This is a genomic window from Sphingobacterium sp. G1-14 (assembly GCF_002196555.1).
In the GTDB taxonomy this organism is placed as follows: Bacteria; Bacteroidota; Bacteroidia; order Sphingobacteriales; family Sphingobacteriaceae; genus Sphingobacterium; species Sphingobacterium siyangense.
In genome coordinates this window covers 1326443-1384113 of sequence record NZ_CP021381.1, presented here as the reverse complement: position 1 = coordinate 1384113, position 57671 = coordinate 1326443, and the positions used below count along the sequence as shown (strand labels likewise).

General features: G+C 38.3%; 54 protein-coding genes (2 of these 54 running past the window's edge). 23 read left to right on the top strand and 31 right to left on the bottom strand.

What is annotated here, in order from left to right; genetic code table 11:
* On the top strand, positions 1-513 hold the end of the coding sequence (locus tag CBM24_RS05880) for an alpha-L-rhamnosidase (protein WP_232475692.1). Its footprint begins 2127 nt before the window's first position; 513 of the gene's 2640 nt are visible here — the last part of the coding sequence; its start codon lies off the left edge, out of view; it ends in the stop codon at positions 511-513.
* A 34-nt stretch (positions 514-547) separates the two neighbouring features.
* Here the strand turns inward: CBM24_RS05880 and CBM24_RS05875 are convergent, their stop codons facing one another.
* The 5 genes from CBM24_RS05875 to CBM24_RS05855 form a co-directional block, all read right to left on the bottom strand.
* A complete protein-coding gene (locus tag CBM24_RS05875) occupies positions 548-1453 on the bottom strand; it encodes an AraC family transcriptional regulator (RefSeq protein ID WP_088160507.1) in 906 nt (301 codons plus the stop codon).
* A 188-nt stretch (positions 1454-1641) separates the two neighbouring features.
* Complete coding sequence (locus CBM24_RS05870; protein WP_075991385.1) at positions 1642-2631, bottom strand: DUF5007 domain-containing protein; 990 nt, start codon at positions 2629-2631, stop codon at positions 1642-1644.
* An 8-nt stretch (positions 2632-2639) separates the two neighbouring features.
* Positions 2640-3323 (bottom strand): hypothetical protein, encoded by a 684-nt coding sequence (locus CBM24_RS05865; RefSeq protein WP_075991384.1) that lies wholly within the window; start codon positions 3321-3323, stop codon positions 2640-2642.
* 18 nt (positions 3324-3341) lie between these two features.
* Positions 3342-4955: a RagB/SusD family nutrient uptake outer membrane protein gene (locus tag CBM24_RS05860; RefSeq protein WP_088160506.1), complete on the bottom strand. Its 1614-nt coding sequence runs from the start codon at positions 4953-4955 to the stop codon at positions 3342-3344.
* Positions 4956-4959: 4 nt separating this feature from the next.
* Positions 4960-8097 (bottom strand): SusC/RagA family TonB-linked outer membrane protein, encoded by a 3138-nt coding sequence (locus CBM24_RS05855; protein ID WP_088160505.1) that lies wholly within the window; start codon positions 8095-8097, stop codon positions 4960-4962.
* A gap of 238 nt (positions 8098-8335) precedes the next feature.
* On the opposite strand from CBM24_RS05855, the gene CBM24_RS05850 reads away from it, so the two are divergent.
* The 3 genes from CBM24_RS05850 to CBM24_RS05840 all read left to right on the top strand — a co-directional run bounded on the left by CBM24_RS05850 (position 8336) and on the right by CBM24_RS05840 (position 10833).
* Positions 8336-9502, top strand: coding sequence for an FN3 domain-containing metallophosphoesterase family protein (locus CBM24_RS05850; protein ID WP_075991381.1), 1167 nt, complete (start codon positions 8336-8338; stop codon positions 9500-9502).
* A 119-nt stretch (positions 9503-9621) separates the two neighbouring features.
* Positions 9622-10101: a GNAT family N-acetyltransferase gene (locus CBM24_RS05845; RefSeq protein ID WP_088160504.1), complete on the top strand. Its 480-nt coding sequence runs from the start codon at positions 9622-9624 to the stop codon at positions 10099-10101.
* A 195-nt stretch (positions 10102-10296) separates the two neighbouring features.
* On the top strand, positions 10297-10833 hold the full coding sequence (locus CBM24_RS05840) for a GNAT family N-acetyltransferase (protein ID WP_075991380.1): 537 nt from the start codon (positions 10297-10299) through the stop codon (positions 10831-10833).
* A 24-nt stretch (positions 10834-10857) separates the two neighbouring features.
* Here CBM24_RS05840 and CBM24_RS05835 read toward each other — a convergent pair whose 3' ends face one another.
* The 3 genes from CBM24_RS05835 to CBM24_RS05820 form a co-directional block, all read right to left on the bottom strand.
* Positions 10858-11715: an alpha/beta hydrolase gene (locus CBM24_RS05835; protein WP_075994664.1), complete on the bottom strand. Its 858-nt coding sequence runs from the start codon at positions 11713-11715 to the stop codon at positions 10858-10860.
* A gap of 172 nt (positions 11716-11887) precedes the next feature.
* Positions 11888-12109 carry a methyltransferase type 11 gene (locus CBM24_RS05830; RefSeq protein ID WP_075991379.1) on the bottom strand — a complete coding sequence of 74 codons (222 nt, stop codon included), beginning with the start codon at positions 12107-12109 and terminating at the stop codon, positions 11888-11890.
* 1312 nt (positions 12110-13421) lie between these two features.
* On the bottom strand, positions 13422-14021 hold the full coding sequence (locus CBM24_RS05820) for an HD domain-containing protein (protein WP_232475691.1): 600 nt from the start codon (positions 14019-14021) through the stop codon (positions 13422-13424).
* Positions 14022-14199: 178 nt separating this feature from the next.
* Between CBM24_RS05820 and CBM24_RS05815 the strand changes: the two genes are divergently transcribed.
* The 6 genes from CBM24_RS05815 (at position 14200) to CBM24_RS05790 (ending at position 19961) form a co-directional block, all read left to right on the top strand.
* Positions 14200-15222, top strand: a complete 1023-nt coding sequence (locus CBM24_RS05815) for an LLM class flavin-dependent oxidoreductase (protein WP_075991377.1) — start codon at positions 14200-14202, stop codon at positions 15220-15222.
* 12 nt (positions 15223-15234) lie between these two features.
* Positions 15235-16356 (top strand): NAD(P)-binding domain-containing protein, encoded by a 1122-nt coding sequence (locus CBM24_RS05810; RefSeq protein ID WP_088160503.1) that lies wholly within the window; start codon positions 15235-15237, stop codon positions 16354-16356.
* A 163-nt stretch (positions 16357-16519) separates the two neighbouring features.
* The gene (locus CBM24_RS05805) at positions 16520-17431 is read left to right on the top strand and encodes a hypothetical protein (RefSeq protein WP_088160502.1); all 912 of its coding nucleotides are present in this window, start codon (positions 16520-16522) and stop codon (positions 17429-17431) included.
* A 145-nt stretch (positions 17432-17576) separates the two neighbouring features.
* Positions 17577-18350, top strand: a complete 774-nt coding sequence (locus CBM24_RS05800; protein ID WP_088160501.1) for a helix-turn-helix domain-containing protein — start codon at positions 17577-17579, stop codon at positions 18348-18350.
* Positions 18351-18552: 202 nt separating this feature from the next.
* A complete protein-coding gene (locus CBM24_RS05795; RefSeq protein ID WP_088160500.1) occupies positions 18553-19050 on the top strand; it encodes a DUF1772 domain-containing protein in 498 nt (165 codons plus the stop codon).
* Positions 19051-19457: 407 nt separating this feature from the next.
* Positions 19458-19961, top strand: a complete 504-nt coding sequence (locus tag CBM24_RS05790; protein ID WP_088160499.1) for a hypothetical protein — start codon at positions 19458-19460, stop codon at positions 19959-19961.
* 526 nt (positions 19962-20487) lie between these two features.
* On the opposite strand, the gene CBM24_RS05785 is transcribed toward CBM24_RS05790, so the two are convergent.
* Complete coding sequence (locus tag CBM24_RS05785; RefSeq protein WP_075991372.1) at positions 20488-21294, bottom strand: LexA family transcriptional regulator; 807 nt, start codon at positions 21292-21294, stop codon at positions 20488-20490.
* A gap of 339 nt (positions 21295-21633) precedes the next feature.
* Between CBM24_RS05785 and CBM24_RS05780 the strand changes: the two genes are divergently transcribed.
* Positions 21634-22206: a hypothetical protein gene (locus tag CBM24_RS05780; protein WP_088160498.1), complete on the top strand. Its 573-nt coding sequence runs from the start codon at positions 21634-21636 to the stop codon at positions 22204-22206.
* A gap of 150 nt (positions 22207-22356) precedes the next feature.
* On the opposite strand, the gene CBM24_RS05775 is transcribed toward CBM24_RS05780, so the two are convergent.
* From CBM24_RS05775 to CBM24_RS05765, 3 genes are read right to left on the bottom strand one after another with little or no spacing between them, the layout of a single operon-like run.
* On the bottom strand, positions 22357-22872 hold the full coding sequence (locus CBM24_RS05775) for a hypothetical protein (RefSeq protein ID WP_088160497.1): 516 nt from the start codon (positions 22870-22872) through the stop codon (positions 22357-22359).
* 7 nt (positions 22873-22879) lie between these two features.
* A complete protein-coding gene (locus tag CBM24_RS05770; protein WP_088160496.1) occupies positions 22880-23206 on the bottom strand; it encodes a hypothetical protein in 327 nt (108 codons plus the stop codon).
* Complete coding sequence (locus CBM24_RS05765) at positions 23193-23687, bottom strand: N-acetylmuramoyl-L-alanine amidase (RefSeq protein ID WP_088160495.1); 495 nt, start codon at positions 23685-23687, stop codon at positions 23193-23195. The genes CBM24_RS05770 and CBM24_RS05765 overlap by 14 nt, the downstream gene beginning before the upstream one ends.
* A 608-nt stretch (positions 23688-24295) precedes the next feature.
* Between CBM24_RS05765 and CBM24_RS05760 the strand changes: the two genes are divergently transcribed.
* From CBM24_RS05760 to CBM24_RS05745, 4 genes are all read left to right on the top strand, one after another.
* Complete coding sequence (locus tag CBM24_RS05760; RefSeq protein ID WP_088160494.1) at positions 24296-26527, top strand: ATP-binding protein; 2232 nt, start codon at positions 24296-24298, stop codon at positions 26525-26527.
* A 138-nt stretch (positions 26528-26665) separates the two neighbouring features.
* Complete coding sequence (locus tag CBM24_RS05755) at positions 26666-27562, top strand: SIR2 family protein (protein ID WP_088160493.1); 897 nt, start codon at positions 26666-26668, stop codon at positions 27560-27562.
* 36 nt (positions 27563-27598) lie between these two features.
* Entirely contained in the window at positions 27599-28453 is an 855-nt protein-coding gene (locus tag CBM24_RS05750) for a DUF2071 domain-containing protein (RefSeq protein WP_088160492.1), read from the top strand.
* Positions 28450-28731: a hypothetical protein gene (locus tag CBM24_RS05745; protein WP_075991365.1), complete on the top strand. Its 282-nt coding sequence runs from the start codon at positions 28450-28452 to the stop codon at positions 28729-28731. The genes CBM24_RS05750 and CBM24_RS05745 overlap by 4 nt, the downstream gene beginning before the upstream one ends.
* Before the next feature lie 60 nt (positions 28732-28791).
* On the opposite strand, the gene CBM24_RS05740 is transcribed toward CBM24_RS05745, so the two are convergent.
* A complete protein-coding gene (locus CBM24_RS05740; RefSeq protein WP_075994662.1) occupies positions 28792-29949 on the bottom strand; it encodes an FAD-dependent oxidoreductase in 1158 nt (385 codons plus the stop codon).
* Between the two features lie 30 nt (positions 29950-29979).
* Positions 29980-30741 (bottom strand): helix-turn-helix domain-containing protein, encoded by a 762-nt coding sequence (locus CBM24_RS05735; RefSeq protein WP_232475690.1) that lies wholly within the window; start codon positions 30739-30741, stop codon positions 29980-29982.
* Positions 30742-31114: 373 nt separating this feature from the next.
* Here CBM24_RS05735 and CBM24_RS27190 point away from each other — a divergent pair, with 373 nt between their 5' ends.
* The 4 genes from CBM24_RS27190 (at position 31115) to nudK (ending at position 33278) form a co-directional block, all read left to right on the top strand.
* Complete coding sequence (locus tag CBM24_RS27190; protein WP_145327701.1) at positions 31115-31309, top strand: hypothetical protein; 195 nt, start codon at positions 31115-31117, stop codon at positions 31307-31309.
* 74 nt (positions 31310-31383) lie between these two features.
* A complete protein-coding gene (locus CBM24_RS05730; RefSeq protein ID WP_083663504.1) occupies positions 31384-32223 on the top strand; it encodes a helix-turn-helix domain-containing protein in 840 nt (279 codons plus the stop codon).
* Positions 32224-32341: 118 nt separating this feature from the next.
* Entirely contained in the window at positions 32342-32680 is a 339-nt protein-coding gene (locus CBM24_RS27690) for a hypothetical protein (protein WP_075991363.1), read from the top strand.
* A 16-nt stretch (positions 32681-32696) separates the two neighbouring features.
* On the top strand, positions 32697-33278 hold the full coding sequence (gene nudK, locus CBM24_RS05720) for a GDP-mannose pyrophosphatase NudK (RefSeq protein ID WP_088160490.1): 582 nt from the start codon (positions 32697-32699) through the stop codon (positions 33276-33278).
* Positions 33279-33301: 23 nt separating this feature from the next.
* On the opposite strand, the gene CBM24_RS05715 is transcribed toward nudK, so the two are convergent.
* The 7 genes from CBM24_RS05715 to CBM24_RS05685 form a co-directional block, all read right to left on the bottom strand.
* The gene (locus tag CBM24_RS05715; RefSeq protein WP_075991361.1) at positions 33302-33730 is read right to left on the bottom strand and encodes a hypothetical protein; all 429 of its coding nucleotides are present in this window, start codon (positions 33728-33730) and stop codon (positions 33302-33304) included.
* Positions 33731-33866: 136 nt separating this feature from the next.
* Positions 33867-34127 carry an Ada metal-binding domain-containing protein gene (locus CBM24_RS05710; RefSeq protein WP_075991360.1) on the bottom strand — a complete coding sequence of 87 codons (261 nt, stop codon included), beginning with the start codon at positions 34125-34127 and terminating at the stop codon, positions 33867-33869.
* 10 nt (positions 34128-34137) lie between these two features.
* On the bottom strand, positions 34138-34866 hold the full coding sequence (locus CBM24_RS05705) for a 2OG-Fe(II) oxygenase (RefSeq protein WP_232475689.1): 729 nt from the start codon (positions 34864-34866) through the stop codon (positions 34138-34140).
* Between the two features lie 155 nt (positions 34867-35021).
* A complete protein-coding gene (locus CBM24_RS05700) occupies positions 35022-35453 on the bottom strand; it encodes a MarR family winged helix-turn-helix transcriptional regulator (protein ID WP_075991359.1) in 432 nt (143 codons plus the stop codon).
* A gap of 46 nt (positions 35454-35499) precedes the next feature.
* The gene (locus CBM24_RS05695; RefSeq protein ID WP_075991358.1) at positions 35500-36135 is read right to left on the bottom strand and encodes a nitroreductase family protein; all 636 of its coding nucleotides are present in this window, start codon (positions 36133-36135) and stop codon (positions 35500-35502) included.
* Between the two features lie 12 nt (positions 36136-36147).
* On the bottom strand, positions 36148-36516 hold the full coding sequence (locus tag CBM24_RS05690) for a DUF1304 domain-containing protein (protein WP_075991357.1): 369 nt from the start codon (positions 36514-36516) through the stop codon (positions 36148-36150).
* Between the two features lie 3 nt (positions 36517-36519).
* Positions 36520-36945 (bottom strand): organic hydroperoxide resistance protein, encoded by a 426-nt coding sequence (locus CBM24_RS05685; protein ID WP_075991356.1) that lies wholly within the window; start codon positions 36943-36945, stop codon positions 36520-36522.
* Between the two features lie 167 nt (positions 36946-37112).
* On the opposite strand from CBM24_RS05685, the gene CBM24_RS05680 reads away from it, so the two are divergent.
* From CBM24_RS05680 to CBM24_RS05670, 3 genes are all read left to right on the top strand, one after another.
* Complete coding sequence (locus CBM24_RS05680; RefSeq protein ID WP_088160489.1) at positions 37113-38027, top strand: helix-turn-helix domain-containing protein; 915 nt, start codon at positions 37113-37115, stop codon at positions 38025-38027.
* Positions 38028-38120: 93 nt separating this feature from the next.
* Positions 38121-38882: an SDR family NAD(P)-dependent oxidoreductase gene (locus CBM24_RS05675; protein WP_088160488.1), complete on the top strand. Its 762-nt coding sequence runs from the start codon at positions 38121-38123 to the stop codon at positions 38880-38882.
* 192 nt (positions 38883-39074) lie between these two features.
* On the top strand, positions 39075-39812 hold the full coding sequence (locus CBM24_RS05670) for a metallophosphoesterase family protein (protein ID WP_088160487.1): 738 nt from the start codon (positions 39075-39077) through the stop codon (positions 39810-39812).
* A 139-nt stretch (positions 39813-39951) separates the two neighbouring features.
* Here the strand turns inward: CBM24_RS05670 and CBM24_RS05665 are convergent, their stop codons facing one another.
* The 10 genes from CBM24_RS05665 to CBM24_RS05620 form a co-directional block, all read right to left on the bottom strand.
* The gene (locus CBM24_RS05665; RefSeq protein ID WP_088160486.1) at positions 39952-42108 is read right to left on the bottom strand and encodes an IPT/TIG domain-containing protein; all 2157 of its coding nucleotides are present in this window, start codon (positions 42106-42108) and stop codon (positions 39952-39954) included.
* A gap of 61 nt (positions 42109-42169) precedes the next feature.
* On the bottom strand, positions 42170-45421 hold the full coding sequence (locus CBM24_RS05660) for a carboxypeptidase regulatory-like domain-containing protein (protein WP_088160485.1): 3252 nt from the start codon (positions 45419-45421) through the stop codon (positions 42170-42172).
* Positions 45422-45521: 100 nt separating this feature from the next.
* Complete coding sequence (locus CBM24_RS05655) at positions 45522-46520, bottom strand: fasciclin domain-containing protein (protein ID WP_088160484.1); 999 nt, start codon at positions 46518-46520, stop codon at positions 45522-45524.
* Positions 46521-46523: 3 nt separating this feature from the next.
* On the bottom strand, positions 46524-47867 hold the full coding sequence (locus CBM24_RS05650) for a fasciclin domain-containing protein (protein ID WP_088160483.1): 1344 nt from the start codon (positions 47865-47867) through the stop codon (positions 46524-46526).
* Positions 47857-48978 carry a fasciclin domain-containing protein gene (locus CBM24_RS05645; protein ID WP_088160482.1) on the bottom strand — a complete coding sequence of 374 codons (1122 nt, stop codon included), beginning with the start codon at positions 48976-48978 and terminating at the stop codon, positions 47857-47859. Before CBM24_RS05645 ends, CBM24_RS05650 begins: the two co-directional genes overlap by 11 nt.
* A gap of 11 nt (positions 48979-48989) precedes the next feature.
* On the bottom strand, positions 48990-50195 hold the full coding sequence (locus CBM24_RS05640) for a hypothetical protein (protein ID WP_088160481.1): 1206 nt from the start codon (positions 50193-50195) through the stop codon (positions 48990-48992).
* The gene (locus CBM24_RS05635) at positions 50195-51928 is read right to left on the bottom strand and encodes a DUF4397 domain-containing protein (RefSeq protein WP_088160480.1); all 1734 of its coding nucleotides are present in this window, start codon (positions 51926-51928) and stop codon (positions 50195-50197) included. Before CBM24_RS05635 ends, CBM24_RS05640 begins: the two co-directional genes overlap by 1 nt.
* Positions 51929-51932: 4 nt before the next feature.
* Positions 51933-55397 (bottom strand): carboxypeptidase-like regulatory domain-containing protein, encoded by a 3465-nt coding sequence (locus tag CBM24_RS05630; protein WP_232475688.1) that lies wholly within the window; start codon positions 55395-55397, stop codon positions 51933-51935.
* Between the two features lie 132 nt (positions 55398-55529).
* On the bottom strand, positions 55530-56729 hold the full coding sequence (locus tag CBM24_RS05625) for a FecR domain-containing protein (RefSeq protein WP_088160479.1): 1200 nt from the start codon (positions 56727-56729) through the stop codon (positions 55530-55532).
* Positions 56730-56789: 60 nt separating this feature from the next.
* Positions 56790-57410 carry an RNA polymerase sigma factor gene (locus tag CBM24_RS05620; protein WP_075991344.1) on the bottom strand — a complete coding sequence of 207 codons (621 nt, stop codon included), beginning with the start codon at positions 57408-57410 and terminating at the stop codon, positions 56790-56792.
* Positions 57411-57604: 194 nt separating this feature from the next.
* Between CBM24_RS05620 and CBM24_RS05615 the strand changes: the two genes are divergently transcribed.
* Positions 57605-57671, top strand: partial view of a DinB family protein gene (locus CBM24_RS05615; RefSeq protein WP_075991343.1) — the beginning only. It continues 407 nt past the right edge of the window; only the first 67 of its 474 coding nucleotides appear in the window; the start codon lies at positions 57605-57607; its stop codon lies beyond the right edge, outside the window.

The window sequence follows — 57671 nt, the reverse complement described above, 5'->3', positions numbered from 1 at the left end:
CACCTCACGACAGGTTTCTTGGGCACCCCTTATATATGCCATGTCTTGACTCGATTTGGACACAATGACGTTGCATACGATCTATTGATGCAAGAGAGTTATCCCTCTTGGCTCTACCCCGTGAAAATGGGCGCTACCACCATCTGGGAAAGATGGGATGGTATTAAACCTGATGGATCTTTTCAAACTCCAGACATGAATTCCTATAACCATTACGCCTATGGCGCCATTGGTGACTGGATGTATCGAACAATAGCTGGAATTAACTCGGCAGCAGATGCTCCGGGTTATAAATCAATCGTTATTGCTCCAAAACCGGGTGGTAAATTAACACATGCATCTGCAGAACTTGAAACGGTGTACGGTACGGTAAAATCGGCCTGGCTGTTAGAGAATAATCTATTGAAACTAGATGTCACCGTTCCGGTAAATACACGGGCAAAAATTGTACTCGTTGATTCCAGCCACAATATAGGTTCGGGTACTTATCATTTTGAAAGTAGTGTCAAATAAGCATAAAAGCCACGTCACACGACGTGGCCTTAAACTAAACATATGAAACAATTGTATTTTCTGTATGTCGCTGATCATAGCGCATAATATACTCTTTCGGTGTGCAACCGATAATCTGTTTAAATACGCGGTTAAAATTTGTAATGCTATTGAAGCCACAGTTATAAGCGATAAATGAGATATTTTCCAAATGTAAATGATCTTTTCCCAATTGACTGCAAACCTCATTAATTCGTATCCGGTTTAGATAACCAACTAAGGTAATTCCACAGTGTTTTTTGAAATAACGGCAGAATGCCTGTGGCGACAAGTGTGCACTTTCTGCTACACTCTCTAAAGTAAGCCCATGTTTAAAATGTGTATTGATATAATGACAAACCTTTTCAATTCGGTTATTTTTTCCAATCGAACAGACGGCAGCCTCCATGGGTTCAGGACAGAGTGAATCTGTTCTCTTTGAAATTTGAGATAGTGTTCTTAACAAATAAAAGAAATGCATCATTTTATCTATCTTTTCGGCTTGTTTTAACAACATAATACGCTTAGATACCACTTCGAAATCCATCTTAGGAATCTTAAACCCCCTGGAATCCTGTTTTAAAAATTGCTCCAATGGTTCAAATTCGCCCAACATAAAGAGCTGTTTTAATCTCCCAGCAGGATCAAAAAATATGGAAATCGAACGTGCCGCATCGCTCGCCTTATCTTCGGAAACAGATTTAAATACATGCGCCTGGTTTGCGCCAATGAAGAAGATATCGTTTTCTTTAAAGCTATGCAAGGTTTCATCCACGAGCAATACACCTCTTCCCTTTGTAATCCACATCAGTTGCGCTTCTTGATGACGATGCAAATGCGGGTAGAAAGATTCCGATATATCCTCTTGAACAGTTATACTCTGTCCTTGTATCACGGGGATATTAAACTGTAGTGTTTTCATAGTGCGTCGGTATTTAGGGTACTCAACATTGGTTTACTAAATATAAATAACAAACACAACATATTTATTATACGTCAATCTGAGATCAAATAAAATATCAAGATTTGCTCATTATTGGATAATTTTTGCACTTTGATCTTTTGGATCTATTAAAAACAAGGGGAGCCCCGCTTTGCCCCCCCTAATCGTTATTGTGTTATACGCGTTACTGTTGGCAGTTTCACCTGAACCTCATAAGTACCTTCCATCAATAGTTGGAATCCAAATACGGGGTTAACATTATTAGCACTCAACCCATCTATCTGTGCATACTTCATTGGGATGCGATAATAATTGAGAAATCCCCAATCTGTTCCATCTTTTCCAATTAATTTAGCCAATGGAAAGGGGGCTACTTCAAAATCACAGATCATTGAATTATCTGTAACCTGTACGGGATTAAACTTCACATGAGATTCAAACATCGGACGATCCCCTCTTTTGATCACTTCTCCATTTTTAGGATTGAATGCATTTCCATTTTTATCGACGATCTTTAGAATAACACGAGCGCCATCGTTTGAAATTTTTGTACAAGTCACCTTTGGAGCCGTGATCCCAGTAAAAACTTCAGCAGCACTTGATCCTGACGCCGCCTGATATGTTACTTTAAACATATCATCAATCGTGGGCTCTACAATCTCAATGGTTGCCAATTTAGGGAATACCCGTTCTCCTCTTGGATTGGTCATTTTGACATCAAAATTAAAACGCCCTAGAGGTAGGTTGGCAGAAGCTCGATTAAAAACCAGCTGTCCACTGACGGTATTGAATTCCATCGGAGCCTTTTTTACTGTTTCTCTCTTTTTATTGAGAAGCTCAACCGTGGTATCTGTCTCGGCATTGAATACTAAACCAGGCTTAAAGGTTAAAATGTCAAATTCTTTAAAAAAGACATCCGGTGCGGGCTGACCTGTTGCTTCATCCTTTAAATTTAACAATTCGAATGTATAGGGCGGAGTGGAGCCATCCGTATTGATACGGTCAGACATCGTAAGCGACATCCCACGTTTACAAAAGATGGTATTGTCTTTATAACGGATACCTTCACTCAAAAAACCGTTTTCAATTTTTTTGCACCCAGAAGTCAGTGTAAAAACAAACACTAGGCTATATAAAATTTTTAAATTCGTTTTCATATCTGTTTTTAGTCAGCCATTTTTCCGGCGTTAAAAAATAAACGATGTGTGTTTTGCAATACATGCAATACACCTGTCGTCGTAATAATTCCTGAGGTTTGACAATCATAGGATTTATCGAGCTGATCTTTGGGAATCGCATTATAATCTGGTTCTTCAGCATCAAGAGTCCCGATAACCTTTGTAAAATTGAGATAGTCTACATAATCCAAATAATCGCTGTAATCACGTGTTCTACGCAACTTAATATTGAACCTGACATTTGGGATCGCGCCAAGCTTGCTCACAAAATATTTATTATCCGGGCTGAGATTCTCTCTTGTAATCTTTCCATCGAATAGATAAATCATCATCGAATCACGTAGTTCCTTGACTGGGATGTTATTTATCCCGAACTGAATATTTTCGTTTCCTACTTCAATGATCTTTTGTTGTTTTTTGGCGGCTACATAATCCCGTACGCCATAATCACTCGTAGCAAAGAAAGTGACATCCGAATTGACAATATCTTTAATACCAGCGCGATCTATAATCTTAACCAATGAATCAAAGCTTCCGTGCTGCTTTAAAAAATCATAGGTTGTCTGATTCACGTGGGCGTCGCTCTTTCCTCCATCTACTTTGTAATTATCTTTCTTACAAGCAAAAAGAAAGATCAATAACGACGCAAACAATCCTGTTATCTTTTTCATAATTCTTTTAGTTAGTGCTTAAACCTTTCCTCTCCAGTAAGAGGTCTGTGTCAACTTGTTATTATTTTTGAATAGGGCTGGATTAATCGGCCAATAGAATCCTTCCTGACGAAAACGGGATTCTGAAAGCCATGGAACAAAATTGCTGTATTGCCTTGTTCGCAATAGATCATAAAAAATATGCCCTTCGAGATAAAGTTCCTTACCTCTTTCAATAATATATTCGTACATGACATCGTCTTTACTCGATGTATTATCCACGAATGCAGATTCATCGGCGCCATTCCTTTTTCTAAATTCGTTGATGATATCGATCGCTTTGGAGACTTGATTTCTATAGAGTGCAATTTCGGCTTTCAACAAGTGCATATCCGCTAACCTAAAGACAATCAAATTATTGCTAACATAAGGATCTTGCTTTTGTGAGGGATTACGGTAGACAACATTTTGATATTTTATGCAAGTAGCTTTATCGCTGTTTAAATCTGTAAAATTACGTCGACAGCGAATATCACTATCGTCAAAGACTTGTGAAGGCATCGCTTTCCACTCCCACTGCTGCAAACTTGTATTCCAATACCAATCCCAAACTTGGTCTATCTTATAAAAATGATTTGTCAGATAATCTGAATTGACATAACACCTCGAATTTGTTCCAGTAGTTGCCAGCTGCGCTGTTCTCAAAAACATATTGGCAATATGTTGATTGGTTCCTTCACGCGTATTTTCACTCATTGCAATTTCAAAAATACCTTCACTCGAAAGTCCTTCGAAAGTCTTGTAATAATTAGATGTATCGGTCAATGAATACATACCATTATTTAAGATTTCATCGATGGCCTTATCGGCTTTGTCTACCGTTTCGAGATCCGGTTGGTTTGAATTGACATCGCTCATTGTTGCCTTCCAAAGGTAAAAATGTGCTAACAATGCATTCACCGCGCCTTTATTGGCTGTAACTTTCGCATTCCCAACAAGTGAATATTGCCAAGGTAGCAGTTCATGTGCCAACAGTGCGTCCTTCTCAATCTGCGCCATAACCTCTTTTTTGGTACTTCGTGCTAATTCTGGAGCAGAAATAGGATCATCGTATTCTTCAGTTACCAAGGGGACATCTCCCCAAACACGTAGCATCATAAAATAAGTGAACGCCCGTAAAAAATAGGCCTCTCCGAGCATCTCATTTTTGAATTTCGTCGGATTGGTCACATCGGTCAGCAAGTCGTCCGCTACCTTAGGAACTCGATTAATAAGGATATTGCTCATTGTAATCGCTTTATAATACTTGGTCCAGTCTCCGAAGTTTTCTACGTTGTATTGAAATGTGAAATCTCCGTCTTGAATTCCTTCCAGACCATCGCCATTATACTGGATTGTAAAATAATTCTTGGCAATTGCATCGCCATACATAAAGTATCGAGGACTCGGATTCCAGTTACCTGAATTCATCACATCCCGTACCAAGGCATAGTTACCTGCCATAGCACTTCTCAAATCGCCGGAGCTTTTCCAATACGCACCCGCGAAGGTTGAATTGACAGGTTCTTCCACCAAAAACTTTTTACATGACCCTAGCAAGAAAACCAGCATCAGTAGCACAGCTAGTCTATAGTTTAAAAAAAATCTTTTCATCGTCTTAAAAAGTTAGTTCAAATCCTAATGTATATTTTCTTGGAATAGGATAACCCCCACCGTTATACTCTCCATATGGGTTTACTGCCTCGGCATCAGGCAATTTTTTTGATTTTTGCCAACGGGCTACATTGTCAACTATACCAAAGAATCTCACTTTAGAAATACTCCATTTCTTGCTAATGCGTTCAGGGAGGTTGTAAGAAAAAATAAGGTTCTTGAAACGCATATAGGAACCATTTTCTAAAAAGAAAGTCTGTGCAGAGGTATAGTAGTAGCGATAGGTACCAATATCATATTTGGCATATTCAGCTTTATCACCTGGCTGCCTCCAAATATTCAGTTTATCTAAATCCCGTATCGAATAGTAAGTGAAATTTGATACCGCATCTCCAGAAGTGGAATTATTAAATTGATCTGATTCAAAAAGATTTAGTACATCTCTTCCAAAACCATAGGTAAAAAATAAAGTAAGCGAAAAGTCTTTATAGTTAAAGACATTATTCCAACCACCGGTCCATTTAAAATTGGGATCTCCAATAGCCCTTTTATCAGGATTGATACCACTGTTAAACACGTCTACAAAATAATCGCCATCAACATCTTCAAAATAAAAATCTCCTGGATTGAACGTTCCATTGGAATTGCGATAACGCTCACCTGTATAGGGGTTAACAGGAATATCATCCAGGGTAGCAAAAACGCCCAAAGTTTTATAGAGATAGAATGCGTTGATTGGACTACCTACGGAAAGGATATGTGATTTATCAAATCGATCGCCGTCCATGACCATATCACGGCCACCATTTGGAAGGTTCATAATTCGATTCTTGACATAAGAAATATTTAAATTGGATCGCCAGGTCAATGCGGAGCTACGTGGGAGAACATCAGCTGATAATTGAATATCGACACCTGAATTGCGAATCCCGACAGAATTTGTTTTGGCATAATCATATCCTGAAGTCACCGGGAGCATTACATCAAATAGTCCGTCATAATTTTCCTTATTAAAGACATCGACCATAGCTGTAAATCGCCCTTTATACAATTCCATATCAACGCCTAGATTCCACTGTCTATTACGTTCCCAACTTAGGTTCTTTTGTGCAACACCATTTCTAAAGTTTGGCGTAATAGCCACTTGGCCATTATAGGAAGTTGCTCCGGAATTACCCTGATACCCACCATTATTGACATTATAGAGATTATACTGCAAATAGTTACTTGAAGGGAGCGATCCAGTCAATCCATAACTTCCTCTAATTTTAAGCAAGGTCAATGCAGGGTTATTTTTTAGAAAATCTTCTTCAGTTAAAATCCAGCCAAGAGATGCCGATGGAAAATATCCCCATTTGTTGTTCTCTCCAAAGCGGGACGAACCATCAGCACGTACAGCACCTGAAAAAAGGTATTTACTATCAAAATCATAGGAAAAGCGACCGAGATAAGATAGCTGTGACCATTTTTGCAAATCGGAGTTGGCACCAATATTATTTTGCAGAAAACCTGTAACCACTTGGATCTGATCCGATACGCCCTGGCTGCCCCAAGCTGATACATTTTGCATTCTATTCTTTTCAGCTTCCTGGCCCAGTAATACATTAAGCGAGTGTTTTCCAAACTGTTTGACGTAGGTTAAAAAGTTCGATATCCTGACCTGGCTATTCTCATAAGAATAAGCTGACGAATAATTACCAGCCCCGCTCATCAAGGCAGATGGTCTATTATAAGCCCTATTGGCCATATCTTTAATATAGGCAGATTGGGAGGTAAAAGTTAACCCAGGTGCAATATTGAAAATCAGATTTAGATTGGTATTCAGATTAGAAGATTCATTATTGTCAAGACTACTATCATAGGTACCCAAAAGATAAGCTTTTTTAGCATCTGAAAGATTAAAAAGTGATGATGGCATACTACCCGCACTCAATGCTATTGGGCTCACATCACTCCCGCTCCCCCGCGCTCGCTTATTATACGAATAGGCAACAATGGGATTGATCGTTAAACGCTCATTGATAGCCTTACTGGACAAATTGAGTCTTCCTGTATAGCGTTTAAACCCGGTTGCTTTAATGATCCCAGCCTCATCGTAATAATTCCCGCTAAAACGATACGAACTAATTGCCGATCCGCCGCTAACAGAAAGGTCTGCACTCTTTATCTTTCCTTTTTGGTAGAATAGATCCTGCCAATCTGTATTTCCATTGAATGCAGGGTTTAGCGAATCGGTTAGCATAAAAGGTAGATTTCTAAAATCGTTGGAAGAGAGTTGATTTTTTAGTATCGTCATCTTCTGCTCACGTTCGGTTCTTCCGAGTGTTACTTCACGTAGTTCGGGCCGTTGCGTTAGACCTCCATATCCGGTTAGCATAAAACGGGGATCGCCATTACGCCCTTTTTTCGTCGTAATCATAATCACCCCATTTGCTGCTCTAGACCCATAAATTGCAGCAGCAGAAGCATCTCTGAGCACGTCCACAGATTCGATATCATTCGGATTTAGACCTGCAAGGTAGTTGGTTCCTGTTCCTGTATTCGGACCCACAAATTGTTCTGTAGGCTGCGGAACTCCGTCAATAACATAGAGTGGATTACTAATGACATTGTAATAGTCGTCATTGGAGTAATTCAGGCTAACTGCCGATGTACCACGAACAGCCAATGTTGGCGAAGCACCCGGAGCGCCAGAAAAATTCTGAACGTTGACGCCAGCTAATCTTCCCTGAAGCAACATATCAAAACTGGCAGCTGGAAGATTTTCCAGATCCTTACCTGAAATACTTGATATAGCTGCAGTAGCTTTTTTGCGGGAAGTACTTTGATAACCGATTACCACGGCCTCGTCAAGAATACTTAATGTTTCGACCAAGGTAAAGGTCATTTTACCGGTTGCAGGGATAGGCTGACGCGCCCGCTCGTATCCGATAAAACTCGTCTCCAAGACATCTCCAACTTTACCTGAAATCTTAAAATTCCCCTGATCATCGGTCTGTGTACTATTGGAAGTACTCGTGTTTCTTAAAGTTACTCCGGCTAATTGCTTACCATTCTTATCACGTACGGTACCCGTGATCTGCTGGCCTAGTGCAATTAGTGAAGTTAGAAACACAGATAAAAATAAAACTATCTTTTTCATTTGTGTTTGATTAGGTGCTCTTACTTAGGTTATTCCAAATATAGGAGCTAAACACAGGTCTAATTTTCTTAATTATTACCAGTTTACAGCACTTTTTTAGCAAAAAACAAAACGGGGCGCCATGTAGTCTAGCAAGACTGTTACATTTTGATTGATGGCTTTTTTACACAATTTTATATCTTTAGCTTAAGAAAAACCGATTTACATCGGTAAATCAATTATAGACCCAGGTACTACAATGACGAAACTAAAATGCATCATCCTATTGTTGTTCTTCAATTGTTTTATGGCAGTTGGTCAGGATGCGATCAGAATAAATCACTTACCTTTCATTCAAGGACTGACAGAGCAATCTGTTTCCATTATTTGGACGACAGACAAGCCTGCTACTGGCTGGGTTGAGCTGGCCCCAGATGACTCCAGTCACTTTTACTTTAAGGAAAGACCAAAATATTATGCGGCTGCCTATGGCTTCAAAAAGGTAGGCACTTTACATCAGGTTACATTGACCAATTTAAAACCTGGAACACGCTATAGATATCGTGTGTATAGTCAGGAAGTTCTCAAACATGTTGGAGTCAATGTGCAATATGGAAAAGTAGTGGCCACTGATGTCTATCAAAAGGCACCCCTATTTTTCCAAACCTTTGGCATGGCCAAATCTACCCATTTTACGGTAGTTAATGATATTCACGAACGCAATGAGGTTCTCGATAAGCTATTGGATATCGGCGGTCTAAAGACTAGTGACTTTGTGGTATTCAACGGTGATATGGTTAATAACCTATTAAGTGAAACACAACTATATGAAGGGTTTATGGATACCGCCATTAAAAAGTTCGCCAGCGAAAAACCAATGTTTTATTCAAGAGGCAATCATGAAACACGTGGACCTTTTGCCACTGAATATCCCCAATATTTCCCAACACCAACAGGTAAACTATATTACCAATTTAGGCATGGAAATGCTGGTTTTATCATTTTAGATTGTGGTGAAGATAAACCCGATACCGACATTGAATATAGTGGCATTGTAGATATGGATAACTATAGAAGCGAACAAGCGGCCTGGTTAGCTCAAGCTATTGAAGATCCGTCATTTAAAGATGCCAAATATAAGATCGTAATCTGTCATATGCCCCCTTTTGGTGGATGGCATGGGGAACAAGAGATTTTGGAGAAATTTGTTCCTATCCTCAACAAAGCAGGAACACAGATCATGCTATCAGGACATTTACATAGAAACATCATCAAAAATGCGACAAATACGATACAATTTCCGGTCATTGTAAATTCCAACAATAATGTGCTTCGCGTAGATTTAGACGATGAAAAAGGAATCTTCAAAATTCTCGATCAGCAGGGGAAAACGGTGGACCAAGTGATCATTAACCCGTTAAAATAAAACAACAAATTTGCTCATGAATGAGGACTATACGGCCATAACCGTATGTTGTAAAACTACCATATAGATATTTTAACTCTATTCTTTATAATTAAGCAAATTATGGTAAATTAATCTAAATGAATACAATATCGACTGAATATCTGATGACCTCAGAACTTGACAGGAACGAAAAAATTGCTATCATGGGATTATGGAATAAAGAATATCCCGCAGTTATGGCATATTCCAGCCTATCGACCTTTGAGAACTATTTGGAAAGCTTAGGCCAACCACAACACATCCTTGTCAAACAAAATCAACAAATTGTCGGTTGGTGTTCAAAATTTGATCGCGATACAAAACGCTGGTTTCTTATTATACTTTCAAGTCTTTTACACAAAAAAAGAATAGGTTCCAATCTACTTGACAGATTGAAATCTGAAGAAACGGAGCTTAACGGCTGGGTGATAGACCATCACATGGAGAAAAAAAATAATAATTGCCCGTATAATTCACCGCTAGGTTTCTATATGAAAAATGGTTTTGAAGTCGAACCGAATCAACGTCTTGAGACTTCCAACCTATCAGCAGTAAAAATAAAATGGTCAAGAAGATAGCGCAGGAAATTTACCTGCACTTTCATATGCAAATGCTAATAGCAAATCGTACTTCCGTCAATTTCTAACAAAAAAAGCTTCGAAAGAGCAAAGAAAAACGACCCTATGTGCATCTATCAGGGGAACGAGCATTAGCTGAAGAGCCTTTGAACCTGAATAAATTTTGAAAATAATGAATGCAATATACCTTAAACCATGGTCAACTTAAAACCACTCTCTGTTGAAGATGTCTCACCATTTTATGAATGGCTCAATGACGATTTATCTATTAAATATTCCCTCTCTCTTTTTCAGTCACTCCGATCAAAGGATCATATAGACAATTGGTTTTTATCCGTTGTCAACGATTCTAAAAATTTTAATCGTGGAATTTTCCTAAACGATTCGAATAAACTGATTGGGTATGCGGGCATTTGTAATATTTCCAAGCTAAACAGATCCGGAGAGTATTTTATCTTTATAGGGAATCGCCAAGAATGGGGGAAAGGGATAGGCTCTTTAGTTACCAAATTAATCCTAGATATAGGGTTTGGAAATCTAGGGCTCAATAGAATTATGCTTACGGTATCTGAACCGAATTATGCAGCGATAAAAGCATATGAAAACGCAGGATTTCAATTGGAAGGAAGAATGCGTAAAGCCTGTTTTAGGGATAATCAATTTCACGACAAGCTATTGATGTCAATCCTGGAAGATGAATGGCACGATAGAAGAAACCTAAGTATAAAATAAAATTAATCGCTACATATCCCCACACTATTTTGAATAAAATGTTTTTGGATACAACTTCTTAAAAGCGTTGTAGACCGCTTGATGTATTACAGTGGAATGCAATTCATCAGGCATGTAATCAAATACAAAATGAATTTTTTTATTGTTATTAAGTATATCAGATAACGCTATGGCCTCGTCATACATTCTCACATCTTCTTCTTTATTGGGCACACCAAGATAAACTTTTACATCTTTTTTCAAATTACCTTGTAGAAACTTCTCCGCTTTTTTCAATAATGACTCCTCGCCCCACCACAAACTTGGGCTTATAATAATATAGTCATCAAATAGTTCGGGTTGTTTTAATAGTATCTCTACGGAAAGAAGCCCAGCCAGTGATTCTCCTATTAAAGTCTGTTTTCCATTCGATTTATAATTGCCACTTATGTAAGGAATCAATTCATTTTTCATGAAGGTTCTATATTTTTCGGAACCACCATACGAGGGAAAGCTAGCTTTTTGAAAACCTTCCTTTTCTATAAAATCTGTATTTTCAACAGGGAAGGTAAAATCTCTTCTACGTGTATTTCCACCTATTCCAACAACAATACTTTGAGGGAATCTATCGATCCAGGGTTGTGTACTGAAACGGACAATACCCGCAATATGAAAAAAATCTTCATCAACACCACCATCAAGAACATATACAATTGGATAGCGAACAGCATCATTGGGGTTATAATTGTCGGGAAGATAAATGTTGATCATTCTGTCTTCACCCAAAACTTTTGAATGCAAAATCTCTGACCTCCCCATCAATAAAGGAGTACCATTTTGTGCCAAACAATCTGTATTAAAAATAAAGAAAATTAAAAGAATGAGCATTCTATTACCAATCATATCCGATATATTGCGCTTACCAAGACTGTTTTTTTGAATAATCCTATATTGAAATCCTTGACTATTCGACATAATATCCCTAAGACCTGCCAACATTTTTGTTCAACAAATTACCAGCACAATTTACAATGAAAATTAATATAATTGTTAGTTTTTTATTTTTTGAGCATAATTAAATGATTCTTTCACAACGATAACCCCACTCAAACATCTTTCTAACAATGCTGTTGGTCTCAATTTCCAATTGTGAAGATTCAATTCTTAGAATACGTTCTTCATCGTCAAGATCGAAATTAATTTTATAAGAGGAAAAGAGGCTGACAAGAGTTGCAACAATTCGCTGTGCATCCTTCATTCGATAAACATTGGTTTTAAATATTTCGACTCGTTTCATTAGATCTGATTAAGTTCAATTCAAGAAATACGGTGTTAATCCTATTCTATTTACTCATTCTAAACTACAATACAGCGCGTGCAACAGCTACAAAATTTAGATAAACACAGTAAAAAACTCGGTAAGTATGGTAAATTAAACGGTAAACAACAGGCTGCTATTTAATAACTGAATTATAACCGTTCATAAATCCCTGAATAAGTTCAGGTAGATTCAATAATAAAAATACGCAAATGACAATAGCAATAATGGCATAAAAAAACCACGACGAACTTTTCTTTTTCATAACAAGCTATTTAAGAATAATCAATTTAAAAATATAGGCTTCACAAAGATGGAAATTGCGCTAGAGCGCTGCAAAACAGAACAGACGCCATAACATACCCTCTTGATTTTCAATATAACTCAATATACGAAATTAATCTATATAACAATAAAGTAATTTAAAAATTATATTTTTCAAAAAATAAAAACAGTCACTTCAAATAAGAAAGTTAATGTTACAAAATAGAATCTTTGTAATCCATGTATAGTTGAACCTTATCTTGTCGCATATTGTGTAGGATACTGGGCTTAATAGTGCGATTGATTGAAGATTTATATTCTACTATAGTGTCCCCAATATTGGCCTGAGGATCTTTGGTTTTCACATTGGTAGAGATGGTTATCAATCCTACTATAGTTAAAATTACCAATGAATTAAAGAAGTGTATCATAAATAAAGATTGAATAGTTTATCAATCCAATTTCAAAAAATAAACTTTAAAAAACCATAAGTTTTCGGCGAAAGAACAATTTCCATCGGTAAACAACAGACTTTTACCTATAAACCGTTCAGCTTTTGCTATAAACAATTACACAAGAGAATTCCATACTAAATTTCCTGTCATATAGTATTTTTTTTTCAAACAGATTTTCAGAGGCTCTTGACCATACTAAAAAACAACGCGTTATAACCTACGCTAAGTTCGCGGTCCAATATTAAGTTTTCTTTAATTTTGATGCTTCCTATTTAGTCTGACTACTCAATTTCGTAAATATGTCCCATGAAAAGAATAGGAACATTCATTTTGACAACGTGCATGTTTGCAACCTCGCAGCTCACGTTCAGTCAAAACAATATACAAAATAGAATTAGTTCATTTTGGAAAGCAATAAAGTTGGACTACCAAATGGCTGGACACTAACCTCTGTTGGGAAACAAATAGAACTCGAAGACTTACCGCTGAACTTAGTTATCAATCATCATAAAAAGCTGGCAGCTGTCAGCAATAGTATCGGATTTACTGCTTGCCATTGATCAGTATCCTAACTACTCTCCCTTTTTGAGAATCCCTCGAGCAACTCCAGCATCGATCAATTTTTCTGCATATTCCCACAATACTGCTGAGCCATCCTTGATGACAGATTTTTTTGCATAAACCTTTTCATAATTTACACCAGGTTCATTCCAGGTTCCACCATTATTGGAACTATTCTGTAAAAGTGGTTCCAATCGATCCATCGCTCGTGCGAACTGTGCTTCTGGCGTTTGGCCAGCTTCAAATTCTTCCCAGATCGCAATGAGTTCCTCTGCTTGCTGCCCAGGCAAAATTCCAAAAATCCGCTGAGCTGCCAAACGCTCCGCACCTGTATTGGTATGATTTTTTTCTGTATCATAGATAAAAGTATCACCTGCATCAATTTCGACGATATCGTGTATCAATACCATTTTGACTACCTTCAATAAATCCACTGATTGATTTGCGTGTTCTGAAAGTACAATAGCCATGAGGGCAAGATGCCAACTATGTTCAGCGTCATTTTCGGGACGGTCACTATTGAAAAGTTTTGTCCTGCGCTGGATATATTTAATCTTATCGATCTCCTTAATAAACTCGATCTGTTGTAATAATTTGTCTGAAAGCATCATCCTGAATCACTAATACAATTGAATAATATATAAAATTACTCTTTTTGAGCCACAGCCTACTTGTCATTTGGCAAATTCATTCAAACCATATATTATTGACACCCATCGGACAATGTAGACTACCGAAATAATCGCAACATTTATTAAATTTGATTGACATCAAATCCCATTGTGATTTATGAAAAAAATAGGCTTTTTATCTTTTGGCCATTGGTCCAAGCATCCCGCATATAGTACGCAGACCGCAAGCGATACTTTATTACAATCCATCGATCTAGCAGTAGCTGCTGAAGAAATAGGCATAGATGGTGCATATTTCCGTGTACACCATTTTGCGAATCAGCTAGCATCTCCCTTTCCTCTATTATCGGCCATTGGAGCCAAAACCTCCAAAATTGAGATCGGCACCGGCGTCATCGATATGCGCTATGAAAACCCCCTTTATATGGTGGAAGACGCAGGAGCTGCAGATCTAATCTCCGGGGGCAGATTGCAGCTCGGCATCAGCAGAGGATCGCCTGAACAAGTAATAGATGGTTGGCGTTACTTTGGTTACAATATCAACGAGGGCGAAACAGATGCTGATATGGGAAGGCAAAAAGCATTGGAATTTTTAGAAAAACTTAAAGGAATTGGTTTCGCTGAACCAAATCCCTATCCAATGTTTCCAAACCCGCCCGGTTTGCTGAGACTCGAACCCCATTCGGAAGGGTTACGTGATCGTATCTGGTGGGGAGCAGCATCGAATGCCACGGCTGTATGGGCTGCTCAAAACAGGATGCACCTGCAAAGTTCCACTTTGAAATATGATGAAAATGGCAAACCTTTTCATATTCAGCAGGCCGAACAAATACGTTTATACAAAGAGGCCTGGAAGGAAGCAGGGCACCCTGGTGAACCCCGCGTTTCGGTCAGTCGATCCATATTCGCTCTGGTCGATGATTTAGATCGTTATTACTTCGGGCAAGAGGCTGACAAAACAGATAAAATTGGGGTAATAGAATCGGACAAGCGGACGATTTTTGGGCGAAGTTATGCCGCAGAACCAGATCAACTCGTGAAAGAACTAGCGCAAGATGAAGCAATACAGGAAGCAGACACGCTATTATTGACCATTCCAAATACGCTAGGGGTCGACTACAATGTCCACATTCTTTCAGCCATTTTGGAACACGTAGCTCCCGAACTTGGTTGGCGTTAACTCCACTCTCGTATGATAAAGAACATTCGCTACAAAACAAAAATTGCAGTCATTGGTGCGGGTCAGGCTGGACTTTCTGCTGCTTATCATTTGAAGAAGCTCGGACTTAAAATCGGGCCGGATTTTATCATCTTGGATGAAGCCTCTGCACCAGGAGGAGCCTGGCAATTTCGCTGGGACTCCCTTACCTTAAGTACAGTCAATAAAATACACGATTTGCCCGGCATGTCGTTTGAGGAGACTTTATCAACAAAAGGGGCGGAAGTTCAGGCAAACACCGCTGTTCCCCATTATTTTAAACTTTATGAAGAAAAATTTGGACTTCAAGTATATCGACCAGCTAAAGTAGAAAAAGTCTACTTGTACCAAGATCGCTTTCATATCGATACGGCAGAAACTCTTTTCTCAGCACTCGGTATTATCAACGCCACCGGAACATGGGAAAACCCCTATATTCCTACCTATCCAGGTGCAGAATTATTTCGTGGCGAGCAACTTCACACAAAGGATTTTAAAACTGCAGAGTATTTTCGTGGCAAACATGTTATTGTTGTTGGAGCCGGTATTTCTGCCATACAGCTATTGGACCAAATCTCGAAGGTTACAACGACAACCTGGGTAACACGACGACCACCTTTATTCAGAGAGGGGCCATTTGATGACATGGCTGGGCATAATGCTGTTGCTATGGTAGAGGAACGTGTACGGTTGGGGCTTTCACCTTTGTCTGTCGTTTCCGTTACGGGCCTCCCCTATTCTACAAAAATCCAGGAGATGGAAAAACGGGGTGTCCTTCAACGTTTTCCAATGTTTCAAGAAATAACAGAAAAGGGGATCAAATGGGCCGATGGAACAGAACAACAAGCAGATGTTATACTTTGGAATACAGGCTTTAAAAGTTCATTGCGCCATCTAGACGCTGTGCTGCCAAAAGAAAAACAGGGCGGCATTCAAATGGCAGGAAGACTAGCGACTATGGTCGCTAAAGAACCAAGAATTCACCTCGTGGGTTATGGTCCATCAGCATCGACAATCGGTGCAAACCGTGCAGGTAGCGCCGCAGCTAGAGAACTTCTAAAAACGCTTTCAGCTGCCGACCTGAACACAAATACATTTAGTGGGATCCAACTATAATGGTAGTTTCAATTTTGAGTACAATAACAAAAAGTCAATTTATTTTATACGCTATTTAACAACAGTACGAATCTTAAAAATTATAACCACTATTGTCAGAGTTCACTGAAACAAAGGTATACGACAGACGATCAATAATACGCACCAGCACAGCTTAATTGATATGAGACATTTCAAACAGCCATTCCGTACAAAAATAATAAACCAGAGCTGGAAATTGTTGCTGGGACTATTCGCCGTTGCATTCTTTAGTTGTAACTCGCACAACAAGCATGTGCAATTACCGGATTCTTTTCTAGTCTACCAGGAAATCGATAGCCTAAAAACTTCGAATTACAACCTGATAGAACAAGATTGTTCTTTTATAGCAAATAAGCGTTATAGATTTTCCGTCTTTAAAAACGACTCAGCGTGTTTCTTTCAGGTCGAAAAGCTGCAAAATAATCAATGGCACCTCATTATGCGAGATATGGATTATAAGACCAATAATTCAGGATTATCGTTTACCGATCAAAACAAAGACGGTTTTGAAGATATTGTATGGAACAAGAAGTGGCAAGAACATGCCTATTTGTTTAATCCAAAGGTTGAAAATTTTATTGAGATAGGTGAATACCACAACAGCAAACCACTTAAAATCAAAGGGAAAACCGCGTTTTATAAGCATAGTTTTCCCATTCAGTATTTTTGGAACGAAGAGAAATCCAGGAACTCTATTTGCGGAGAAATCATCGAAACACATTCAGAACTCTTTGCGATTGATGAAAATTATCAGAAAATCAGCATTGCAACATTGGATAATTTCGACAGTTATGATTATCCCTCGGTTGACAGTTGCGTGCAGGCTATTAAATGTTATACCCCTCCCTACAGGGGACGTTACAGCAAAATAAGCATTTGGAATGTTGGGACAGCAGTGGATTCGGTCGTTTTAAAAAGTGACCTGAGTCATTACAACCCTTCGTTGGATTCAAATTGGATTGCCAATTATTGGCAAAATAATTATGTTAAATTACTGGAACATGCACAATTATTTCAGGTGAGAAGAGAAAATCCCCTTTCTTATTTCAAATAAATCGGATTACATGCGTAGACTTTAGATATACCATGATATTACAAATCCGCTAATGAAAATCTTAGGGCAACTCCATCTTATAATAGATTTTTCAGTATATTTAAACGTACAACAGGTCGTAATCAAAAGCCAACAAAGTTAATTGATGAATTCTCAAATTATCAGCCCTGATACATCCATTACATTATTCGTAAAGGCGATCCTGGTATTTGAAAGTCAGAAAAATGATCGCGTAAACTTACCTTTTTATGCTGATGGTTACCCTGGTCTATTGTTTCAACGATGCTATGGTGATTTTACAATCAAGCCCCATGATAAAAAGATGCCGACGATTTTTCTCTATGGTCAGACAATAAAACCGATTTCAATAGATGTAACAGGGCCTTTTCAGATTATCGTTTTTCAATTTTACCCATTTGTATTACGCCGATTTTGGGGTATCTCGCCCGAAAGCATAAACGACGACTGCTATGATCTAGATGCTCCTTCAAATAGAGCCTTCCACCAACTAAGCAGTACATTATTCTCATCTTCAAATGCTGAAAACAGCATCCAACTATTAACACAATCGCTCCTCAGCTTTTTCGATAGCAAGAAATATAACATAGATTTTTCGATTCAGCGAGCAATTCTCGAAATCATCAAAAAAAAGGGCCAAATCATTATTAAGGAAATTGCAAAAAAAGAAGCATTGAACATCCGAACTTTTGAAAGAAGGTTTTTCAAGGAAACTGGGGTGTCCGCTAAACAATTCGCTAAAATGGTACAGTTTCAGGCCGCTTTGAAACAGCTTAATAGCAAAGATTTCCAAAAGCTAACGGAAATTGTTTATGAAAATGGGTTCTCCGACCAATCGCACTTTATTCGTGTCTTTAAGACTTTCACAGGAACAACGCCAACATCATTTAACAAAAAGTAGGTTACTGTCGTTTTTATTCTATATTGACTCACTGTTTATCACAACTTTTGTATTGTCTAAGGGCGAGCTCAACGAAAGTGTGTAATTTCTTAAAGCCTCAACTTCTTCGAAAGATTTGCTATAAGAAAACAATGCTTTGATAAATTAGAGCTCCTAGAGAATTAGGTTCAGTAAAACATTGTACATCAAAAAAAATATAGACATGAAATCGCAAGACATCATTTTAGCGCTGGCAACAATATTTTCGGCTATCATATCAGGCTTGTTTTTTTCGTATACCTTTTCGGTCAATTTGGGTCTACATAAACTCAACGATAAAGCCTTTTTGATGGCCATGCAAAATATCAATAAAGAAATACTAAACTCAGCTTTTTACTGCTGTTTTCTAGGTGCACCAATTTTGTTATTCATGGCTACCATATTATTTTTTGATCTGTATTCGCCAAAATTTTATCTAACCCTAGCAGCATGCCTAAGCTATATTATTGGTGTATTTGTGGTTACAGGCACGCAAAATGTACCCTTAAATAATCAATTAGCCTCGATAGACCTATTGATATCTTCAGAAAAATCGTTAAGACTTGCACGTGACGCTTTTGAAAAACCCTGGGTATTTTGGAATAACATCCGAACTTGCTCTTCTTTACTTACACTCACTTGTTTAGTTATTAACTTGGTCTTTTTTAAATCAAAAAATTGATCATAACATTGGGCTAATCGTATAAGATCAAATCTTTATAACCAGTTTACTGACATTTCCGCCGAAATAAAACTCGCGTTTATCATTTACCTATCTCTTATAGACGAAAAAAAGCCCACGGCATGCGAATTTAAATTCATTCCCCCCGAATTTAAATCAAGTACTAAAACCTCTTCCTCAATACTTTACTTTTATAAAAATTGATCAACGGATGTTATTGAATGTGAGCTTAAATTATCATGAAGGCATGTATATTGATGGTTCAAAGAAATCTTCACGAAACTGCCAAAACATAAATGAGCAGAAGTTGTCTATCAATAAAAAGAGTCTTTACAATTAAAAAAGGAGCATAGCAGTATGAAGTACGTTATGCTCAAAATAATATACAATTAATGAGATTTTTCCCAATGAAAACAAAACACTTACTTTCGACATCATTGTTAATATCTTCAGCCATGGCGCTGTTCACATCTTGCAATGGCAGTTCTGTTGATACGGTAAAAGCTATCGAATCAAACTATGACAATCAAAACAAAACCATTACATTAACAGGTGAATTTGATGCACCATCCTTTACATTCTCATCAGGTAAATCAAAAACTATGGCCATGAATTTCGTAGTTAAATCCCATGCATTTAGTTCTGAAAAATTCACTGCATTCAGCGTTATATTACCTGTAGGAACAGAAAAAAACAATGTTTTATTTGAAATTCCCGCAGATCAGAAAAATTATACGCTTAAGAACTTTTATGTATTTGACGATAAGGGAGAAAAAATCAATCTAGATTCCCATACAACCTTCAAGATGAAGGGAACTGTTCACTACAGTGAAATGGAAAAACCTGAAACTGAACGGGAAAAAGATAATTTTTCCTATAAAATAACCGATGTAAGCTTTGTAAAAGACTAAAATTAACAACAATTGATAGCATAAGAAATAAAAAAGCCAGATTTCAAAACCTGGCTTCAAAAATAAACATATGATGATTAGTAAATGGTAAGTCCGTAGGTACAACTTAGTAAATAGTTTGATTTATTCAAAAATGCCTCTACCCGCCCTGACAACCTGCGCACATGTACCTATTATTTCAATTGAACGCCACGGACATGCCTGAATAATGAGCAACCAATATTCTCTTCACGTTATCGGCCTTCTCAACATTAAATATATACTAGGTGCGCCAAGACAGCACGCAACAACATGCCCGCAAACGTTCAATTTATAATCAAATATAGAAATAAAAACTAATATAATTAGTTTTTATTTCTATATTTTTTAGCAAAATCATAAAGAATTGATACGGAGAACTTTCAATTTAATAGCGGGCGATTGGATTAATTTATCGCACCTATAGCCTAAACAAAACGGTCCACCTATAAACGTTGATATGAAAAGACGAACCATCAAAACGATCATATGCTGAGTTAGGCTGCCCCTAAAGCGAACGGCTAATATCTACAACATTAAAAATTTGGTCAACATCATCTAGACTTACTTCAAAATCCGGGTATCTTGTTTTATCAGTATTTAGCGAACGAAGGGTAAGAATTCCGTTATTGACATCATGATGAGCAATTTCTTTGATAATGACTCCTTCATATTTATGTACAACAACCCAATAACGATATTTGTGGGTATGAAATTTTGATTGCCATAACTCCCTTTTAATCAAACGTCCCGTCACAATATCGCCGTCCAATACACTTGCATCGGTTCCATCGGTCATACTATCACCACTAACTTCAAAAGAACGATAGGCACCTTTATGGAACTCATTGACCGTAATAAAATGTGCCGGTAAATCGTCCATATATTCAGCATCAGAAAAGCCTGACAAATACCCCGCTTTAGCTTTCTCTGTCACAAGTTTTGTCTGCATCAAATATCGTCCTGGGGAAACTTCAAAAAATATATTATTCTTATTTTCGTCAATAAACTTGACGTCCTCCGAAAAATACCCTATTGACTTACCGTTACCAATACTAAGCATTGCTATCGTGTCGGGGTGCATTAAAGGAGTTATCTCCACTCTTTCACCTTTTCCATACACCAACCAGTCATACTGAACCTGAGGAAAAGCCGCTTGAATACGTGTTTTCATCGTAAGTCCAATAGGATACTCTCCTTTTTTAATACGCGAGTACACCTGTTCGCGTACACCCAATAAAGACGCGAATTCACGGTTAGTAACGCGCATCTCCAAGCGTAAAACTTCAAAGTTATTATTTGGATAAGTTTCCATAGTCGATCGGGTATTTAACAAATGTTACACAAATATATAACAATCTGACACTAAGTTACACAACTTATTAAACCTAAACAAACAGACAATCAAAATAAAACAATAAAAACCTAATTACCAATACATTATAGTTAAACAAATAAGTTTATATTTCCATATAAAAAGTAAAAATATGCTTCAAATAATCTTGTATGATTAACAAATTTGTTTAACTTTGTTTAACACCAATAGACTATTAAATTCATAGAATAGACGAACAGGGTAGTAAGTAAATTAGCTATTCACTGGATTTGCAATTAGCGAGACTAAAATCAGTTCATACTTAAAGATAAAAAGAAAATGGAACAGCTCATGACACAACATCCCAGACAGCACATTGTTTACGCAGTAGATTATCATCAACGACAAAAGCACAACAGTAATTTAAGAAAAGAAGAAAGCAGTACAATAACCGACAAAAATAGCTCACAGGGTATGAACTCACTATATCATTCATTCATCATGAGTTTCTTGAAAGAAAATCATCCTGAAATATTAAAATCCATCGATAAGATATATGAATCTGACCTTTCCAAGATCAGTCAAGTAATTGACTGTTATTGTCAATTTGTGGGTATACCTTCTCAACAGATTATGGGTGAATATATCAATTATAAGGATATTCAGCATCGTTACAAAGCTATCGCCGTTGTTCTACGTATTTTTCAGCCGGAAAAATTAGATAATCTGAAAACAAAAGTAAAAAGTAGCATATATAAGGAACTTGGCCCTTATTTAAAAATAAATAATGACACGTTACAGAAATCTATCATCTGTGCTTGCAATCAATTTGACCTCTATCGTGATTTCAAAAAGGAAATTAAACAGATTGCCAATTATTACCTTATTGACAGGCATTTCGATGGGGTTTAGTATTATTTGTACAATCACACCAGCTCTGCTAATTCGGCAATTCTGCCCGGTTCCAAAAATATAGTCCTTGAATTTTAAATACTCAAGGACTATTTTGTGCTTCTTATCTGAACTTCATTAAGAATAATAGTAACATTTTTTAATCGGAAACTACCAAGACTCAACAAACTTACGTTTCTTTACCCACCAAATAATCAAACCGACCAATACACTGCCACCCATTAAAAAATAAAGAAGGCTTGACACCGCTGGTTTTGAAACCTCTTTTGATTGTGCTTTGCGTAGTTCCATTTTCGTTTCAATTTGCTGACGACTTTTTACCTTCTGAGCTTTCCAATTGGTATCGAACCTACTCTCAAGCTGCAGCTTTTCAGAATAATGTTCCTTTTTCGTATAGACTTTTCCCTTACGTAGCTGAACAGCACCATCCTGCATAATTTGGATCCCTTCACCTTCAATTTGCATCACATATTCATCTGTTACCAAAACCTCTTTATCTGATCGAACAATTTGTATATGTTCCGTGTTCTGTGCTATAGTAGCATAATTGGTATTTTTCTCGTTGACACCAAACTCTTGTGACCCCTTGGTTTTCTCAACTTTTCTAAACAAACCGCAGCTGCTAACCAGTAGCAGCATTGCGATTATCTGTAGTGTATTCTTCATTTTTAACTCACTTTAATTCAACCTGTAACCTATTATAAAGTTTCATGAGATCATCATATTTCACTTGCAAATCCGTTAAGGTTTTAGCGCAAGACGTACGTTCGTCATTTGCTAAACGTAACCCTTCATTAAGATCTTCAATGATCGTCCGTAATTGCTCAATATCTTTCTCTAATCTATTGGCATATCCTTCCCATTTTTCAATTACCTTTCCGGCATTCTCAACATTTGTTGCCTCCACTTCGGCTTGCTGCTTGGGCCTTCCAACATAATACCCCCCTACAGCTGTCACTACAGGGATAATCAATTTCTCCAAAATCTCAAGTAATTCCATTATAACTTCCTTTTGTTAACGGTTTAAATTTTTCCCAGGGAAACTGTATCCCCGGATCCTCCTTTCTTCCAGGCGAAATATCCGAATGTCCCAAAATCTCCCGAATTGAATAAGTACGGACAATTGTTTTACAAACAGCTATCGCCACATTGATCTGTTTTTCGGTGTAGCTCTCCGTACCTTTATTTTGCAATTCAATTCCAATGCTACAATTATTCAAATCTCTTTGACCGGCCCAAGTACTAAGGCCCGCATGCCAACATTTAATATTAAAATGGGCCAATTGCGTTATAACACCAACACGGCTGATATGAAGATGGGCAGAGACCTTGCTCCGGGAATCAGTCATCCAATCAATTGCACTCGTTGCATTGGATGCACCATCGTAGTGCATAATAATATAAACGGGTTTAATAATTCCACCTTTGTTTGGTGTATCTCTATAAGAAACACCGATCAATTTGTTTTCTTTAATTTCCATATCCGAACTTTTTTTATGACTTAACCTTTTTCTATGCTAAAAAAATTGCCATTGTGTATTAAAAAAGGGAAACACATTTTATCAATCGTCATTTAGCTTCTATTTTTATACAAAGTTAAGTGTGATCCTCTGTCGCAGAACGGACTATTAGCTGGATGTAAGCGGTAGGTTACAGATACCGAATATTACACAAAATTTTCTTCGGTGTACGCGTTCACCAAAAGTGATTTTAACAGGACCAACTCTTCATATCACCCTCAAAAGCAAACAATAACACAACAAAATATTACTGAAATTTATGAGGGAACATGTTACCAAGACCGTGATATCATTGTCAAGTCATATCACAACAGATCTCACATCATTGACGAGGCATCAAACATTTCCTGTACTGCTTTGTTGTTTGTTTGTTATAGCATAGGATGAGTTATACCGTGAAGGCTAGGAAGTTGGTTCGCCTAGCCTTTTTTGACGAATAAAAACAACATATCTGACTGATCCGCCCATCGTAATGACATAATCATTTTTTACAGAGGTTTCAATTTACACTATATTGCTTCTATGCAGATTATGGTGAGAATACATCTTTTTTTTGTAAGTTAGCTGGTATGGACGACCCTCATTTTTTAAATTGCGATCAAGAACCCATTCATCGCTGTGGTTATGTACAAAATTATGGTTGTCTTATTGTATTTGACAAATCCCATCACTGTATTGGTTGGAGCGAAAATTACGAAAAAACAGGATTTCCTGCACATAGTATATATCAGGGGCTTCTCCTTTCAAAATTTATCAGTGATCTTAATTTGTCTCATCCGATCGATTTAGATCAGATCTTACAGGATAAAGTAGAAATTTTCAAACACAGATATGTCTCAGATGTCCATTTGAATGGTACGGCACATTACCTGAGTATTTATCCTTTTGACGATAAGATCTATATCGAGATAGAAAGGCATCAATCACAATCGCATCAATTCAAGAATATCTACCACTATGCCCAACATATAAACGCAAGTAGGGATATCTGGAAAGCATTAGCCGAAAATATCTATACAGTAACAGGATACGACCGTGTCATGATCTATAAATTTTCGAAAAACGGCGACGGAAAAATCATAGCCGAACATGTTGTTGGAGGACTAGACCCTTTATTGGGCTATCGTTATCCCGAATTTGACATTCCGCAACAAGCACGTTTGCTTTACACGAAGATCTTTGCGCGTGTCACCCCTGATACAGATGCTATACCGATCCCAATCCTTGGTGTTCAACCCGAGCAACTCGACTTATCAATGACAGGAATACGTGCCATGTCAACCATTCACCTGCAATACCTTCGCAATGCACATGTCCGTGCGAGCGGGAGTTTCTCGATTATTGTTAACGGCAAATTATGGGGACTAGTCGCCTGTCAAAATAGAACACCAAAAACCATTGATTTGGCACAAAGACATCTCTCCGTATTTATTGTCCAATATGCCGTAAACAACTTTCTGGCAAATAAACAAATTGCAGATAACAACTTTAAGCTAAAAACAAAAAGTATAGAATTTGAGATCAGACAGCGTCTTTTCACAAAACACGACCTCTACAATGTAATCGGAAGTTTAGGTTCAAGTTTAATGAACATTTTAAAGGCAGATGGCATTGCCTTCAAAAGCCGTGATAAATGGCATCTTGTAGGCAAAACGCCCAACCAGGATACAATTCAACAAGTAGATAACAATCTGATTAACAATAATTACAGCGAGTTATTCTGGCAATCTGATTTTACAGGGCCCCAGGAAGGTAACCAAACGCCTTTTCATTTTCCTGGCATCGCAAAAATAGACTTGGAGAGCAAGCTGGATTTTAAGATTTACTTTTTTAGAGAGGAATTGAAAATTGAAGAAATTTGGGCAGGGCAACCTAAAAAAGAACTTATTTACGACCCTAGCAAGCCCATAAACTTCCCCTCCCCACGCACATCGTTCGAGGCCTGGAAAAAGACTGTCAGTGGCACCGCACCTAAATGGAAAGAACGAGAAACCAATTTTTTAAAAAACTTAAGCATCATTATTCAAGAGGCCTGCTTAAAAAAAATAACAGAGATTCAAGCACTCAATGAGAAATTGATAGAGATCAACAATGTCCTTGAAACCTTTAGTTATACACTGAGTCACGATCTAAAAAATCCTTTAGCAGCCTTACAAATGACAGCCCAAATGATTCGTGATCGACCTGGACTGAGCCAGGAGTTTCTAGGAAAAGCTGGTAAAAACATGATGGAAGCCATTCAGCTCATGAACAATATGCTCGATAAAACCGCTGATTTTGCCCGTACAAAAAGTTACAATTTTGAATATGAGCCTGTCTATCCCGAGCGCTTTATTCAAAACATTATCGACGACTGCAAAGTCAGGTATAATATTAATCAATTGCATTTTCAAAAAGGCAAAATACTACCTATTGATGGTGAGAAAACATTGATTTATCAATTGTTTCTAAACCTTTTAGGAAATGCCATAAAATACAGCAGCAACAAGGAAGCTCCTATGATTGGTATTGATAGTGAAGATCATGGACACATCGTTGTTTATAAAATCTGGGACAATGGTATTGGAATTTCTTCAGAAGATACTGAAAGGATTTTCGAAATTTTCCATCGCCTACCAAATGCGGTCCAATTTGACGGTTCGGGAGTTGGATTGTCCATCGTCAAAAGAATCGTGGAAAGACTACATGCAAAAATCACCGTAGATAGTAGATTGAATGAAGGTACCATTTTTCACATTCATTTTCCTACGAATAGTCAAACCCTGCAGACAATACCATCGACAGTACCATCACAAATCTAGTTAACATAAATCCTACGATTTTTTATTAAATTCGTAGGAGAGAAATCTAAATTCAATAGATTATATGTTACATCCAAAAATGCGATTGATCGACATCGTCATTTAACTTTACATGCGTGAATCTTGATTTATAATACAATGAACAAGTTTGCTTTATTAGTTGGAAACGACATTAATAATATTTCACCAGGAATAAGCTGGAGTGATTTACTACACAACATCAAAGAAAAGTATAAAGTCAGCTCATTAGAAAATGGACAAAAACCTTTTCCTATGTTGTATGAGGAAATATTCCTTAACGCAATTCGAGAAAAACATATTAATGAAAGAGAACTCAAAACCTATATATCGGATTGCGTCTCTCAAATCAATCAAAACGAAATACACCAATTAATTCGGGATCTTTCGATCGAAAACATAATCACCACTAACTATGAATTCAGCTTAGAAGGAGAAATCGCCACAGCAAATACCGGCTTAATCCGTGAAACGACCTACAGTGTATTTCGTAAACACCAAATCGGCAACACGAGCTATTGGCATATACACGGTGACTGCCTAAATCCATCTTCCATTAATCTAGGTTATGAACATTACTGTGGCCAATTGCAAAAAATGAGGGATTATGTGGTTAATGGGACAAATTATAATTCGCAAACGGTCTACAAGGCTGCACTAATTAAAAGATTAAGCCGAAAAAAGGATACTAAACTCCAATCCTGGATTGATTTATTTTTCACGCAGGATATCCACATTCTAGGTCTATCGCTTGATTTTGTAGAAATAGACCTTTGGTGGCTGCTAACCTATCGCGCCAGAAATAAGTATTATAGACGAAGCGCATTTATTGAAAATCAACTCTTTTATTATACAACTAAAAAATGGTATGCACTCTCCAAAGATAAAATGCAATTACTTCAAGCAAACGATGTTGAAATTGTCATTATTGACGAAACCAATAAAACTAAATACTACAAGAAAGTCCTCGCAGGCATAAAAAATAGATATAAGCTACCCAGCAAAATATTAAGTTGAACCATACAGCAATTCATAGATTTTCAGCTTGTTATCATGTCATTAATAGAAAAAGAATTTCGCGCTGCCAAACTAAACAAATTTACATTAAGCATTGAAAACTTTCTGAATAGTCTATTCTTGAGGAAAACAAAGTTTATACTTACCAAACCCTTTTCAGCAATAAAATTGAAAAGTGAAATTAGCCATGTAGTTTATTTAAACTGGATGGTGCCTCTCGCCAGAATTCAACAATTCGTCCCCCCAGGAATTACCCTCGATCCTGTCGGTAACCATGTTTTATTTTCAGTGCTAACTTACCGCCATGGCCATTTCGGCCCTGCAAAACTATATCATTTAAAATCCTTATATGGGTCACCTCTACAGAGTAATTGGAGACTTTACATCAGTCAAACCCAAGAGCAATTTAAAGCGCCTACAGTCCTATTTCTCGCAAATGTAATGAGTAGCCAGATCTATTGCATCGGTAGTCGTTTATTCAGTAGCATGATGTATACACATCAACCTTTGGCTTTCCAACATGACCATATCGGCGTTCAAACTCACACCAAAATAATCCCCGGGAGAAGCAATGCACCAGACTTGGAGGTTGTTTGCCAACCCTGTGATCAGTGGAATATTCCAAGTCAATTTCTCCATCTGTCGAAAGATTTCAATCAACTCCTGAATAAAATAATTATTCAAGACCAAGCCTTAACTCCACTGAACAATGGTCTATTCCGACAGGCGAATATTGCGTTAAAATTCGATCCAAAAGACATAAGACCTTTAAAAATTGATTTCTTTAGAAGCGAAACATTAGCTGATATTGTTCAGCATGAAAAGTGTTTTGCTTTCGAAATACCGGCGGTTTCATTTTTTATAAATCACGAAAAAACAATAAAATTATGAACTTTATCGATTTTAGTATAGCTGTATTGCTCGCAAACGCGATGCCCCATTTTATTTTTGGAATAACAAAAGTTCGCTTCTTAGGGCTTTTTGGTTATACGGCAACAGCAAATATTTGTTATGCACTATGCCAATGTATAGTCGGAATCGGTCTGTTTCATCACAAATACGGGTTAGATAAACTTTTTAGCAATGGTTTTGCACTTGGCAGCACATTAGTTCTGATACTTTATTTTATTTTCGGTAGCTTACTGCTTGTGAAGTTCCAGAAAAAATAAATATTCTTTTTCTGGAAACTCCCTTTGTTACTCTATACTGCTTAAGGTGATTTAAGGTTGTTAATCCGCCGATGGATGGCTAAAAAATTCCAACATAGCAGATAAAGCAGTAGCCGAATGCATGCGATCACTATTTTCCAATGTATCCTGCGTTGCTTCTGCCCCCCTTCTTATCATGTCTTTTTCAAAATAAGATAATGCTTCCAGCAAAGATTCATGTTTCCCATTTGTCAGGCATTCAGCCAACTCGAAGGCATCCTGCATTGCTACATTCGCCCCCTCCCCAGCAAATGGTGGCATACGATGAGCTGCATCTCCGATCATTGTAAGGTTAGTCTGTGTTTCCCAGTGTTGATCAAGAGCAAAATAATATTGGGGACGGGGTATAAACTGTACATTGTCATTCACAAAAAACTCATCCCAAACCGTGGTCCATCCAGGGAAATGATCTTTAAGCCATTGCGATACTTGCTTATTGTCCTTAAAATCAATTCTAGCCTTATTATAATCTTCTTCTAGAATCTTTGTACTTGCAACAAACATCATTGAACCGTCACCTTTTGTACCATATCCAATAAATTGTTCCGATCCAAAAGCCATCACTTTACCACCGTTCGCCAATTTAAAGAGATGAGGAGCATTCTTTTCAGCATCATAGATATTTCCCTCAACCAATGTAATTCCCGAATATATAGGCGTTAGATTACTTAAGTAAGGACGTACTCTTGAATTTGCTCCATCTGCTGCGATCACCAGATCGGCATATGCATCCACTGCATATTTAAAATGCAACAACCAACCTTCACCATATCTTTCCATTGCAACAAATTGACTATCCCAAACAACGGTATGCGGTTCCAAGGCATTCAATAAGATATCTCGCAAAGGGGCTCGGTCTATTTCCGGTCGATTTTCGGCGACTGACTGCTCTTCATCATGGTCATCAAATTTTACGATGAGATCCTGATCAACGATACGCAGCTTACTCGCAGTCGGTCGATGATATTTATAGAACTCTTCCATTAATCCTGCGCGTTTCATCGCTTCAAGTCCCGTCCCTTCATGAAGATCCAAAGTAGAGCCCTGTACACGAACTTCAGGATTTAAATCCCGCTCATAAACGGATACATCAGCCCCCTTTAACTGTAATAATCGAGCTAACGTAAGGCCTCCAATTCCACCGCCAATTATGGCTATTTTTTTATTTTGTATTAACATCTTATTTGTTTTAAAATTCATAAAACAAAACTATTGAGATGTAAGCGATGATAATAGTATAAATCGGTCGTTTTTATTTTTTAACAGCTCTTTGGGAACTACTCCCGAAAATTTCTTAATCTCTTTAATAAAATGAGCCTGATCGAAAAAATGTTCCTCTGGAAAAAGTTTCCCTTTTGCAATGTGATCCAATGAGGACCTAAAACGTAAAATATTACAGTACGACTTCAAAGAAAGTCCAAATTGCTGATTAAAATAACGATTGATTTGCCTGCTGTTCCAAAAAATCTGTTCGGAGAGTTCGGCAACTGAAATCGCTCCCTTACGCTGATAGATCAGTTCAAATAACTTACGCTTTCGCTCATCAATCATAGAAGGAAGAAGTGACTTAATAATTTGTACAGATTTGACAACAAATAACTCAAAATCAACTAAATCCAATTCACAAAAGCCCCAAAAATCAGTCGCAAGAAACTTACCCGTATTGATGATACCGGCAATACTTTCTTTTAAAATATACTCCGCCCCAAGCAATTTAAAGCTGATACAAAATAGCTGTCCGTCAATAGGAATAGTCGCTTCTTCATGGGGCATTGTTCCTAGACCAAGTAAAACGATCCTAAAGTTATCTACAGAAGATTTGAAAAGAAACAAATCAACACGTCCATCTGGCAAACCGATGGTTTCCTTTATAACGCCAGATTCATTACGCAAACACCAAAAGCTATCCACAAAACTTGCGATCGCTTCATCAGGTTTAACTATTGTATATTGTAGGCCATCTTCCATCATCAATTGTCCTTATCATTCGTATTTTGAGTATGCTAATTGATATAACAACATAAAATTAACGATTAAATCTTAAGTTTACTTATTGTCTAAAACCTGAACAATAAGGTCTTGACGTTATCACCAACGAACTTATTTCCCCTACTAAGCCACTAGATCATGAAACAATGAATAACTTCGCTACGCAAACGTTCTTTCGTACTGAAAACGATTCGTTGTTAAAGTCAATGAAATTACACGTTCAAATCTTTCGCAATTGATGGATTAAACAAGGGGTACAAGGACTGATTTCACCTCATAAATACAAGTCAAAAACACATTTATAAATCAGAAAACCAACTATTTACGACATATAAAATATTTTTTAAAATCGATTTTGAGAAATCAAACCTCAGATATGAATTATCTGGCCTATTCAAAGGATGGTCTACACTTTCGCGTCTTCGAAAAACCTTTAGCTGCGGCCAATGTATACCGCTCTTCTGTATTCCCAAAGACCTCTTACTCAAAAAGCATTGAACTTGGTGCTGTAATTGGTTATAAGTCTGGATGGAACCTTTGGCTATCGTGAATTCACCACCAACAAACAGGTACTGGAAGATGGTTTAAAATAAAACACCTATATTTAGGTTCAAAATCATTTCGATGGAGTTATTTCCGACAATAGATATTCAAGAATTTAGAAAAGACCAGCTTGCAGGTAATCAAGGATATTTATACTCGGAATTGCGTGGTGAACATCATATAGCGCGTCCACATCAACATCACTTTTTTTTATTGGTACTTTTTGACCAAGCAGAAGGTGTCCATACGATTGATTTTAAAGATTATCACATTGATCGTCATCAAATCCATATCCTGTTTCCGAAGCAAGTTCATAGCTGGAAATTAGGAGCCAATACAACTGGTTTCCAATTGATGGTCGATAGAGAATACTTCGAGAAATTTTCACCCAATTTCCGTTTTTCATTCGCTTACTATCAACGTAATCCTGTTATCTCACTCTCCAACGAAACATTTGCTCTACTTTATTATGAATTTAATGCGATAAGAAAAGAACTTGAGGACCACAATTGTGTTCCTGCTATTATCTATTCTCGCACAGCTGTGATCGCATCGATACTAAGCAAAGAGGTACAAAAGGTAGTCCAAAATGAACAAAATAATGAATCCAATCCTCGTCTCTTAAAGTTACAGGAGTTAATTGATATCCATTTTCGGCATGAGAAGTCGGTATCTTTTTATGCGAAAGAACTTAATATATCCACCCCGCACCTTACTAAAATCTGTCGTCAAAAGCTCGAAGTATCTCCAAGCCAGCTCATTCAGCAGCGAACTATCTTGGAAGCAAAACGATTGTTAAAAGCAACCGGTCTATCTATCAAAGAAATTTCGTTCAAACTTGGTTTCGTCGACTCTCCTTACTTCTCCAATTTTTTCAAACAACATACAGGTCTGAATCCAAAGCAATTTAGAACGGACTGAGGTTCGCCAATACCTAGCATAAACTAAATTTTGCTCCAATACTTCTTCGTTAAAAATAAACAGTAAGTCCATTTGCGAAACAAAAACTTGTTATTTTTACATAAAAACACCATTATCAATGATTTCTGAGCTTATTAACCTTGTAATGGACACAACTCTTTTCATCTTTGGCCAAGGTTCCAGTAACGACCGTCCTGAGAAAGAAAAAATAATTTCAAATTTGGGCCTGTCTTTGACGCTAGTTGCTGCTTTGGTTGTTACGCTACTTCCCCACAGTCGGATTGCACCAATTGATTTCTTTTGGATTATACCTGTTAGTTTATCAATGGGTTTTATCCTACTTTTTATCCCGCTTCGACTACGCTGGGTAGCACCATGGAGAATCGCGACATACATCAAAGCTTCTCTTAGTTTTTCCTGCTTAGTTTGGATTGCAATTCTTATTTTTATCTTTTGACTTTAACGCGCTAAAAATGGCAATAAAAGATATTAAAATTGTAAAAACTGAAATTCTATCAGACAACTGGTACACTTTAAAAAAAGTGACTTATCAATACAGCAAACCCGATGGTACGGTACAGCAACAAAGCCGAGAAGCTTATGATCGTGGCAATGGAGCTGTCATTTTACTCTATAATACCAGTACTCAAACAGTCATATTAACAAGACAATTTCGAATACCCACCTACATCAACGGAAATGAATCAGGCATGCTTATCGAAGCTTGTGCAGGTCTACTTGATCAAGATTCTCCACACGACTGTATACGAAGGGAAACAGAAGAAGAAACAGGCTATCAGATCAAGGAGGCAAAAAAGATCTTTGAAGCTTATATGTCTCCAGGTTCTGTAACTGAAATTCTACATTTTTTTATAGCAGAATACACCAATAACATGAAAGTTGGCGATGGCGGTGGTTTAGAAGAAGAGGAAGAGCATATTGAGATTCTAGAAATCAATATCGAAGAAGCACTACATATGATTGATACAGGTGAAATCAAAGATGGTAAAACCATTATGCTACTACAATATATTCGATTAAAAGATATACTGTAGACGCCCAATTTATATGATTAGGGCTAGTGATTAACTTTCTCAAAGATAAACTTCGGGTCTTGGAAATTGATGGTTGAAGGTATATAATGTGGAATTCCCATATACACTTGCTCCGTTCCTGTACCTAAAATATACAGAGACCCTTTTTTTAATAAAACAAAGGGTCTTCTTTTTTTCTGTCCCCAGCCAAATGGTGTATAATAATAGTCCCCAAGCAATGTGTCTTTTTGGATATTGCCGCGAATATCTCCCGAATCAACCTCACCTCCAGGTCTATAAAAGAACAATTGACCATGAAAACGGCTCTCAAAAAGATTAAGATCCAAACGGGCACTATCACGTTCACTATGCGCTATATAACTCAATACTTTAGTATCTTGTCTCCGCTCTTCACAGCTTATTAACAGCAGAGCCGAAAAAATAAAATAAACAGCAATCGAAAATAAACGCATTTTTCTTTTGATCTACGATAATTAACCCTGCCTCAAGATAAACACAAAATTCAACAATACACAAGGAAATTGACATAAGATGCTTTTTCCAAACTCGATTTACTTAGATGCTCTATATAAGAGAACTTAATGCGACCTACACTTCACCAAATCTCCTATTTTTTTCCTTCCATTCAACATAGTTCGCTTTTAAGCAGTGCCCACAAGGACGATATTGATGCTGTAGCGCTTCTTGCTCAGTGGCAAAAAAGACCCTGTTCTCCCGCTTCATCCTTTTTCCGGAAATACAACAAAGCAATCCATAAATTTTTAGTTTTTCATTGCCTCCTAAGCGAATTTCTCCCGTTCGAATCTTGGCGTGCAATGAAGCATCTGATATATTTTTATGCCATTCCATTGTGCGGGTTTTATCTCTCGGCGTCGTGAAAAATAATACCCAACGCATGGCGTTCACCTGCCGTAACTTCACTCACCCCGTGTTTCATATTAACCCTAAAATATCCGATTCGTCCTTTCTCAGGCCTAAAATTTGTTGCAAATAGGACGAGATCTCCCTTTTGGGGTTTCAAAACAATAGCCTTTGACTGCGCTCGAGGTATTTGTTGCGTTAGGACAAATTCCCCCCCTGTAAAATCTATTTGTGGCTCGTTCAACATAAACACCGCTTGCATCGGAAAATAGACTTCTCCATATAAGTCCTGATGTAGGGTATTGAAACCTCCTTGACTATATTTCAAAATCAATACTGTTGCCTGTTCTTGTCCTTTCAAGCGGCAATCCGTCAAAAGGTCTTCATGTTTCATCGAAAACGACTTATCGACTTTCAGCGCGCGAAACCAAGCATTAGCAATGACGGCCAGATGGGGATAAAGTTGAGATCGAATCGTTTGAATCAACTCAGGTAGTGGGTAGTCAAAATATTTGTACTCTCCTATTCCGAATCGATATCTCTCCATAACGACAGTTTTGCGGAAGAGCCTCGAATCGTAATACCCGTCTTTTAATAGATCGCATTGTAAATCTGTTAATAGATTTGGAATGACCACATAACCATGTTTATGCATTTCCTCTGTAATCGCAGACCAATTTAGATTTTCTATGTTTTGAATGACATTTTCCATAGCACGAATCTCCATATTATAGTCCTGCCAAAAAATCCGAAATATGCTAATATGATGTATAATAAAAGGAACGCGAACATTTATCGCTCAAGACAATCCATATCACAAAAAAAAGGACTAAATACAGGCTGGTGTATTTAATCCTTTTTTGATTTCATATCGTATAAAAACTAGCTATTTCCAACATTATTTACGATTTTTTCTGCCAAAGCTTTAAGCTGAAGCATATCAGCATAGTCGAGCTTGAGGGCTTCAAAAATCTGCATGGGAACACAGCTCGCCTTTTCCTTTAATTGCAATCCTTGTGCTGTAAGCTGTATTTTAACCACACGTTCATCTTCTTTGCTTCGTGTTCGTGTAAGCAACGATTTACTCTCCAAACGCTTTAGCAATGGGGTGAGTGTCCCATTGTCGAGGTATAGTTTTCCACCAAGCTGATTTACGGTTTGTCCGTCGTTTTCCCATAGTGCCATCATCGTGATATACTGCGGATAAGTCAAATCAATCTCTTCGAGAATCGCGCGATAGCGCTGCATAATTTCCCTATGCAGTACGTATACGGAAAAGCAGAGTTGTTTGTCTAATTTTAATAAATCATCCATCTTACAAAGATATTGAGTTTTTAAGGGATTGAAAAACAGTAATCAACTATTTGTACTCAACAACAAAATCTTCCTTGGGTATTCGAACTTTCTTCATTGTTGAGATCCAATCCCGGGAACTGTCTGCGACACCAACATACATTAACGAGACACTTTTTAATCCATGTTTCTCCAATTGCAATACCGTATCCACCACATGGTTATCGAAGCCTTCTGCAGGGGTAGAATCGACACGAAGTTCAGCTGCCTGAGCCAAAGCCAAACCTAAGGCTATATAAGTCTGTCTTGCCGTGTGCGCAAAATTTCTTTCCGCAGCTTCATTCAGATAAATTGACTTTAACTTCTCGGTATAGGAACCAAAACGTCCACGAGGTAGTTCTCGTTCATCCGTTGTAAAATCATAAACTTTATCAATACGTTCTTCCGTATAACGATCCCATGCAGCGAAAACAAGCACATGTGAACATTCACGCATACAGTCTGGATTTAGTGCTCCCTTTGCCAATTCTTCTTTCAATGCCTGATTTTCAACAATCAATATCTTAAATGGCTGTAAGCCCGAAGAAGTAGGTGCAAAGCGTGCAGCCTCAACGATTTTATCTACATTTTCCTGACTAACTTTTTTTGTAGGATCGTATGCTTTCACAGCATGACGCCATTTTAAATCTTCTAGTAGTGACATATAATTATTTAATTATTTTAAGAAAATCATGGATAATATTGCTAACAATGCAGGAACTCCTTGTACAAAAAATATCTTTTTGCTCGCTGTGATTCCACCAAAAACCCCAGCCACGAGGACACAGCCTAGAAAAAACAGGCGTACATTTCCACTCCAGACCGGATCATTGATAAAAAAGGACCAAGCTAAACCCGCAACTAAAAAACCATTGTATAAGCCTTGATTTGCGGCAAGCCCTTTAGTGGGTTTGAAAAGATCAGCAGGAAGAGCCCTGCCAAAACTACGTTTTCCTGCAGTTTCCCAGGCAAACATTTCCATCCATACAATGTATACATGTTCTAAAAGTACGAGCGCTGTCAGCACATTAGCCAAGTTATTCATCTATTATTCGTTAGTTGATACCGTCAATTTAACATCTATATTACCCCTTGTTGCATTTGAGTAGGGACAAACTTGATGTGCTTTTTCAATCAATTGCTGGGCGACTTCCAAACTCACTCCCGGAATATTTGCATGTAATTCTGCAGCCAACCCAAAACCGCCATTATCCAATTGTCCAATACTCACATGTGCAGTTACCGAAGTCTCTCCAGTTTTTACTTTTTCTGACCTAATAACCAAATTCAAGGCACTATCAAAACACGCAGCATAGCCTGCCGCAAAAAGCATCTCTGGATTAGCATAATCGTCATTTGCTCCACCAAGACCTTTAGGCATGCGAACAGCTAAATCCAGTACACCATTTTCACTTTTTACTTGACCGTTTCGTCCTCCTTTGGCTGTCGCGCCGATGTTATATAACGTTTTCATATTTCAATTTGTTTTGTTTGCACAAATGTAGGACAAGAAATTATATTGTGCAAAATATAATATTGCAATTTACATTTAAATGAGAATAGCAAAATATCAAAAACATGACTGCGTGTATCGAATGTAATCTAAAACCAGTACATTTGATTATTGCAAATCGGGTTTAAATGAAAACAACTTCCATTGAACAGTTTTATCAGGAGATCAATGCGAGCATCCCAAAGGAGATCGCAAGAGAGATTGGTCATTTTAATGTATTCAGCTTTGAGGAACTTGCAGCTAAATTAAAAGATAAACCGATCATGCCCTACAATAAGCGTACCTACTATAAAATAAGCTTAATCACAGGGAAAAACATAGCCGAATATGCCGACAAAGTAATCGAAATTGATGAATCCGCGCTTGTATTTGCAACACCAAAAGTTCCTTACCATTGGATACCAAAAGACGAAAATCAAAAAGGTTATTTTTGTGTTTTCACCGATGAATTTCTGGCAAGGAATAAAAGTGGTGTGATCATAGATGATCTGCCGATCTTTCAACCCGGAGGACTTCCTATTTTTCAAATATCACCTGAGCAACGAATTGAAGTAGAGGAAATTTTTCTAAAAATGAATAAAGAGCTATCTTCAGATTACGTCTTTAAATATGATCTAATGCGAAATTATGTACTGGAAATTATCCACTATGGGCAAAAACTCCAGCCAAAGAGTATAACGAATCCAACATCTAATGCCTCAAATAGAATCACATCTCTATTTATAGAATTGCTAGAAAGACAATTTCCCATTGAATCTCCAATGCAACGTCTACAACTACGGACAGCTAATGATTTTGCGGAACGACTTGCCATACATGTCAACCACCTGAATAAAATTTTAAAGAAAAATACGGGAAAAACAACCAGCCATGTCATTGCAGCCAGAGTCACACAGGAGGCAAAAATTTTACTGCGACAAACCGATTGGAATGTATCTGAGATTGCTTATTCACTTGGCTTTGAGGAGATCGCTCATTTTTCCAATTTTTTCAAGAAGCAAACCGGCTCTGCCCCAAACATTTTTCGTTCTCAATCGTTATAATTTGAATTTCGCAAATATCCATTTGCATTTCGCAAGGAAAAGTTCAACTTTTCGGAGGATCTTTGTGCTGTTGGATCTTTAAAACAAATTAAAATGGCTACAAATAAAATAGCATTGGTAACAGGCGGAAGCCGTGGTTTAGGTAGAAACATGGCTGTTAGCCTCGCAAAAAAAGGAATCGATGTCATGCTAACCTACAATAGCAATCAGGAGGAAGCAGATCATGTGGTTGCCACGATACAATCTTTAGGTCAGCATGCAGCTGCATTCCAATTAGACGCAGGTAATGTGCAGTCTTTTGATCTCTTCATCGAACGAGTTACACAGCATATAAAACAAGAAACAGGACAACCAAACTTCGATTTCCTAATCAATAATGCCGGAACAGCATTATACGCCCCTTTCATGGAAACTACGGAAGAGCAATTCGATACAGCTTATAATATCCATTATAAAGGGGTATTTTTTCTCACGCAGAAAGTTCTTCCCTATTTGAACGATGATGGACGTATTATCAATATTTCTTCTGGTATTGCGCGTTTTGCATTTCCGGGATCATCTGCCTATGGCTCGATGAAAGGAGCAATCGAGGTATTGACGAGGTATCTTGCCAAAGAACTTGGTCCCCGTGGTATTGCAGCAAACGTTGTCGCTCCCGGTGCAATCGAGACAGACTTTGGCGGCGGGCATGTGCGGGATAACAAAGAAACAAATGCGCATATTGCAGCTGTTACAGCTTTAGGACGTGCTGGTGTACCTGACGATATCGGCGGTGTCGTTGCCTTCCTTTGTACCGAAGACGCAAGATGGATCAACGGACAACGTATTGAGGTATCCGGCGGGATGAATCTTTAGTAACCTACCACCTAAATAAGCACATAGCTGAGGCTATTAGCTATGTGCTTATTTTAAAGTATTTCTTCACCAATTTCAACCAATTTCTCCCCTTTTAGCCTAAAAATTATAATGCTATTATCATTTTCTTCCTTACCTCATAAATTGTACGTTGACTGATTACCCGAATGATTATGTTTGTAGCATAAGAATATGATACAACTTGCCATAATAAGTGACATTCATGCCAATTTAATTGCATTGGATGCGGTATTAACAGATATCAAAAATAGAGGATTAACACAAATCTACTGCTTAGGTGATCTTGTTGATTTCGCTCCCTGGGGGAATGAAGTCATTGACAGAATACAAGAAAAAAACATTCCATGTCTACTAGGAAACCATGACCAGAGAATTGCTTTTGACGAAGCCATTATCCCTTTACCACACCATGATGTAATAGAGACTTCAAATCGGGAAATCGCCATCAACCTAAGTAAAAAAGAGATATCGACCCCTCATAAAAAGTGGTTAGCAACATTACCCTACAACATTGAACTAACCTTCAAGCTTGGGACGAGTCTCAGGAAAATACTTCTTGTCCATGCCAGTCTCCAAAGCAATGACGAATACATCCATGAATCAACTCCAAAGCATGCTCTATCGACCCAATTAAAGCAAAGAGCAATCGATATTCTGGTGATGGGACATACACACCATTCTTATATTCAACAGGATGGAGACGTCTTGTTTATCAATGGTGGTTCAGTCGGGCGTAGTAAAGAAAAAGACAGAAAAGCGACCTACGCAATAATAACCTTATCTGATAAAGAAATTAATGCCGAGATCGTTAAAGTAGATTACCCAATAATAGCTGTCGCAAATGCAATTTACGAGAGTAAAATCCCCGATTTCTACGGAGACTTCTTACTTGCGAATAATACACTTTAATCATTGTCAATTTGCCACAATAGTTAAAAGTATCGTTTCATTTTTAACATAAAAATCCCCGACACATTCTCCGCATTATTTTCAAAGAAAGGATCTCCTAAAAAACAATACGATTGCATCGGGGATGTATGTACAATTGTTATTTCAGAAACAGTTTCCGAATAGCTTTATTACCAACATCCAGAAGATAGATATTACCATCTTTATCTACTACCACATCTTTTATAAGACCAAACCGTGCTGTCGATAAAGTCCCATCCACATATCCATTCGTTCCCTTTATCAAAGTAGTCACTTCTCGTGTCGACATATTGACCTCCCGAATAGCATAATTGTAGTTATCGGCAACAATCAATCTGTTATTTAATCCTGCTGTGATACCGCCTATTCCGTTGAAATATGTGTTCGTTCCAATCCCATCTTGATAGCCCGCATCCGAACCGCCAACCCAACGTTCCCCACGTGCATCACCCGGTCTTACAATTTCGATCCCGTTATTGCTGCTCGTGTTCTGATCCGAATAATATAAAACTCCTTGACTATCCACAAAGGGCTTAGCCATTACCCAACTAGGTCCGGGTACCTTAGTATAATTTCCAGCCACGTTGACTTTGTTTATACCCTGCGCAAAACCAGCTACTGCGACATATAAATTCCCTGACAGATCTAAACACATTGAACCCGGAGAAAATCCTTTTGCATGTATAGTGCGTTTGCCCGCAGGTGTAATTTTAAAGATCTGATTTGTTCGCTGATCGCTGACATAAATATTGTTTTGTGGGTCAACAACTATTCCTGTAGGATAGTCGAATACAGCATTGGCACCATCTACCTGCAAAATAGATACACTTCCAGTCGGGGACACCTTTTTAACTTGTTTATTCTCTGGATCTGCGACATATAAATTTCCCTGCGCATCTATCGCCATTCCAGCTAGGTTGTTGCCGAATACCGTACTTCCTGGCCCCCCGACGAATGTCATTACACCTGCGCGACGGAACGGCTGCGGTGCTAAAGCATCTTGACTGCCAACGATTACCTTTACCTCGCCTGTTGCAACACCCTGTGGTGCCTCCATAACCAACTTATTCTCACTAGCACTGGTCACAGGGGTCAAAACACCATTAAAATAAACCCTATTTTCGGCAGCATTTGTACTAAATCCGGTTCCCAATAGGGTTACACTTGTTCCCGCCAAACCATTGTCTGGACTTATAGAATGAATACCAAGCGTCTGATCCTTAAACTGTGGTCCTTCCACGGATTGATCGTTGACTACAACCCTTACCTTTCCAGATCCAGTTCCACCAGGAATGATCAACTTCAGCTGATTTTCACTACTTGAAGAAACAGCAACTTGCTTTCCATTTATAAAAACCTGATTTTCGTCAAGTTCTTTACTAAACAATAGCCCACTTATTGTCATTTCAGCCCCTTTTGGGCCACTCAAAGGAGAGACTGCGCCGATTTCAGGCTTGCCTACAACCGTAAATTTCGGACCCGAAATTTTCTGTTCATTGATATTCACAGATAGAAGTCCTGTACTGACGCCAGCTGGAGCCACTACGACAATTTTTTCAGGACTAGATTCCAATACGACCGCGATCTTTCCATTGAAATCAACGATATTCCCCGAACTGGCTTTTTCGAAGCCTTCACCCATTAGGGTAACTTTGGTTCCCGCCCCACCTGTTAATGGTTTAATACTGCGGACGACCTGATAAGTAAAATTCTGTCCTTGCGACTTTTTACCATCCACACGAACTTCTACAGCACCATACCCCGCATCTTCGGGAATTTCTGCAACGATTACTTTATCTGTAACACTTACAACCAAAGCTTTTTTGCCATTAACATAGACTTCTGCAGGTTTATCGGTACTACCAAACCCCTCCCCATCAATCCGTAGCTGGGTGCCTCCTGTACCATTTGTCGGAAAAATTTTTGAGACTGAAAGATCTTGATAGGTATAAGTACCAACATCAAAACTATTACTTCCATACTTCAAGACAATTCCTCCACTTTTGTCACCTTTTGGCACACGTAAAACAACCGATGTTGGAGTAGCGCTAATCACCTCTGCCGAACTCCCTGCAACTGTTGCAGAAAATTCTGTAATTGCCCCGCTGAAGCCCTGTCCTTCAATCGTAACTAGTGTGCCAGCTTTACCAGAATTAGGGTAATAACTATCCACTTTAGCCGGAATTTTATCGACCAATTCTTCCTTTTTACTGCAACTGATCGTCGCAATAGCCATCCATATAGATATGATGACTAGATTAATTGTATTTTTCATTGGAATAAATTCTTATAACTATATATCCGCTATCCTTTTAGGTTTTTCCCAAATGACCAAACTAGAATGTATATCGAACCCCACATTGTATTTGTGCTCTTGAGTTAAAATAATCGATGCTATAAGGTTGCCCAGGATCACTAAAGGTAAATACGGGCCAGCTATCAGCATTTTGCCTCGGCGGAAATAATGATGGGGTAAGGCCCACACTACTCGTCGAATTAAATGTATTGGGTGAAAAATACTGAATACCCCATTTCTTGGAGATTAGATTAGTCAAGTTCATAACATCGACCGAAAATGTTATAAATTGTTTCTTTGACTTCTGAAGAAAGAGATCATGTGCAATTCGAAGATCTGCCTGTACATTCCATGGTGTACGTCCCATATTACGCTCTGTAAAATCACCCCTACGAGAGCTTAGATAATCATTACCATCAATGAACCTATTAAAAGCATCTGCTTGCTGCTGCGCAGAAAGACCATTTGCAAGATCTTTAAAGTAATGAATTGTTTCCGTCTGTCTTGGAATATAAACCAAACTTACTTGTTGTGGCAAGCCTTGTATGCCATTATTGACGATACCATAGGTAAATGGACTTCCAGATTGCGCACTGATATACAAGGTAAAATTCGTGCGTCCTGCATTACGCCAAGTTTGTTCGTAATTTATACTCGAAACGATACGGTGACGGATATCGAAATTGCTGTAAGCTAACTTTGGATTATTAGGAATAAGTGACTGATTCAGTTGCCAGTTACTTTCCATAGAATTACGTACGCCATTACTTAAATCCTTTGATTCTCCATAGGTGTAACTCAGTGTAGCATTCAATTTTTCTTTGATCGTTTTCCCAATGGTCCCTGTTATACTGTAGCGGTACCCCTGATTGGTATTACTCAGAAGATATACATTCGAGAAACGATTATCCACAGTACCGCTATAAACAGGTTGTTGTTTATTGACGTCATACCCATACCATAATGGGTTATCCTTGTTGTTCAGCTGCTGAAATAGAACATCTTTAATATTCTTTGTATAAATACCTTCAACCGTAAATTTCCAGCTTTCAACCTTGTAATCTATGCCCAAGCTGGACCGCAACACCTGTGGCAGCACAAAATTGTTATCGACCAGATCAACCTGCGTTTTTCCGGTACTTGGATCATTTATGATAGCGCCATTCTGCGCTATAAACTCACCTATTCCATTCGGACTTGGCTTTATAGGGTCAGACCCAGGTGCAAATGGTTTCTGATCTGCTTTTTGATCGAAAGCACCGTAACTGTTACCCGTATTATAGTATGCATAAGCCAACCAAGCAAACGGTATACGCCCTGTAAACAAACCGGCGCCCCCCCGTACAGTCAATTGTTTATTGTCCATTGCCTCCCATCGAAAGCCAATTCTCGGAGACAACTGTATCCTATTTAGAAACTCATTTCTTAATCGATTCGGTGGTGTATAGGTGTAGGTTGTACCGAAAGTAGGGTCAGACCACATGTCATTTACTTTATCACTCCGTGTCGGCATTGTTGGCAATGCTGCCAAATCAGCACGGAGTCCAGGTATGATTTGGAAACGATCATTTATACGGATTTCATCCTGAATGTAGAGACTATACATATCAACAGAGAAGTTAGCCGCGGGATGATCCAAAATGTAAGAACGTGAATTATCCTTATAGTTGTAACTTCCTCTTACACGATACGGAACATTAGCGACGAAATCTGCAATACTATTGTAATCAACCCGGCCATTCCAACTATTAACAAACCCATACCGAATGCGATAAAGCTCATTATGTGTTCCAAATAACAATTTATGCCTACCTTTTGTCCAATTTAGATTGGCCGTAATCTCCCAGGTACCTTGTCGCATGTTAAATATACTAGCTTCACGATCAGTTCCAAGATAAATTGTTGTGCCCGGTGTACGTCCTTGTATCTGTACCTGAGGTAAGGAAGGATCACTTAAGGGGTCACGTCGATCATTTACCTGTGTATATCCCAACACAATATTGGAAGAAAGATTATTACTAAATCTACTTTTCAATTCCGCAACGGTACTTGTTTGGTTGTTCTCTTGTTCAAAGGCCATACTACTGAACCGAAAATCCTGTTGATCCCGATCCATATGAGTTGCCTTACTAAAGATTGTATTGTTACGGATTGCCAACTGATGTTTGGCATTTATATTCCAGTCTAAACGATTGAAAAACTTGGTTGACCGGGACCAATTTGTATAATTACCTGCGGTTCCAATATTAAAAATATCACCATAGCGAGAACGAGCGGCTTCGGCTATTGCTTCTACATCGCGCTGCTCCAGAATCTGAGCTGTTTCGATAGTCCCAACACGCAACTGCGTAGGATCTTGGCGCCTGGTAAACTCCTCATTACTGAAAAAGAATAATTTATCTTTTATTAAAGGAAACCCTATTCGGAAACCTGTTTGATAATCATAAAAATCTTTATTCATTTTCCCCAAAGTTCCCACACGGTCCTTACCCGTTAATGCGGCATTCCGTCCATAGGCGTAAACCGAACCTTCGACTTGGTTTGTACCACTTCGAGTGACAGCATTGACCGAGCCGCCTGTAAAATTTCCAATCTTGACATCGTAGGGAGCCAAATATACTTGCATATCCTGAATGGCGTCTATTGATATGGGGTTTGTTCTTGTACTGCTCCCCGCCATTCCTGAGGTCCCCGTTTGTCCGCCAAGAGAGGGGCTAAAACCTATTGCATCATTATTGATGGCACCGTCTATCGTGACATTATTATACCTAAAGTTTGTACCACCAAAACTATTATCGCGACTTCCTTGCGGTGTAAGCCGAGTTACATCGGTAATCGAACGGTTGACTGTAGGCATATTCCTGACTTGCTCGCCACTGAAATGATTTCCGGTCCCTACTGTCCCTGCCCTTGTATCAGCTTTCCGACCAGTCACAACGACCTCACTAAGTGTTTCATTACGCTGTTGCATAATAAAATCCGTCTGCAAGGTTTCTCCCAAACGCACAAATATATTTTCTTTACGTTCTGTTTGTAATCCAATGCTACTTACATCAACTGTATATGGACCTCCAATACGAATATTATTTAAAGTAAAACATCCATCTTTATCGGTCGATTGCACATAACGGGTCCCCGTCGGTGTGTGTATCACAGTAACGGTCGCCTTCTCCACAAGAGTTCCACTGCTACTTTGCACCTTTCCGTTAATTGTACCCGAAGTTTCCTGCGCAAAAGAATTGATCGCTTGCAAAAGAAACAAAAAGAGTAAAATTAGCTTTAGTATTGACATTATAGGATAGAAAGTCATGGTTGATCTTCCTAAGCATATACTGTCATATTGATATCTATTCATTGCTATGTTTCATTAATTCGTTAGATAAATCTTCTTATTACTGTGTTAGCCGGAGCCCCTGATCGACAATATGTAGTACCCCATCTCCGGTAAGGATATCCTGTTTCTGTAATAAGACATCATTTGTATTTCCCAAACCCCGAAGTGTTATACCGCTAAAAGAGCCCGGAGAGCTGGTATTTGGAACCAACTTAATCTCTACACTGTTACCATCTAGCATGGTTTGCTTAGACATATTTGTATTACCCGTACTCAAGATATAGTCGTACACAAAACGACGGTCATGGAGAATATGATAGCGGACTAATTTTTTCAGATCGTCTAAATTGGCCAGCTCCACATCCTGCACGGATTGAAATCCCAGCAGAGTCATTGCAGCATTATTTGGTGCAAAAACTGTATAGGCTCCCTGATTTGTTTTTTCGGATAAAATGCCGGTCCTTTTTATAGCACGAGCAAATATGCTGATACTCGCATCTGCGTTGATAGCATCGACAATCTTATCATGTACATAGGGAGTCATAACGCGGTCGAGCACTTGAATCAGTCCATTAGATGCAGGCAAATTTTGTGTCAATATACGCGCTCCATTCAGTGTCAGTACTGTATCAGCTCCTTTTACCCAATGTGTGGCATAAACCTTACCGCGACGTGTTTTCAATTCTTGATTGAACAGAAAAGGAAGCTTATTGAGCTCATATTTTCCATCCAGTATATGATAATTAGCGATATTAGAAACTATCGCTGCGCGTTCAGACAGCATGCTCACGACAGTTGGATACCCCGCCTTTCCAAAGGCATTGTCGGATGGAGCAAGCAAAGTATAGGGACCTTCGCCCTTTTGCAACTCCTTATCCATATTACTGACGCGTAATGCAGCATTAAATACCGATAAATTAAAATTATCAGCAACGACCAAGTTGACCTTATTATTATCAAAATTCGTCGTGTTTTCTTCCTTTTTACAAGCAAATAATAGATTGATCGTCAGCAAAAATAGGCTACACTTGCTATAACTAAAATTATGTCGTCTCATCTTTTATTTAAGTTTAAATCCTTTTGGAAGCAGTAGATTATCAACAACGTGGATCGGTCCATTGACCGTATTGATATCTGTCTCAATAATATTGATCGGTGCTTGCTCGGCTTCTTTGATTTTCATTTGGATCTGGTTTCCATTTTTAGAAAAAGCTAACGGCATCTTATAAGCGTATTGAACCTGACTATTCCCCCCTATATTCACATAGTAATCATTTAACAAGGTCGGGGCCAAATCATTACTATAAAAGACGGTATTATTAGATAGCGCAATGCCATAAGAAGGATCTTTAGTTGCAAACACTCTGCCCCAATTGCGATGAAAACTGAATAAAGTATCTGTCGGATATGCTCCTCGTGGTTCAAAATACATATCGTCATATCTTACATCTCCCCGTTTAGCATTAAAAGCCAAAATATCGGCCACGCTATTAAACCCTGCTTTTCGAAAGGCATCATCTGTTGGTGCAAAGGTGGCTGTCAGGGTAAGATTAGGTGCCTCATTGTAAGATGGGCCATCACCTACATCCCAGCCTCGTTGATAGGGAGCTCTAACCTCTGGATAATAGCTCAAAAACTCCTCTTTACTCATACGATATCCCCATAGAGGTTCAATATCATCCAACATTTTTTCATAAAACATTTCCTCGGACAAACGTTGGGATTCCACAAAAAAGGTAAACCTTCCGTCGGCTATTAGCGCCTCCAATATGGTCATAACCGGTTTTTCGATCACTTTTTCCAACATATAGACTCCGCCATTTGTCGCAGGCTCATAGGCTAATTTCCCTTTAGACTTACCATTGACTAGCAAATCGCCATCTTTCACAGCGAGATAATGACGATAAGCATAGATATCGTAACGTCTTCCTACAGGCTCGGTATTATCATAAAAAGGTACGCGGTAATTTTGATTTTTTAACATCGAGCGAACCATGAGACTATATTTACCAAGTTTAATTTGATTAAGATCTCCTAAAAAACTGTAAAATTGAATGAAATCGGCAGCTTCCTCAGTAGTCATTTTTTGAATAGTCTCTAATGTTATTCCAGCTTGCTTCAACGCATTATCGGTTGGGACCAATACGGTCACTTTTGTATTGACTCCAGCAGCCTTGATCAATGCTACAATGTTACTTTTCTGCCAAGCCGCTAAAAAAACTTTTGCTTCATTATGCTTTGTCAATAGTTGCGTAACATCTTGTGAAGCTTCATTTTTATAAGGAACTTCCTCACCCACAAGCTCCGGCATGAACTCAGTTTTTTGGCAAGATAGCAGTACAAACACAGCAGTAGTACATAACAACAGTATATGCCAAACGGCATTTATTGATTTATTTTTCATCTTTTCCTTTTTTTATCGCTTGATCTGGGCTTACTAATCCTTGATCTAAATCATGAACCAAACCATTACTACACAAATAGTCCATTTTAGCGCCGACAGCATACGTTACATCAGCGAGTATAATCGAATAGAAAGTATCATTGTCCCGGAGTCTCATATTATAACTTAGTTTCCAGGTCGGATAGGCTTCATTGGCAAAATATTCCATATAATGTATTTTGTCTTTCAAGTGGTATTTGTAATTACCATTCGAATTAATGACAGTAAAAACTTGCGAATCCGATATAAAAAAATGTTTATCGTACATGATGTAGGCACCAAACAATACCTCAGCGACATAATTCTGTGGAACAGCACTATCCAAAAATTCTATCGTAACCCCTCTCTTTTCTAGGGCCTCATTTGTTGGTGCAAATACCGTAAATGGGCCTTTTTCAGCCAGCTGTCCCCACAGACCAAATTTCTTCAGTCCAGCCACAAAAACAGTATAGTCTTTCTTGTCACTGAGCCAATCCTGAATATTTTTCTCAAATTGTGGTTTCATTACCTTATCCAGCACATGCAACACTCCGTTGGATAAAACCACGTCTTTGCGGACCGCTTTCGCTCCGCTAAAAAACAGCATATTTGTTGGAGTAATAGCCCCGGGTGATATAGAACCGATTGAGGCGTACAATTCGGAACCTTCCAGTGTTGCATACCTAAAATCCACCGAATTGCTCGGAATATCGCTCACATAAAGACGCCTTGGGAGAATATGATAAGAAATCAGTCTCCGCAAGCTATCCTTATTCATTCGATCAAGGTCAGCTGGACGAAACACACCGATCTCATTAAAAGCGAGATCGTTTGGCACAAGAACTGTAAATGGCCCATTACCATTTAGTTCGACATTCAGACCTGTTTTCTCCAGCGCCGCATCAAAGAGTCGCATTTCGTAATTGTTGTGAATAAAGTCGGCGGCCGGCCGTATATTTTCATTAGGTTGAGGCACCGTGAGATTATCATGTTTGCAGCCTTGTAGCAACAAAATAAATAAGCACGCAGAAAACCAGCCCATAGCATGAAGCAGTGAAACCTTCTGTTCTATTTTGATATTATATTGAATCATTTCTGCTAATTTTAGTAAATAGGTGGAGCATATTTTCGTTGTATGGTAGTTAGGTAGACGCGACCATTGACAATTTCGATCGTATTGACCGTTGCGAAAGTGCGTGGATTATCCTTTCCCGAATGTACATTGACCAACAAATTTGGAAGCAGTGTTCCGTTTTCATTACTGGTCAATCCTACTTTTCCGTTCAGGAGACAATTAAGTACAGCCCAGTTGCTACCTGTATTTGTCTCACTATCATAAAATGGATTCGTGACAGGATCCATTCCAAGTGTAAAAAAGTCAAATCGTTGCCAAATAGCTGTGCGGATACCGTTGGATTTACTACTCGCCCATAACGGAAAACTTGCATATGCATTCACTTCATTTGAACTTGTATTACGTTTAACGGTTGTCAAAAAACGCCCTTGGTAACCATTTACTTTCGCAGCATAATGGCTGAGCTCTTCCTGACTTTCATAAAGTGACAAAAACACATTCATTTCTTCTTTGACGCCATTTTTGAAGCTTTTCAATCGATAATCATCATCTTTTAAGCTTGCATCAGCTTCCCAGAACCCTTTTGAACTCATATTGTAAAAGTTTACATACACCAATGAATCTGATAATGGGAGCTTATAGAAATTTTCATGTCTCAATAAGATTCCATGATCCTTCTTTATAAAATCCCTTTGCAAAAGATGGAGTGTATAAACTTCTTTACTTTGAAGATTGATCACCGTGTCAATCAGAATGTCATTTTTCAAACGATCTTCCAATTCAAAGAAGGGTACCGTATTTTTTGGACGATACGCAAATACGACTCTTACCTCGCCTGAGGGTACCTGAGCCCAGCTACTTAAGTCAAATCCGTTTAAAATAGGACCGACTAGGACATTTTCCTTTCCTGGATATTCGGGATTGCTTGGGTCTGTACTGTTCCCGATGTGAGAAGGATATGGGGGAGCATAAGGATCTCTTTTATCCAAGAAATCACCTATAATTTCCGCTCCTGTAAATTTTCCATCAGATCCTATTTTCGGATTGATAAGCATGCAGAAATAAGGTACTTTATCATCCTTGCTACCCATAGTCTGTACGTAATTGACATTATTAAAAACACGTAGATAAGCCGGCTCGGCAATCTGTGTATATTCAATTTTCGTACAGGAAGCAAGCGATAGTATAAAAATGGCCACTAGCCAAATACGATTTGATATATTTTGCTTTTTCATTATTTATTATGTTTGATAATGATCATTCGCGCTTTTTCTTTATCGGACGATCCCGAACCATTTTTTCCAATCAACGCTACAGTATAAATTCCTGGCTCAAATGCTGGTAGAGGCCTTCCAATGGTTGTATACAGCGATTTATTTGCTATAAACTCCGTCGATTGCAATACGTCAATATCGTCGGCCCAGACACCCGGTATTACATCAGGTTTAGAACGATACGCCATTATTGCGTAGGGATTCGTCATAATATTTACATTGGTATAAGGCATATTAATCGAAGGGATCCCAGGTTGCAGATTTACATTGCCACTGTTCCCGAAAGGCTGTCCGTTAGGCAGTGTAAAGGTGATATAAGGATTGCTTGCCGATAGATTTAAAAAGCGATTAAAGAAGAAGAATTTAAAAGCTAGCCGACTGTATGTCCCATCATCTTCAGCCGGTAAAGGGAGTGTACCACTCAGATCATTGGAAATGAGAAGCAACTGAGCCTTTCCATTTAGGTCAGGATAGAGCCATAACGTATAATTTTGATTGCTCCGCAATTCCTGCTTTATTGTAGCGAGTACGTTTCCAGTTGCATCTATAGCCTCTATATCATATTGCTTCTGGGTAAACACACTATAATTGCTTCCCTTTCCAAATCCAATACCGCTGGCAATAACCTTTCCATCGACCCTAAACCCTATCGATTGATCCTTATATGCATTTACACCTTGTATCCTCAAGTAACTTTGATTAACCTGCGCTGCAATGTCTGTGATAATCTGAAACGAATTTTGATAGGCCTCAGCTGTTTCGTTCATTTCATTTGAGAAATAACTAAATCGCTGCGGCGTGACTACGATCGTATAAACACCTCCAGGTTGAAAATCCTGAATCGGAGCATAAGCAAAATTAGTGGACTTCGCATAATCTTTTGGAATGGTGGAAGTCGGTAAATCAATGAGCCCGTATTCAAACCGTCCTGAGCCCAAAGAAGGAAGGGGTCTACCATCTGCTAGCAATATTTTAAACTGATAGGTCCCATAGGGCAGTTCAATATAGTCTGAATTGCGACGTGCGACAGAAATATCATTCGTTTTTTGATCAACCAAAGTACCATCAGCATAAGCTAACGATATTGCACCAACGAGATTCTCCTGTGCACCGCCCATGCCATTGGAAGGGTTTTTGATCGCTCCAGCTAGGTTAACAATCCGAATCTTAAAATGGTCCGGCTTACTGGGACTAGTCATAGCCCGCGTTAATGCAACAACTTCAGGTTGACCATTCATGATTAAGGAAGGAAGCAAAAAATAATCCTTAGGTTGCTCATAACTATTGTCAACCTTGACTTTAAAATCATGGTTCAAACCAAAACCCTGATAAAAGCGAGCTGCAAACGTAAGGTCTGCCTCTTCTTTCTGATCAAAAAGATCTTGTGGAACTGTCCATGTCTTTGTCAAACGTCCGTCTGTTGGGAAATATGACGTTCCAGGATATTTATGATTCCCCGGATTTAACGGATGCAACACAACAAAACTTGTCAAGCTGTCGCCATTAGCAATAACCTGATTGAAGTCAGATAGATTAACAATTCTAGTATTTGAATTTGGCCGGTTTTCAGTTACAGGACGATTGTCATTAATCACATCCAGTTTTTCCTTTTTACAAGAAACAAAGGATAAAAAACATAAAGCTGTAACACCAAAAAACAGACACCCCACACGCTTAAACATACTGATTTTCATTAGATTAAAATAAGTTATAGGTAAAACCGATCATAATTTCTGCCCCGCGCTTATAACTTCTGTTGATATACTCATTTCCATACCACTTTCCTCCGGTTTGCGGATTTGCATAAACAGTTTTAATAGCGGGATTCATTATATTTTTGGCATAGCCTTTAAACAAGATCCGTTTATTTAGCTTTTGGGAAAAAACAAAATCAAGGTAAGGCACGGGCTGTGTATACAGATCCGGTTCCCCTGTCAGATTAATTTGGACTAAGCGTTCCCCAACCATATTAAAGGTCACTGTGAGATCGGTTCCTGATTTGTCGTTATCATAGTTTAACCAAGCATTAATCGAATAAGGAGCCTGTTCAAACAACGGACTATTTTTTGGCGTATATCTATCCAGTGAACGATTTGCTTCATAACGCTCCTCAGATTTTTTAATTTCACTTTGTGCCAATAAAAGATTGGTACCCAAAAACAAGTTTTTTAAAGGATCATATAAGGTTCCCAAATTCTTGACAACTTCAAATTCCAATCCCCATACCTTACCAATATTACCGTCATTCTGAAATTGGATGGTTGGAAATTCCGGATAAGTAGCAGCTAACCCTTGGGTTTTTAGATTAAATACCTTAACCAATTGATTTTCTATACGCTTTCCAAAAGCTGACACGGCAATAACCTCTCCTTTAGCAGGAAACCATTCCCAACGAAAATCCGCATTTTGGGTATATTGGTTTTTCAAATTGGGATTACCAACAACTAAGCCCATTTGAAAGGCATCAAATTCAAATACATTGGTAATCTCACGCAATTCAGGTCTAGCCAGGGTCGTGTTGAAGGCCCCACGAAAATTCATGTTGTCATTCAACGTATAGGTTGCATTGACTGAATAGAATGGTTTATATTTTGTTTTATAGACAGAATTGGGATTAATCGGATCCAGTGGAATGCGTGTACCATCTGGAGATGTTGCGGTCAGTGCAGGGTCTAAAAATACATTAGTAGTATCCACTGCCGAACCAATATTTGTCATCTCAAACCGAACTCCTCCAGCCATGCGGAATCGTTCAGCAATCTTGAGATCCAGCATACCATATAATGCATTGGTTTCAAAATAACCCTTGTAGTTATTTGGCGATTTTTGGCTATTGTATAGAAATCCACCTACTGGCATCATACCTTCACCCTGTCCCGCTTTTGGTAATACAACACCTACAATTTCATTGCTTACCAAACGGTCTAAATTGCCTTGGACGTCATACAAAGGAATGGCCTTATTACCCGTAAAATTTGAACCTGGCAGAAACAGCTGGTTTTCTGTAAATTTACGATCCCTAAATAAATAATTGAACCCCGTTTTAAACAACTGCTTTTCACCCAATAGCCTGAAAGGAAAACTCAGATCAGCTTTTGCATTAAAATTATCTTCGTTCAAATTCCGCCATCTCCGACCATTAGGTTCCGCTTGAATAATACCGTAATTTCCAAATCCGTTTACATAGCCCGATGTAAGTGCATAGAGATGTTCAGAATATACATAGTCATCAAAATGAGCCTGCTCACCTATAATGGGACGTCGATACCATCCCCCACCCCGAGGTTTGTAGTCTACAAGACTTGCAAATCTAAAATCCGGGTCATTCTGCGTGGACTTTGACGTTGCAACATTATAACTCAAACGAGGCGAGAGCTCATTTTTCAAAAACTTATGTTCGCCCTGTAGGTTAAAGGTATTCAGATTACGGAAAGTCTGTTTAAGCGAATGAATAGTACTTCTGACTTCGCCAGGCAAGCCCGAATACTCATAGCGTCCATTTAAATTTGTTGCGATAGACTCTCCTCCCCAGCTTCCCAAATATTGCATACTGACCTCATGCTGTGGATTAAAACGGTAGGTGCCCCCTACAAGTGTACCATAGTTTAGTGTTTCGGTTCCTGTATTTTCACGATAAGTTTGATACTTCCCCATAAAAAGACTATTCGGTGTAATATAATTAGGGATATTCCTAAAACTAAAAATATCAGGGTTACCAGTCACTACCCCTTGATAGATGCTATACTGGGTCAGTTCGCCCTGATAAATATCAGCGGTTCTTCTATAATAATTTCCTCCGACGACAATCCCCAGTTTGTGTTTTCCAAAAACATCATAACTATTACCGAATGTTGCCGAGTAAAGTTGATTCATGGGTGCGCGGCGGTATCGAGTCGTCATAACGGGATCAAACCCTTTCATAATTGTATTAACCCGGTTTACCTCCTGATATCCTGAGGGACTATAGTTGCTATTGGCGATCATATCCTGGATAGAACTTAATCCATTGGGATATTGCGTTGCAAGATTTAGAAAATCCGAGGAAAGGTCTTTTTTATTGATTCGTGTTCCCAATAATCCCATCTCACTGTTCCAAAAGCTGTTATAATTCCCCCCCAAACCAATGTTCGAATTGAGCCCGGTTTGAGCGATAAGCTCAAATGTCATTTTCTCAGGCACAGATTTCGTTTTGAGCTCAACGATACCCGAAGCAGCATCGGCAGGTTTGTCTGGTGTTACTGTTTTATAAACGGTAATATTATCCAATAAAGAAGCCGGAACGAGATCCAACGGGATGGCACTACGGTCAGGATCAGATGAAGCCAATCTTACGCCGTTCAACTGACCGATCACAGATCGATCACCTAGCCCTCTTATCGCAACATATTTATCATCAGTCACCGTAACACCAGTAACGCGTTGTAATGCCTGTGTAGTCGTGATACTGGCCGTACGCTCAATCAATTCGGCCGAAATAGCATCCTGTACAATAGAAGCGCGTTTACGTTCTTCCAGCACGGCCGTTTCAGTGTTCATTTTACGCCTTGCCTGAACGGTGACCTCTTCCAATGCTGTAGCAAGAGGGTTCAACCCAATGACAAGGTTTTCCTTCACATCATTAATTTCAATTTCCTTGGTCTGATAGCCCAGATAGGAAAGAACGAGAACAGTAGGAATTTTAGAAATCGATAGCGAAAAGTTTCCATTTGCATCAGAATTCGTTCCTCCAGATGTCCCTTTAACACGGATTGAAACACTGGCCAATGTCCTTTTTGTCTGTTGATCAATGACTCGACCAGCCAAGCGCTGCTGCAATACATCGGCGGGCTTTTCCAGCGCAGTCTGAAGCGCCGTAACAACAACCAGTTTATTTTTCACAACATAACCGAACGGTTGTCCTGCAAAACATATATTCAATGCTTCTTCAACAGTTGCATTGTTTAGATTGACATTAACGGGTTTTGCTCGATTAAAGAGCCCATTATCGTAAAAAAAGTCATAACCGCTCTGCTGCCTTATTTCTTTTAATATAGCTGGGATATGACTATTTTGTTTGTTAAGTGTAATACGTTGACCGTAAGTAAACGCACTGACTTTCACCAACAAACAAGTTAAAAATACCATGGTGATTTTCATAACACGCATGCATTGATAAAAACTCATATATTTGTTGTTGTTAATATTATTTGATGATCATTGAATCGCAACATGATCGATAAGCTTAACACATTGACCAAAGGTGTTACCAGCACCTTTGGTTGTTTTTTATCCGGCTTATCGTAAAAATTAGATAGGTCAATCTATCACAATAAGCCTCCTTCCATTTAGCGTTAATTTTACTTTTCCTGTTGTTTGCAACATATCAATAATGGTAGATAGCGGTTGAGAACGCGATACCATACCATCAAATTTCAACTTTTCAAGTCGTTCAGGACATGTTACATCCACGTTGTACCACCTTGAAATTTTACGCAGCAGACTTACTAACTCCTCTCCTTTAAAAACAAAGTCACCATTTATCCAAGCTACTTCCTGAGAAATATCCACATTTTCTACACGCAGGGCTTCATTTAACAAGGCCCGCTGCCCTGGTTTTAAGAGCACCGATTCATTTCTTTTTTTCGAACTAACGCGTACACTTCCCTCCAATAAAGTTGTTGTTGTATAAGGTTCGTCATCATATGCGTTGACATTGAAATGCGTACCAAGTACCTCTATTTTTTGATTTGCTGTCTCCACGTAAAAAGGAATTCGTTTTCCCCCTCCCATTTCCGTCTCAATTTTTGCAATTTCAAAGTAAACCTCTCCGGTCATATGGACATGCCGTTCGTTTTCACTAAATTTCAAAGGATATGTCAGGGTTGAATTTGCATTGAGGAAAGCTTTCGATCCATCTGGCAATATAATTTGATATTGATTTCCCCTATTCGTCGCAATTTTATTCATTGCTGTACTGGCAATCCGTTCCTTTTCAACAGCCTTATACACCAATTCACCATCGTTGTTCTTTTGTATTTCTACCCCGCCCTGAAGTGCAACAACACTTCCATTCTTTATATCAGCTAAGGAAACAACGGAGCCATCTTTTAATGTCAATAAGGCATCATCCTTTCCCGGAGCACCGATATGCTGTACGTTTTTTGGCTGTTCTTCAGCAAGCTGTTGTTTAAATAGAAACAGTGAGATAGCGCCAACAACGACTAGGAGCGCCGCAATTTTTAACCAGACAGCCGTACCAATTTCTATGAAGCTGTGCTGGTTAGCGCGCTTTTTTATTTGAGACTGCAAACGCTCATAGTTTGTTTGAACGGATAGTTCGCCCGCATAATGTCCCATTGCCACAATGGTTTCCTGCAACTCCGCGATGGACGCTTTATGTTCAGGATATTTTTGTAACCATTTTTCCCATTTTTCGATATCCTCTTTATTTGTTCCCTTACAATAGTTCACAAAAGATTCGTCCAATAATAACGCTTGCAAATTAAGTTCGTTCATACTACTCTAATCGTAATTTATACAATAGAGTGGGCAGGGTCATTTTTTCACTACTCGTTTTTAAGAAAAAATCAACAAAAATGAAGAAAGTAGCCCTACGGCAACTTTAAGAAAGATTTCTTGTTCACTAGAAAGATTATTTTTTATTTTTTCTAGTGATTTATAGATGGTATTATAGATCGTATGGATCGAAACCTGATTGGCATCAGCGATTTCCTGATAAGAAAGATCCAAAAAAAATCGTTGGTAAATCACCAATCGTTGTTTTGTCCCTAATTGCTCCATATGCTCTGCAACCAACTGTGTTACTGTATTTGTTGTTACCGCACGGATATGTTGGTCTTCAACAGAGTGATGGATTGACGGATCATGGATTTCTTCCACAAAATCCAAATCTGTCAGCTTCAGTGATTCCTTGCGGAAAAGTTTTTGAAAGAAAACCGTAATAATATAATTATGATGATTACGTATCTGACGATTGCTAGACTTTTTCTCCCATAGATGTAGAAACACATCATTCACGCTATCCTGAACACGCTGTACCGACATTTTCTTTTTTAGCCCCAAATAAGAGAGATAGTGGTAATAATGTTTATATAACGTATAAAATGATTCTTCACACTCCTCTGCCACAAATTGGTCCCAAATATTTCTTAGATCTTTTCCGGTTAGTGCAAACATGATATCTTGGTAACAATGACTTTATACAAAAAAAGGAAAGTCTTATTAACAAGAGATTAACCAAAGATGAAGAATAGGAAAATTGTATGTAAATTGGAATTAGAAAATCAATACTAATTCTTCCTATAGCTATAACGGGTAAATAATGGCAAAAAGGCAGGAAAAAACTAATCATTGGAAAATTTTAACACAAAATGGAAAGACGTATATTTCTTGCAGACAGACTTCGCGAAGTTTTTTTGAATGGACGTTGGATTGCCA

Excerpts from the sequence above, each read along its gene's own strand:
- CBM24_RS05875 (WP_088160507.1), bottom strand. The coding sequence starts at position 1,453 with ATGAAAACACTACAGTTTAATATCCCCGTGATACAAGGACAGAGTATA.
- CBM24_RS05870 (WP_075991385.1), bottom strand. The coding sequence starts at position 2,631 with ATGAAAACGAATTTAAAAATTTTATATAGCCTAGTGTTTGTTTTTACA.
- CBM24_RS05865 (WP_075991384.1), bottom strand. The coding sequence starts at position 3,323 with ATGAAAAAGATAACAGGATTGTTTGCGTCGTTATTGATCTTTCTTTTT.
- CBM24_RS05860 (WP_088160506.1), bottom strand. The coding sequence starts at position 4,955 with ATGAAAAGATTTTTTTTAAACTATAGACTAGCTGTGCTACTGATGCTG.
- CBM24_RS05855 (WP_088160505.1), bottom strand. The coding sequence starts at position 8,097 with ATGAAAAAGATAGTTTTATTTTTATCTGTGTTTCTAACTTCACTAATT.
- CBM24_RS05850 (WP_075991381.1), top strand. The coding sequence starts at position 8,336 with ATGACGAAACTAAAATGCATCATCCTATTGTTGTTCTTCAATTGTTTT.
- CBM24_RS05845 (WP_088160504.1), top strand. The coding sequence starts at position 9,622 with ATGAATACAATATCGACTGAATATCTGATGACCTCAGAACTTGACAGG.
- CBM24_RS05840 (WP_075991380.1), top strand. The coding sequence starts at position 10,297 with ATGGTCAACTTAAAACCACTCTCTGTTGAAGATGTCTCACCATTTTAT.
- CBM24_RS05835 (WP_075994664.1), bottom strand. The coding sequence starts at position 11,715 with ATGATTGGTAATAGAATGCTCATTCTTTTAATTTTCTTTATTTTTAAT.
- CBM24_RS05830 (WP_075991379.1), bottom strand. The coding sequence starts at position 12,109 with ATGAAACGAGTCGAAATATTTAAAACCAATGTTTATCGAATGAAGGAT.
- CBM24_RS05820 (WP_232475691.1), bottom strand. The coding sequence starts at position 14,021 with ATGATGCTTTCAGACAAATTATTACAACAGATCGAGTTTATTAAGGAG.
- CBM24_RS05815 (WP_075991377.1), top strand. The coding sequence starts at position 14,200 with ATGAAAAAAATAGGCTTTTTATCTTTTGGCCATTGGTCCAAGCATCCC.
- CBM24_RS05810 (WP_088160503.1), top strand. The coding sequence starts at position 15,235 with ATGATAAAGAACATTCGCTACAAAACAAAAATTGCAGTCATTGGTGCG.
- CBM24_RS05805 (WP_088160502.1), top strand. The coding sequence starts at position 16,520 with ATGAGACATTTCAAACAGCCATTCCGTACAAAAATAATAAACCAGAGC.
- CBM24_RS05800 (WP_088160501.1), top strand. The coding sequence starts at position 17,577 with ATGAATTCTCAAATTATCAGCCCTGATACATCCATTACATTATTCGTA.
- CBM24_RS05795 (WP_088160500.1), top strand. The coding sequence starts at position 18,553 with ATGAAATCGCAAGACATCATTTTAGCGCTGGCAACAATATTTTCGGCT.
- CBM24_RS05790 (WP_088160499.1), top strand. The coding sequence starts at position 19,458 with ATGAAAACAAAACACTTACTTTCGACATCATTGTTAATATCTTCAGCC.
- CBM24_RS05785 (WP_075991372.1), bottom strand. The coding sequence starts at position 21,294 with ATGGAAACTTATCCAAATAATAACTTTGAAGTTTTACGCTTGGAGATG.
- CBM24_RS05780 (WP_088160498.1), top strand. The coding sequence starts at position 21,634 with ATGGAACAGCTCATGACACAACATCCCAGACAGCACATTGTTTACGCA.
- CBM24_RS05775 (WP_088160497.1), bottom strand. The coding sequence starts at position 22,872 with ATGAAGAATACACTACAGATAATCGCAATGCTGCTACTGGTTAGCAGC.
- CBM24_RS05770 (WP_088160496.1), bottom strand. The coding sequence starts at position 23,206 with ATGGAATTACTTGAGATTTTGGAGAAATTGATTATCCCTGTAGTGACA.
- CBM24_RS05765 (WP_088160495.1), bottom strand. The coding sequence starts at position 23,687 with ATGGAAATTAAAGAAAACAAATTGATCGGTGTTTCTTATAGAGATACA.
- CBM24_RS05760 (WP_088160494.1), top strand. The coding sequence starts at position 24,296 with ATGGACGACCCTCATTTTTTAAATTGCGATCAAGAACCCATTCATCGC.
- CBM24_RS05755 (WP_088160493.1), top strand. The coding sequence starts at position 26,666 with ATGAACAAGTTTGCTTTATTAGTTGGAAACGACATTAATAATATTTCA.
- CBM24_RS05750 (WP_088160492.1), top strand. The coding sequence starts at position 27,599 with ATGTCATTAATAGAAAAAGAATTTCGCGCTGCCAAACTAAACAAATTT.
- CBM24_RS05745 (WP_075991365.1), top strand. The coding sequence starts at position 28,450 with ATGAACTTTATCGATTTTAGTATAGCTGTATTGCTCGCAAACGCGATG.
- CBM24_RS05740 (WP_075994662.1), bottom strand. The coding sequence starts at position 29,949 with ATGTTAATACAAAATAAAAAAATAGCCATAATTGGCGGTGGAATTGGA.
- CBM24_RS05735 (WP_232475690.1), bottom strand. The coding sequence starts at position 30,741 with ATGATGGAAGATGGCCTACAATATACAATAGTTAAACCTGATGAAGCG.
- CBM24_RS05730 (WP_083663504.1), top strand. The coding sequence starts at position 31,384 with ATGGAGTTATTTCCGACAATAGATATTCAAGAATTTAGAAAAGACCAG.
- CBM24_RS27690 (WP_075991363.1), top strand. The coding sequence starts at position 32,342 with ATGATTTCTGAGCTTATTAACCTTGTAATGGACACAACTCTTTTCATC.
- nudK (WP_088160490.1), top strand. The coding sequence starts at position 32,697 with ATGGCAATAAAAGATATTAAAATTGTAAAAACTGAAATTCTATCAGAC.
- CBM24_RS05715 (WP_075991361.1), bottom strand. The coding sequence starts at position 33,730 with ATGCGTTTATTTTCGATTGCTGTTTATTTTATTTTTTCGGCTCTGCTG.
- CBM24_RS05710 (WP_075991360.1), bottom strand. The coding sequence starts at position 34,127 with ATGGAATGGCATAAAAATATATCAGATGCTTCATTGCACGCCAAGATT.
- CBM24_RS05705 (WP_232475689.1), bottom strand. The coding sequence starts at position 34,866 with ATGGAGATTCGTGCTATGGAAAATGTCATTCAAAACATAGAAAATCTA.
- CBM24_RS05700 (WP_075991359.1), bottom strand. The coding sequence starts at position 35,453 with ATGGATGATTTATTAAAATTAGACAAACAACTCTGCTTTTCCGTATAC.
- CBM24_RS05695 (WP_075991358.1), bottom strand. The coding sequence starts at position 36,135 with ATGTCACTACTAGAAGATTTAAAATGGCGTCATGCTGTGAAAGCATAC.
- CBM24_RS05690 (WP_075991357.1), bottom strand. The coding sequence starts at position 36,516 with ATGAATAACTTGGCTAATGTGCTGACAGCGCTCGTACTTTTAGAACAT.
- CBM24_RS05685 (WP_075991356.1), bottom strand. The coding sequence starts at position 36,945 with ATGAAAACGTTATATAACATCGGCGCGACAGCCAAAGGAGGACGAAAC.
- CBM24_RS05680 (WP_088160489.1), top strand. The coding sequence starts at position 37,113 with ATGAAAACAACTTCCATTGAACAGTTTTATCAGGAGATCAATGCGAGC.
- CBM24_RS05675 (WP_088160488.1), top strand. The coding sequence starts at position 38,121 with ATGGCTACAAATAAAATAGCATTGGTAACAGGCGGAAGCCGTGGTTTA.
- CBM24_RS05670 (WP_088160487.1), top strand. The coding sequence starts at position 39,075 with ATGATACAACTTGCCATAATAAGTGACATTCATGCCAATTTAATTGCA.
- CBM24_RS05665 (WP_088160486.1), bottom strand. The coding sequence starts at position 42,108 with ATGAAAAATACAATTAATCTAGTCATCATATCTATATGGATGGCTATT.
- CBM24_RS05660 (WP_088160485.1), bottom strand. The coding sequence starts at position 45,421 with ATGTCAATACTAAAGCTAATTTTACTCTTTTTGTTTCTTTTGCAAGCG.
- CBM24_RS05655 (WP_088160484.1), bottom strand. The coding sequence starts at position 46,520 with ATGAGACGACATAATTTTAGTTATAGCAAGTGTAGCCTATTTTTGCTG.
- CBM24_RS05650 (WP_088160483.1), bottom strand. The coding sequence starts at position 47,867 with ATGAAAAATAAATCAATAAATGCCGTTTGGCATATACTGTTGTTATGT.
- CBM24_RS05645 (WP_088160482.1), bottom strand. The coding sequence starts at position 48,978 with ATGATTCAATATAATATCAAAATAGAACAGAAGGTTTCACTGCTTCAT.
- CBM24_RS05640 (WP_088160481.1), bottom strand. The coding sequence starts at position 50,195 with ATGAAAAAGCAAAATATATCAAATCGTATTTGGCTAGTGGCCATTTTT.
- CBM24_RS05635 (WP_088160480.1), bottom strand. The coding sequence starts at position 51,928 with ATGAAAATCAGTATGTTTAAGCGTGTGGGGTGTCTGTTTTTTGGTGTT.
- CBM24_RS05630 (WP_232475688.1), bottom strand. The coding sequence starts at position 55,397 with ATGAGTTTTTATCAATGCATGCGTGTTATGAAAATCACCATGGTATTT.
- CBM24_RS05625 (WP_088160479.1), bottom strand. The coding sequence starts at position 56,729 with ATGAACGAACTTAATTTGCAAGCGTTATTATTGGACGAATCTTTTGTG.
- CBM24_RS05620 (WP_075991344.1), bottom strand. The coding sequence starts at position 57,410 with ATGTTTGCACTAACCGGAAAAGATCTAAGAAATATTTGGGACCAATTT.